The sequence below is a fragment of the Dyadobacter sp. Leaf189 genome (genome assembly GCF_001424405.1).
Lineage (GTDB): Bacteria > Bacteroidota > Bacteroidia > Cytophagales > Spirosomataceae > Dyadobacter.
Window position 1 is genome coordinate 175,515 of the sequence record NZ_LMPS01000001.1, and the last position, 57,671, is coordinate 233,185.

General features: G+C 44.7%; 56 protein-coding genes and 1 tRNA gene (2 of these 57 cut by a window edge). 30 read left to right on the top strand and 27 right to left on the bottom strand.

Features of this window, described 5'->3' with window-relative positions; genetic code table 11:
* Both ASG33_RS00815 and ASG33_RS00820 read left to right on the top strand, forming a co-directional pair.
* Positions 1-1,255 carry the 3' portion of a fumarate reductase/succinate dehydrogenase flavoprotein subunit gene (locus ASG33_RS00815; RefSeq protein ID WP_056279347.1) on the top strand. It extends 734 nt beyond the left edge of the window, so the window shows 1,255 of its 1,989 coding nt (coding positions 735-1,989); its start codon lies beyond the left edge, outside the window; the stop codon is at positions 1,253-1,255.
* Between the two features lie 73 nt (positions 1,256-1,328).
* Positions 1,329-2,081, top strand: coding sequence for a succinate dehydrogenase/fumarate reductase iron-sulfur subunit (locus ASG33_RS00820; RefSeq protein WP_200942731.1), 753 nt, complete (start codon positions 1,329-1,331; stop codon positions 2,079-2,081).
* Positions 2,082-2,153: 72 nt separating this feature from the next.
* Here ASG33_RS00820 and ASG33_RS00825 read toward each other — a convergent pair whose 3' ends face one another.
* The 4 genes from ASG33_RS00825 to ASG33_RS00840 form a co-directional block, all read right to left on the bottom strand.
* Positions 2,154-2,774, bottom strand: coding sequence for an OmpH family outer membrane protein (locus ASG33_RS00825; protein ID WP_056279351.1), 621 nt, complete (start codon positions 2,772-2,774; stop codon positions 2,154-2,156).
* Positions 2,775-2,875: 101 nt separating this feature from the next.
* Complete coding sequence (locus tag ASG33_RS00830) at positions 2,876-3,223, bottom strand: hypothetical protein (protein ID WP_056279354.1); 348 nt, start codon at positions 3,221-3,223, stop codon at positions 2,876-2,878.
* Between the two features lie 2 nt (positions 3,224-3,225).
* Entirely contained in the window at positions 3,226-5,664 is a 2,439-nt protein-coding gene (locus ASG33_RS00835) for a penicillin acylase family protein (protein ID WP_056279356.1), read from the bottom strand.
* Between the two features lie 37 nt (positions 5,665-5,701).
* Entirely contained in the window at positions 5,702-6,430 is a 729-nt protein-coding gene (locus ASG33_RS00840; protein WP_056279358.1) for a copper homeostasis protein CutC, read from the bottom strand.
* A 298-nt stretch (positions 6,431-6,728) separates the two neighbouring features.
* On the opposite strand from ASG33_RS00840, the gene ASG33_RS00845 reads away from it, so the two are divergent.
* Both ASG33_RS00845 and ASG33_RS00850 read left to right on the top strand, forming a co-directional pair.
* Positions 6,729-6,950 (top strand): DUF2795 domain-containing protein, encoded by a 222-nt coding sequence (locus ASG33_RS00845; protein WP_013927448.1) that lies wholly within the window; start codon positions 6,729-6,731, stop codon positions 6,948-6,950.
* Between the two features lie 184 nt (positions 6,951-7,134).
* A complete protein-coding gene (locus ASG33_RS00850) occupies positions 7,135-7,788 on the top strand; it encodes a helix-turn-helix domain-containing protein (RefSeq protein ID WP_056279359.1) in 654 nt (217 codons plus the stop codon).
* Between the two features lie 2 nt (positions 7,789-7,790).
* Here ASG33_RS00850 and crcB read toward each other — a convergent pair whose 3' ends face one another.
* The 3 genes from crcB to ASG33_RS00865 all read right to left on the bottom strand — a co-directional run bounded on the left by crcB (position 7,791) and on the right by ASG33_RS00865 (position 9,774).
* Positions 7,791-8,174 (bottom strand): fluoride efflux transporter CrcB, encoded by a 384-nt coding sequence (gene crcB, locus ASG33_RS00855; RefSeq protein ID WP_056279361.1) that lies wholly within the window; start codon positions 8,172-8,174, stop codon positions 7,791-7,793.
* Positions 8,175-8,201: 27 nt separating this feature from the next.
* The gene (locus tag ASG33_RS00860) at positions 8,202-8,555 is read right to left on the bottom strand and encodes a DUF3127 domain-containing protein (RefSeq protein WP_056279363.1); all 354 of its coding nucleotides are present in this window, start codon (positions 8,553-8,555) and stop codon (positions 8,202-8,204) included.
* 79 nt (positions 8,556-8,634) lie between these two features.
* Entirely contained in the window at positions 8,635-9,774 is a 1,140-nt protein-coding gene (locus ASG33_RS00865) for a cystathionine gamma-synthase (protein WP_056279365.1), read from the bottom strand.
* A gap of 178 nt (positions 9,775-9,952) precedes the next feature.
* On the opposite strand from ASG33_RS00865, the gene ASG33_RS00870 reads away from it, so the two are divergent.
* From ASG33_RS00870 to ASG33_RS00890, 5 genes are all read left to right on the top strand, one after another.
* Entirely contained in the window at positions 9,953-10,636 is a 684-nt protein-coding gene (locus tag ASG33_RS00870; protein WP_229238520.1) for a TVP38/TMEM64 family protein, read from the top strand.
* Between the two features lie 128 nt (positions 10,637-10,764).
* Positions 10,765-12,348, top strand: a complete 1,584-nt coding sequence (locus tag ASG33_RS00875; RefSeq protein WP_056279368.1) for a sodium:solute symporter — start codon at positions 10,765-10,767, stop codon at positions 12,346-12,348.
* 73 nt (positions 12,349-12,421) lie between these two features.
* Positions 12,422-13,399, top strand: coding sequence for a dihydrodipicolinate synthase family protein (locus ASG33_RS00880; protein WP_056279370.1), 978 nt, complete (start codon positions 12,422-12,424; stop codon positions 13,397-13,399).
* A gap of 24 nt (positions 13,400-13,423) precedes the next feature.
* On the top strand, positions 13,424-13,747 hold the full coding sequence (locus tag ASG33_RS00885) for an RNA polymerase sigma factor (protein ID WP_056279372.1): 324 nt from the start codon (positions 13,424-13,426) through the stop codon (positions 13,745-13,747).
* Positions 13,748-13,862: 115 nt separating this feature from the next.
* Entirely contained in the window at positions 13,863-14,738 is an 876-nt protein-coding gene (locus tag ASG33_RS00890) for an AraC family transcriptional regulator (RefSeq protein ID WP_056279374.1), read from the top strand.
* Between the two features lie 49 nt (positions 14,739-14,787).
* On the opposite strand, the gene ASG33_RS00895 is transcribed toward ASG33_RS00890, so the two are convergent.
* From ASG33_RS00895 to prfB, 4 genes are all read right to left on the bottom strand, one after another.
* Positions 14,788-16,083 (bottom strand): MFS transporter, encoded by a 1,296-nt coding sequence (locus ASG33_RS00895; RefSeq protein WP_056279376.1) that lies wholly within the window; start codon positions 16,081-16,083, stop codon positions 14,788-14,790.
* A gap of 24 nt (positions 16,084-16,107) precedes the next feature.
* A complete protein-coding gene (locus ASG33_RS00900; RefSeq protein ID WP_056283076.1) occupies positions 16,108-16,902 on the bottom strand; it encodes an alpha/beta fold hydrolase in 795 nt (264 codons plus the stop codon).
* A gap of 53 nt (positions 16,903-16,955) precedes the next feature.
* Positions 16,956-17,159: a hypothetical protein gene (locus ASG33_RS00905; protein ID WP_056279377.1), complete on the bottom strand. Its 204-nt coding sequence runs from the start codon at positions 17,157-17,159 to the stop codon at positions 16,956-16,958.
* An 87-nt stretch (positions 17,160-17,246) separates the two neighbouring features.
* Positions 17,247-18,321, bottom strand: a protein-coding gene (gene prfB / locus ASG33_RS00910) for a peptide chain release factor 2 (RefSeq protein ID WP_157474498.1) whose coding sequence is annotated in 2 segments (ribosomal slippage) — positions 17,247-18,260 and positions 18,262-18,321 — 1,074 coding nt in all. Because the reading frame shifts where the segments join, the coding sequence is not laid out codon by codon here.
* A gap of 301 nt (positions 18,322-18,622) precedes the next feature.
* On the opposite strand from prfB, the gene lpdA reads away from it, so the two are divergent.
* Together lpdA and ASG33_RS00920 are read left to right on the top strand one after the other, a co-directional pair.
* Positions 18,623-20,020, top strand: coding sequence for a dihydrolipoyl dehydrogenase (lpdA, locus tag ASG33_RS00915; RefSeq protein ID WP_056279381.1), 1,398 nt, complete (start codon positions 18,623-18,625; stop codon positions 20,018-20,020).
* Between the two features lie 124 nt (positions 20,021-20,144).
* A complete protein-coding gene (locus ASG33_RS00920) occupies positions 20,145-21,908 on the top strand; it encodes a response regulator (RefSeq protein WP_162242713.1) in 1,764 nt (587 codons plus the stop codon).
* A gap of 7 nt (positions 21,909-21,915) precedes the next feature.
* Here the strand turns inward: ASG33_RS00920 and ASG33_RS00925 are convergent, their stop codons facing one another.
* Positions 21,916-22,914 (bottom strand): polysaccharide deacetylase family protein, encoded by a 999-nt coding sequence (locus ASG33_RS00925; protein ID WP_056283078.1) that lies wholly within the window; start codon positions 22,912-22,914, stop codon positions 21,916-21,918.
* 113 nt (positions 22,915-23,027) lie between these two features.
* Positions 23,028-24,722, bottom strand: a complete 1,695-nt coding sequence (locus tag ASG33_RS00930; RefSeq protein WP_056279385.1) for a DUF4153 domain-containing protein — start codon at positions 24,720-24,722, stop codon at positions 23,028-23,030.
* Positions 24,723-24,925: 203 nt separating this feature from the next.
* On the opposite strand from ASG33_RS00930, the gene ASG33_RS00935 reads away from it, so the two are divergent.
* A complete protein-coding gene (locus ASG33_RS00935) occupies positions 24,926-25,906 on the top strand; it encodes a hypothetical protein (protein WP_056279386.1) in 981 nt (326 codons plus the stop codon).
* A 17-nt stretch (positions 25,907-25,923) separates the two neighbouring features.
* Here ASG33_RS00935 and ASG33_RS00940 read toward each other — a convergent pair whose 3' ends face one another.
* The 3 genes from ASG33_RS00940 to ASG33_RS00950 are packed head-to-tail and all read right to left on the bottom strand — an operon-like array spanning position 25,924 to position 28,623.
* The gene (locus ASG33_RS00940; RefSeq protein ID WP_056279388.1) at positions 25,924-26,907 is read right to left on the bottom strand and encodes a bifunctional heptose 7-phosphate kinase/heptose 1-phosphate adenyltransferase; all 984 of its coding nucleotides are present in this window, start codon (positions 26,905-26,907) and stop codon (positions 25,924-25,926) included.
* Between the two features lie 43 nt (positions 26,908-26,950).
* A complete protein-coding gene (locus ASG33_RS00945; protein WP_229238521.1) occupies positions 26,951-27,379 on the bottom strand; it encodes an N-acetyltransferase in 429 nt (142 codons plus the stop codon).
* Positions 27,376-28,623, bottom strand: a complete 1,248-nt coding sequence (locus ASG33_RS00950) for a bifunctional 3,4-dihydroxy-2-butanone-4-phosphate synthase/GTP cyclohydrolase II (protein WP_056279390.1) — start codon at positions 28,621-28,623, stop codon at positions 27,376-27,378. The genes ASG33_RS00945 and ASG33_RS00950 overlap by 4 nt, the downstream gene beginning before the upstream one ends.
* 176 nt (positions 28,624-28,799) lie before the next feature.
* On the opposite strand from ASG33_RS00950, the gene ASG33_RS00955 reads away from it, so the two are divergent.
* The 4 genes from ASG33_RS00955 (at position 28,800) to ASG33_RS00970 (ending at position 34,276) form a co-directional block, all read left to right on the top strand.
* A complete protein-coding gene (locus ASG33_RS00955; protein ID WP_082489050.1) occupies positions 28,800-30,740 on the top strand; it encodes a gliding motility-associated C-terminal domain-containing protein in 1,941 nt (646 codons plus the stop codon).
* Positions 30,741-30,909: 169 nt separating this feature from the next.
* Positions 30,910-32,841, top strand: a complete 1,932-nt coding sequence (locus ASG33_RS00960; protein WP_229238522.1) for a gliding motility-associated C-terminal domain-containing protein — start codon at positions 30,910-30,912, stop codon at positions 32,839-32,841.
* Between the two features lie 48 nt (positions 32,842-32,889).
* Complete coding sequence (locus tag ASG33_RS00965) at positions 32,890-33,237, top strand: YbaB/EbfC family nucleoid-associated protein (protein WP_082489051.1); 348 nt, start codon at positions 32,890-32,892, stop codon at positions 33,235-33,237.
* Between the two features lie 10 nt (positions 33,238-33,247).
* Positions 33,248-34,276, top strand: coding sequence for a glycosyltransferase family 2 protein (locus tag ASG33_RS00970; protein ID WP_056279394.1), 1,029 nt, complete (start codon positions 33,248-33,250; stop codon positions 34,274-34,276).
* Here the strand turns inward: ASG33_RS00970 and ASG33_RS00975 are convergent.
* Positions 34,257-34,478 (bottom strand): PspC domain-containing protein, encoded by a 222-nt coding sequence (locus tag ASG33_RS00975; RefSeq protein ID WP_056279397.1) that lies wholly within the window; start codon positions 34,476-34,478, stop codon positions 34,257-34,259. The two genes, ASG33_RS00970 and ASG33_RS00975, sit on opposite strands and share 20 nt — an antisense overlap.
* A 347-nt stretch (positions 34,479-34,825) precedes the next feature.
* On the opposite strand from ASG33_RS00975, the gene ASG33_RS00980 reads away from it, so the two are divergent.
* Positions 34,826-35,020 carry a cold-shock protein gene (locus ASG33_RS00980; RefSeq protein WP_026629450.1) on the top strand — a complete coding sequence of 65 codons (195 nt, stop codon included), beginning with the start codon at positions 34,826-34,828 and terminating at the stop codon, positions 35,018-35,020.
* A gap of 63 nt (positions 35,021-35,083) precedes the next feature.
* On the opposite strand, the gene lysS is transcribed toward ASG33_RS00980, so the two are convergent.
* Complete coding sequence (gene lysS / locus ASG33_RS00985) at positions 35,084-36,799, bottom strand: lysine--tRNA ligase (protein WP_056279398.1); 1,716 nt, start codon at positions 36,797-36,799, stop codon at positions 35,084-35,086.
* A gap of 211 nt (positions 36,800-37,010) precedes the next feature.
* Here lysS and ASG33_RS00990 point away from each other — a divergent pair, with 211 nt between their 5' ends.
* Positions 37,011-39,503 (top strand): AsmA-like C-terminal region-containing protein, encoded by a 2,493-nt coding sequence (locus ASG33_RS00990; protein ID WP_056279400.1) that lies wholly within the window; start codon positions 37,011-37,013, stop codon positions 39,501-39,503.
* 3 nt (positions 39,504-39,506) lie between these two features.
* Here the strand turns inward: ASG33_RS00990 and ASG33_RS00995 are convergent, their stop codons facing one another.
* Positions 39,507-40,217, bottom strand: a complete 711-nt coding sequence (locus ASG33_RS00995; protein ID WP_056279402.1) for a response regulator transcription factor — start codon at positions 40,215-40,217, stop codon at positions 39,507-39,509.
* A gap of 87 nt (positions 40,218-40,304) precedes the next feature.
* Positions 40,305-41,144 carry a hypothetical protein gene (locus ASG33_RS01000; RefSeq protein WP_056279404.1) on the bottom strand — a complete coding sequence of 280 codons (840 nt, stop codon included), beginning with the start codon at positions 41,142-41,144 and terminating at the stop codon, positions 40,305-40,307.
* On the opposite strand from ASG33_RS01000, the gene ASG33_RS01005 reads away from it, so the two are divergent.
* A complete protein-coding gene (locus tag ASG33_RS01005; RefSeq protein ID WP_056279406.1) occupies positions 41,143-42,369 on the top strand; it encodes an AI-2E family transporter in 1,227 nt (408 codons plus the stop codon). The genes ASG33_RS01000 and ASG33_RS01005 overlap by 2 nt on opposite strands.
* 47 nt (positions 42,370-42,416) lie before the next feature.
* Here the strand turns inward: ASG33_RS01005 and ASG33_RS01010 are convergent, their stop codons facing one another.
* The 4 genes from ASG33_RS01010 to ASG33_RS01025 form a co-directional block, all read right to left on the bottom strand.
* Positions 42,417-42,896 carry a gliding motility lipoprotein GldH gene (locus tag ASG33_RS01010; RefSeq protein ID WP_056279409.1) on the bottom strand — a complete coding sequence of 160 codons (480 nt, stop codon included), beginning with the start codon at positions 42,894-42,896 and terminating at the stop codon, positions 42,417-42,419.
* Positions 42,897-42,928: 32 nt separating this feature from the next.
* Positions 42,929-43,438, bottom strand: coding sequence for a hypothetical protein (locus tag ASG33_RS01015; protein WP_056279410.1), 510 nt, complete (start codon positions 43,436-43,438; stop codon positions 42,929-42,931).
* A gap of 90 nt (positions 43,439-43,528) precedes the next feature.
* On the bottom strand, positions 43,529-44,326 hold the full coding sequence (locus ASG33_RS01020; protein ID WP_056279411.1) for a (Fe-S)-binding protein: 798 nt from the start codon (positions 44,324-44,326) through the stop codon (positions 43,529-43,531).
* A gap of 30 nt (positions 44,327-44,356) precedes the next feature.
* Complete coding sequence (locus tag ASG33_RS01025) at positions 44,357-45,682, bottom strand: (Fe-S)-binding protein (RefSeq protein WP_056279412.1); 1,326 nt, start codon at positions 45,680-45,682, stop codon at positions 44,357-44,359.
* Between the two features lie 239 nt (positions 45,683-45,921).
* Here ASG33_RS01025 and ASG33_RS01030 point away from each other — a divergent pair.
* Positions 45,922-45,994 (top strand) — tRNA-Phe (locus ASG33_RS01030).
* A 223-nt stretch (positions 45,995-46,217) separates the two neighbouring features.
* Here the strand turns inward: ASG33_RS01030 and ASG33_RS01035 are convergent.
* Together ASG33_RS01035 and ASG33_RS01040 are read right to left on the bottom strand one after the other, a co-directional pair.
* On the bottom strand, positions 46,218-47,150 hold the full coding sequence (locus tag ASG33_RS01035; RefSeq protein WP_056279414.1) for a DUF2971 domain-containing protein: 933 nt from the start codon (positions 47,148-47,150) through the stop codon (positions 46,218-46,220).
* Positions 47,151-47,226: 76 nt separating this feature from the next.
* Positions 47,227-48,903, bottom strand: a complete 1,677-nt coding sequence (locus ASG33_RS01040) for a type IV secretory system conjugative DNA transfer family protein (protein WP_056279416.1) — start codon at positions 48,901-48,903, stop codon at positions 47,227-47,229.
* A gap of 636 nt (positions 48,904-49,539) precedes the next feature.
* Here ASG33_RS01040 and ASG33_RS01050 point away from each other — a divergent pair.
* Positions 49,540-49,932, top strand: a complete 393-nt coding sequence (locus ASG33_RS01050) for a plasmid mobilization protein (protein WP_056279419.1) — start codon at positions 49,540-49,542, stop codon at positions 49,930-49,932.
* A 46-nt stretch (positions 49,933-49,978) separates the two neighbouring features.
* Here the strand turns inward: ASG33_RS01050 and ASG33_RS01055 are convergent, their stop codons facing one another.
* Entirely contained in the window at positions 49,979-50,284 is a 306-nt protein-coding gene (locus ASG33_RS01055) for a hypothetical protein (protein WP_056279421.1), read from the bottom strand.
* Positions 50,285-50,346: 62 nt separating this feature from the next.
* On the opposite strand from ASG33_RS01055, the gene ASG33_RS01060 reads away from it, so the two are divergent.
* From ASG33_RS01060 to ASG33_RS01100, 9 genes are all read left to right on the top strand, one after another.
* Positions 50,347-50,793 (top strand): hypothetical protein, encoded by a 447-nt coding sequence (locus tag ASG33_RS01060; protein ID WP_056279423.1) that lies wholly within the window; start codon positions 50,347-50,349, stop codon positions 50,791-50,793.
* A 14-nt stretch (positions 50,794-50,807) separates the two neighbouring features.
* Positions 50,808-51,167, top strand: coding sequence for a hypothetical protein (locus tag ASG33_RS01065; protein WP_056279424.1), 360 nt, complete (start codon positions 50,808-50,810; stop codon positions 51,165-51,167).
* Between the two features lie 7 nt (positions 51,168-51,174).
* Positions 51,175-52,038, top strand: coding sequence for a relaxase/mobilization nuclease domain-containing protein (locus tag ASG33_RS01070; protein WP_056279426.1), 864 nt, complete (start codon positions 51,175-51,177; stop codon positions 52,036-52,038).
* Between the two features lie 82 nt (positions 52,039-52,120).
* Complete coding sequence (locus ASG33_RS01075; RefSeq protein WP_056279428.1) at positions 52,121-52,558, top strand: LexA family transcriptional regulator; 438 nt, start codon at positions 52,121-52,123, stop codon at positions 52,556-52,558.
* A gap of 43 nt (positions 52,559-52,601) precedes the next feature.
* Positions 52,602-53,804 carry a Y-family DNA polymerase gene (locus tag ASG33_RS01080; RefSeq protein WP_056279429.1) on the top strand — a complete coding sequence of 401 codons (1,203 nt, stop codon included), beginning with the start codon at positions 52,602-52,604 and terminating at the stop codon, positions 53,802-53,804.
* A 382-nt stretch (positions 53,805-54,186) separates the two neighbouring features.
* Positions 54,187-55,722, top strand: a complete 1,536-nt coding sequence (locus tag ASG33_RS01085; protein WP_056279431.1) for a DNA cytosine methyltransferase — start codon at positions 54,187-54,189, stop codon at positions 55,720-55,722.
* Positions 55,723-55,750: 28 nt separating this feature from the next.
* Complete coding sequence (locus ASG33_RS01090) at positions 55,751-56,131, top strand: very short patch repair endonuclease (protein WP_200942710.1); 381 nt, start codon at positions 55,751-55,753, stop codon at positions 56,129-56,131.
* Positions 56,115-57,656: an ATP-binding protein gene (locus ASG33_RS01095; protein ID WP_082489053.1), complete on the top strand. Its 1,542-nt coding sequence runs from the start codon at positions 56,115-56,117 to the stop codon at positions 57,654-57,656. The genes ASG33_RS01090 and ASG33_RS01095 overlap by 17 nt, the downstream gene beginning before the upstream one ends.
* Positions 57,653-57,671: the 5' end (the start) of a Z1 domain-containing protein gene (locus ASG33_RS01100; protein WP_056279435.1), read on the top strand. Its footprint extends 2,747 nt past the window's final position; 19 of the gene's 2,766 nt are visible here — the first part of the coding sequence; its start codon is at positions 57,653-57,655; its stop codon lies beyond the right edge, outside the window. Before ASG33_RS01095 ends, ASG33_RS01100 begins: the two co-directional genes overlap by 4 nt.

The window sequence follows — 57,671 nt, forward strand, 5'->3', positions numbered from 1 at the left end:
AAGTAACGTTACCGCCGCATGGAAAGCGCACAAACGCGGTGCATTCTTCGGAAACCCTTGCTTTACCCAAATTCACCCGACGTGTATCCCCGTATCTGGTGAGCACCAGTCTAAGCTGACGCTGATGTCTGAATCGCTGCGGAACGATGGACGGATCTGGGTACCAAAAGCTAAGAACGACAATCGTCCGGGTAATGAAATTCCGGAAGAAGAGCGTGATTACTATCTTGAAAGACGTTACCCTGCATTTGGTAACCTTGTTCCCCGTGACATTGCGTCGCGTGCGGCTAAGGAGCGTTGCGATGCAGGCTACGGAGTAGGAACTTCCAAGCTGGCCGTTTACCTCGATTTCGCTGCTGCGGTTGAGCGTTACGGTAAGGCAGAAGCAAATAAAAACAACATCCATAATGCATCCCATTCAGATATTATTGCCTGGGGTAAAGCGGTGGTGAAAGAAAAATATGGTAACCTGTTTGACATGTACAAGCAGATTACGGGTGAGGATCCTTACGAAGTTCCAATGCGTATTTACCCGGCTGTTCACTATACAATGGGCGGACTTTGGGTTGACTATAACCTGATGACAACCGTACCAGGGTTATATGCATTAGGTGAGGCCAACTTCTCTGACCACGGAGCAAACCGTCTCGGTGCTTCCGCTTTGATGCAGGGTTTAGCCGACGGATACTTTGTGATCCCTTACACCATCGGAGCGTATCTGGCTAATGAAATCAGAACAGGTAAAATCTCTACCGACCATGAAGCGTTTGTTCAAACGGAGAAAGAAGTGCGGGACAGAATTGAAAAACTGTTGAGCATTCAGGGTAATACATCTCCTGAATTATTCCACCGCCGGTTGGGTAAGATCATGTGGGATAAGTGTGGAATGGCGCGTAATGAAAAAGGGTTGAAGGAAGCAATCGTAGAAATACGTCAGCTGAGAGAAGAATTCTGGAGGGATGTAAAAGTAATGGGAACAGCTACCTACTTCAATCCGGAGCTTGATAAAGCCAACCGCGTAGCCGACTTTATTGAATTAGGTGAGCTGATGTGTATTGATGCTTTGACCAGGAACGAATCTTGTGGCGGACACTTCCGTGAAGAGTTCCAGACCGAAGAAGGAGAAGCAATGCGCGACGATGATAATTATATGTTCGTGTCTGCGTGGGAGCACAAGGGAGTTGAGCAGTGGGAGCTTCACAAAGAGGAACTGATTTACGAGAACATTAAGATTGCCCAGAGGAGTTACAAATAATTAGTAAAGCCGGATATTGTCCGGGTGTACAATTTATCACAGCATAAAGAATAAGATAGATATGGAAGGAAATATGAGTTTGTCTCTGAAAGTCTGGAGACAAAGTAATAAAGATACAGCGGGCGGTTTTGAAGACTACAAGCTGGATAAAGTTTCCCCTGATATGTCATTCCTTGAAATGTTCGACGTGTTAAACGAACAACTCATTGAAGAAGGAAAAGAACCGGTTGCATTTGACCACGACTGCAGGGAAGGTATTTGCGGAGCTTGCTCAATGTTTATCAATGGACGACCGCACGGTCCGCTGAAAGGAGTTACAACCTGCCAGTTGCACATGCGTTCTTTCAACGATGGAGATACGATCGTAGTAGAGCCATGGAGAGCGGCGGCATTCCCGGTTATCAAAGACCTGGTTGTGGATCGTGATGCATTTGACCGCGTGATTTCAGCAGGAGGTTTTATTTCTGTAAACACAGGAAATGCGCAGGATGCCAACAGTTTGCCAGTTCCGAAGGAAGCGGCTGACGAGGCATTTTCAGCGGCAGCCTGCATTGCATGCGGTGCTTGTGTAGCTGCTTGTAAAAATGCTTCTGCGATGTTGTTTGTATCTGCAAAGATCTCTCAGCTTGCATTGTTGCCACAAGGTCAGGCAGAGCGCAGTATCCGTGCTGAGAAAATGGTAGCGCAAATGGATGCGGAGGGTTTTGGAGCTTGTACCAATACAGGGGCATGTTCGGCTGAATGCCCGAAAGAAATTAGCATGGTGAACATTGCGCGTATGAACCGCGAATATATCGGCGCGAAGTTTTCTTCTTCGGCTGTCTAATAGATTTAATAAGCAACAAAAAAGGTGTCGGTTCCATTGAACCGACACCTTTTTTGTTGGTAACCTGCCAGCTTATTTCTTGGTAGAATCTGCTGCTGCCGGTTTGCCTGATGATTTATATTCTTTGTTCAAGCCGTCCAGAATTTTCTGCGTAACATCCAGCGAAGGATTTGCAAAAAGGATTCCGCCTCCAAGTGAGTAACCAAGGACGTACTCAAAACCATTTTCCTTATTATATTTCTCAATGTAAGAGCGGATGTTTTTATAAAGCTCTTCATTTTTCTTAGCTTCTTCCTGGCCCAATGCTTGTGCCGACTGATCGCGGTACGCCATTAAATCCTGCTGTTTTTTCATCAGCTGCGCCTCAGTGGATCTTGCTTGCTCGGGTGTCATAGTCTGCGCTTTTTGCTGAAAGAATGCAACTTCATTCTGCAGAGAGCGACCTTTGGTATTCAATTCGTTTTCCAGCTGGAAGTTCTTGTTTTCAAGTTCCTTTCTTGTGTCTTTGAAGAACTCGTAATTTTTCAAAAGAGAATCTACCTGAACATAAACTGTCTTGCGGCCTGCCACTACATTACCGTCTGCTGCTACGCCGGCATCGCCCGACGATTTACTTGAAAAGTGAAGGAAGAAAAGTACGGCTACAGCCAATGAAAGCACAATGTTCCAGATCAACGAAGTATTATTGTTCACGTCTTTAAGGTTTAATTTTTTTGCATGAGCCGCAAAGATAAGGATTTGTGTTTAAGTACAATGAATCTTATAGAACCTTAAAAAGGCATTTTTGCAGTGGCTTAACTTTCTGCATTCCGCACGAAAATGTCGCGGATCAGGAATCCCGATAACCCTCCGAATCCGCCCACAAGTCCACCGATTATGCCGCTCACAAGCAGTAGTAAAAGGCCGTCAGGCAGGAAAAATATCTGCGCAATCCGGTCTGAAATCGCGCCGTTTGATATCAGGTGAAAATAGTAGCCGTAACCCAGCCACAACACGCAAATTGCCAGAAAGCTGATCCAAAATGATTTGAAAGCCGCTGTGGGCCACCACAGGTGAACTACAAACGGGACAATGGCGACTACCCACCAGGGAGCGAAGAATTGCAGTATGGCCGTGATGATCAGAATGACGAGGAAGTTCATCTTTATTTCTTTTGAAGGGTGATCCGGGCTGTAAGGCGGGAATGTTGCTGGTCGGGTGCATTGAGGAAGAGCAGTTCATTCAATTCCCCCTTCTCCCATTTACCAAGCATATTAAGGTAATATGGGCTACCCGGATTTCCGGATTGTCCGCCTGGATAGATACCGTAGGCGCGCGGCGTCGGCCCGAGCTCGACGACCATTCTCCATGAAGGTCCATTCCGTTTTGTGATCGCATTGACGATACTACTGCCGCCTCCGGTCGTAATGGGAGGTGCATTAAAGGATTTCAGGCTTCTGCTCAAATGCCGGATTTCGGTACCTTTTACTTTCGACCACTGCCAGGTAGGGCTCATGGTTCCGTGTCGCGCTTTCAGGCTGTCAAGCGTAGCTTTAAAGCTGCCGTAAACAATGTCCGGCATTGTCTCTTTATTAGAAGTAGTAATGTTATCAAACCATTTTTCTTCCGTTTGTTTCAAAAGCAAATACAACGTCCGGTCCCGGCTTGGCAGCTCAGATCCGAATTCATCGCTCCATATCGCATTTCGTAATGCAGGTATCCATTCTTCGAATATGGAAGCAGCAACCGAGTTTGGTGCATTCTGGTAGTTCCAATTGGCTAAAATGATCTTGGCCGCTTTTTCAGACGGAGATAATGCCGTTGTGGATAGTACTTCCAGAAGTTTGGGCAAAATGGTTCTGGCGAGGACACTGAAATTGTCGTTTTGCAAAGCACGGAGGCTGTCTGCATTCGCCTGTGTCATAGCCTGCAAGCGTTCGTTGATTCGGATCGCGCGTTCGGAAGGTGCGAAAACCCAGTTGATATAATAAGGATAAGTCGTGTCTGTACTCGATTGATTGGCACTGCTCACAAATCCTCTCTCAGGATTTTTGACGTAAGGGTTCTGTTCAGCCGGAATCCATCCCTGCCAGTCGTTCCGGTGATCGGTACCATCGAGAATGAATTTACCTTGCTCCTTGTATTTAACAGGCATCTTTCCATTCACGGTAATGGCGATGTTCTTGCTGTTGTCCGCGAAAACGAAATTCTGCGCGGGCCCCACGTATCTGGTTAATGCACTTCGGTAATCGTCATAATTCTTTGCCTTATTCAGCTGGTAAAATGTCATGAAGCTGTTGCCAGGCTCGTGCCCGATCCAGCGGATCGCCAGGTCGGGCTGCTTCGAAGTATTGTCCATTTCGGTAACCGGCCCGTGGTGGGTGTAAACCACCTCTTCTGTCACAGGTGATTTTTCACCTTTGATATAAACCACTTCTTTCCTGATGCGGGTGTTTTTCCATTGGTTTTCATGCCAATATTGCTTCCTGCTGCTGTCTTTGAATTTGATTTTGTATAAATCATAAACGTCAGCGTCCACATTGGTAACTCCCCAGGCTACATTTTGATTGAAGCCGATAATAACACTGGGGATACCTGGCAAAGAAACGCCATACACATTCATCTCGGGCGTATGCAGCTGTACCTGGTACCAGATCGAGGGGAGTGTGAGTTCCAGGTGCGGATCATTGGCCAGGATCGGGTAGCCGGTAATGGATTTCTCAGCGCTGACCGCCCAGTTATTGCTTCCGATCCCTTCTACTTTTTCAAACCTTTTCGCTGGTAAACTAAGTTTTTGAGTTAGGTGCGATCCGGAATTAACACTGTCGGTTGAAGTCAGTTTTTCAGGAATGGCAATTGGTTTAAAATCCCATTTTGTGCCTGACGGAATAATGGGGCTTTCCTGCAATAGCGGATAATCGGGGAAAACCTGATCGATTACCTGTTTACCATATTTTTGAAGCAACTCTGTCATACCTGTCTCATTCGAGCGCCCGGCAAGGGTGAGCGTCATTTGTTCGAGCATGTACATGGTATTAATCGGCTTCCAAGGCTCGGGTTTGTAGCCCAGCAGCTTGAATTCGATAGGATAATCTTTGGGCGCAAGCTGCCTGATGTACGCATTTACTCCGGCAGTGTAGCCCAGCAACGCGGTGCGCGACTGCGGTTCGCTCATGGCCATTTTGAAGTTTGCCTCAGCTCCATAGCCCATTCCGAGCCGGCGGCTCTGCAGATCCATTTCAAGCGTTACCTTGCCGAGTATCTCCGACAGCCTGCCCGAAGCAGCACGAATTTGCAAGTCCATTTGCCACAACCGGTCTCTGGCTGTGATATAGCCTTGGGCGTAGAACAGGTCGAAATCGTTTCTTGCAAAAATGTGCGGCACGCCGGTGTCGTCAAAGCGGATGATCACTTCGCTTTGCAGACTATCGAGTTTAAGTACCAATTCAGTGTCTGAACCCGAGGCATCTTCACCATTTTGGCTGAATCCCGTGAATGGGCTCAGGAATGGTCCCAGTGCAGGAGCAGGTCCGAGGGGTTTGTCGAGAAAATAAATCAGGGCTATGGCAATGGCCAAAGAAACAATCGCTTTAACAATCTTCATAGAGAGGGGACACTTTTGCAGAAAAAGGTCTTTTTGACTACGAAACTACTTGAACCATAGCTTCTATCACTTCAAGCTTACTATAAAGCACCGAACGTTCATCAGGAATTTCACCCGCCATTGAAACGGCTGCCGGGAAGTATTTCTGTCTGGCCGGACGGAATGCTTTTGCGGTAAGGTGCAGGGAATGTACGCCGGCTGCGGCCAGCTCAGCGGCATTTTCAGGATTTACTCCGCCTCCGGCCATAATCTCGATTTTGCCGTTTGCTTCCTTTGCAAGTGCTGCTAGCAGGTCAATCCCCTGAATGGCGCTGGCTTTCTGACCTGAGGTCAGGATTCTTTCAGCGCCGGTTTCTATTACCGCCTTTAATGCTTTGTGCGGATCAGGTGTGAGGTCAAATGCACGGTGGAATGTTACTTTCATTGGAGCGGCATAGTCCACCAGCGCTTTCGTACGTTGCACATCAACTTGCCCCTCTGCATTAAGTATCCCAAGCACAACGCCATTTGCGCCCAGCTTTTTAGCTACATCAATGTCTTTTTTCATGATTTCTTCTTCAAAAAAATCATAGACAAAGTCACCACCGCGTGGCCGGATCATTACATAAAGAGGGATTTCTATATACTGTTTGACGATTTCAATCAGACCGGCGCTGGGGGTAGTTCCGCCTTCACCCAGCCCGCCGCAAAGCTCAATGCGGCCAGCACCTCCGGCTTGTGCGTTAATGCAGGATTCAAGAGAGTACGCGCAAACTTCGATAGTCATAATAATGGTATTTAAGGAACGAAACAGGGAATTTACAAAAAGGTTTGAGGCGACGGACGGCTGTTGAAAGAAATGATTGGAACAGGTAGAAATTAAGGTTCGTCTGGAAGATTTGTCACCGTATTTTCAATAAAGTGATATCTGTAATAACTTGATAAACAGGTGGTTGCTTGGTTGTGGGAAATATTATTTTTAACCAGGCAATTATTTTTGCTTTTTTTCGCTTTAAGCTTTTAAAAGATGTCAAATTTTTTACTTTTGCAAAAAAGTAAAGTAACCATTAATAGGCGAAAATATTATGTACTGGACTCTCGAACTTGCATCGTACCTTGAAGATGCTCCCTGGCCAGCTACCAAAGACGAGCTAATTGACTTTGCAATCAGAACAGGCGCTCCGTTAGAGGTAGTTGAAAACCTACAGGAGCTTGAAGACGATGGTCAACCCTATGAAAGCATTGAGGAAATTTGGCCTGATTATCCGACAAAAGACGATTTCTTTTTTAACGAAGATGAATATTGATAAGAGACGACACTGAAAGGTGTCGTTTTTTGTTTTATAAGGGTTCAGATTTTCGTGAAACTCGCTCCTGAATATTTTTTAAATCTGGCAAAACGAATGTATATTGTTAGCGTTAAGAAAGGAAAGACGAGGATATAACCGAAGGTGAGTTTGTCATAATTCAGATATCTATCCATTCTAACTAATGGAGCTTCGATTGTTAAAAGAGCTGGTAAAGAAAGGCGAGGGTGAGCATGTGGAGTTCAAATTGAAATCCAGCCATCCTGAGAAAATTGTCCGCGAAGTTGTCGCTTTTGCCAACACAGGCGGCGGGAAGCTCTTCGTAGGAGTTGGCGACGACAAAACCATCAAGGGGCTGAAAGATGCTGATGAAGATGAATTTACGCTCACCCGGGCGATCGACAAATACATTTATCCCAAAATAAGCTACAAAAAAGAACGCGTTCCCGTCAGCCAGGACAGGGATGTGCTTGTGCTCACTATTCCGCGCAGTGTTGACAAGCCGCATTATGTGGTGGATGAAACCGGTACCCGCCAGGCTTACATCCGTGTAGAAGACAAATCATTGCAGGCGAGCAGGGAGATGAAGGAAATCATGCGCCGAGGCAGAGGTGAGCGCGATATCCGTTTTCAATATGGTGACAAGGAGCAGAAGCTGATGAAGCTGCTGGATGAAAAGCAGTCAGTTACAGTCGATCTTTTTGCAACGGTAGCCGGAATACCCCGGAAAATTGCCTCTAATACTTTGGTAGTGATGGTACTGGCGCGCATTCTGGATGTTCACCCTCAGGAAATGATCGACAAGTTTACAATGTCGATGAGCTATCAATCCAACTGACGTTAAAACACGATCAGCTGTCTTCCCAGCCATAATCCGGCGAATGTGGCAAAGAAACAAAGCAGCAGACTTACAAAAATGTTGAGGAATGCTTCTGTCCAGCGATCACTGACGAAGAGCTGGATCGTCTCGTTGCTGAAAGTAGAAAAGGTACTGAACCCGCCACAAAATCCGATTGCTACGAAAGCGCGGTAGTCCGGAATGTTGGTCGAATTACTTAAAGTTGCCCAGCCGGATAGCAGCCCAAGCAGCAAACAGGCAAGAATATTGGCCGTCAATGTACCAACAGGGAAAATTGACGACCATGAAATGAATGCTCTGGCAACACCATATCTTGCCAGACTACCCAAGCCTCCTCCAATAAATATCAGTAATATATTTTTCAAGTCGGCCTGATGTAAGTGTCAGCTTGATTAGAAAGGAAGATCGTCGGATTCGTCCTCTGTGAAAGTAGTAACAGGAGGAAGCGGGCTGCCGCCGGCAGACGAAGAAGAGCCGCCGCTAGTTGCTTTGTCTACTTTCCAGGCTTTTACCTCTGTGTACCACCGGGAATTGTACTCGCGGCTTTCGATATCAATGGAAGCTGTAACCGACTGGTTAATTTGAAGATCAGCCTGGTCTATTTTATCCCCCCAAAGCGAAATGCAGACTTTTTTCGGATACTGAGAAGGTATTTCAAGAATAAATTCCTGTTTACGCCACATTCCATTCTTGCCCTGGCCTGTTACTTCAGGAAGCAAAGCGATCACTGTTCCCGTTAATTCCATTTATTGTTTTGATTTTTAGTGTTTCAAAAAAGGTGATCCAAAAGTAAGATTTTTGAGTTTGAATGGCAACAATCTGCGACTAGCCAATTGCCTGTTCCAGGTCGGCGATCAGGTCCTCTGCATCTTCGATACCTACGCTCAGGCGGATCAATGTGTCTTTCAAGCCCACCTGCTCCCTTTCTGCTTTGGGAATGCTGGCGTGCGTCATACTTGCAGGATGCGTACAAAGCGATTCCACGCCGCCCAGGGATTCGCCGAGAGAGAACAACGTAAGTCGCTCCATGGTGGCGACGGCCTCTTCATAAACGTCGCCTTTTAGCTCAAAAGAAAGCATTCCGCCAAAATCCCGCATTTGCTTCCGGGCTATTTCATGACCAGGATGCGAAGGGAGCCCCGGATAATAAACCTTGCCGACCTTTGGATGGTTTGAAAGCCAGGTCGCAATCTGCATGGCATTTTCACAATGCCTTTGCATCCGGATATGCAGCGTTTTCAGTCCTCTCAAAACAAGGAAGCAATCCTGCGGACCGGGTACCGCGCCAGCTGCATTCTGGATGAATGCAAGTTGCTTTGCCAGTTCCGTATCGTTGGTGACCAATGCGCCCATTACAGTATCCGAATGCCCGCCGAGGTACTTGGTTACGGAATGCATTACAATATCTGCTCCCAGGTCAAGCGGGTTTTGCAGGTAAGGCGAGGCAAATGTGTTATCGACGGCACAGTGGATATTCCGCCCGTTACAAAGCGCAGTGATTTGTTTGATATTAATGATTTTGAGGAGTGGGTTCGTCGGTGTTTCGATCCAGATCATTCTTGTTTTGTCTGAGATAGCTTCTGTCACATTCCCGGCATCGGACATATCCACAAACTTGAAAACTAACCCATAACCTTCATAAATGCGCTTCATGATCCGGTAAGTGCCGCCGTAAATGTCATTGGTGACAATGATTTCGTCGCCTGGCTTGTACAGCCTCAGTACCGCGTCGGTAGCAGCCATTCCGGAGGAAAAGCAAATCCCGTGCTGCCCGTTTTCCAATGCTGCCAATGCATTTTGCAAAGCAGTTCGGGTCGGATTATGGGTGCGGGAATATTCGTAGCCTTTATGCTTTCCCGGACTTTCCTGAACGTAGGTGGAAGTCTGGTAGATTGGCGTCATAATAGCGCCGGTAGTCGGGTCGGGTGTTACACCTGCGTGTATTGCTTTGGTTCCGAATTTCATTGGGATGTTTGTAGTGCCACGAAGACACGAAAATACACGAATAAGACAATTGATAATGCACTTTTATGCTGCCCGGAAATTCAGGCGGCCTGCATAAAAGGCAAGCCCATTAAAAACCTTTTGTACAAACAAGTGGTTATCTGAATGCAGAGACAGCATACTTAGCCGCACTACAGCCGTGGAAAAATCTACTCCCAAAAAATTCTCGTTACCCGTGGTTATCAGTGTGCTGATGACCATTGTTCCACTGCTGACTACTTCGCTTCTCACTGCCTGGGCAATCAATAACGAGCAGTTTCTGCGAGCCATGCCGCTGGGCTGGTGGATTGGGATTACCTTAATACTGACGATTGCGTCTTCAGTAGCACTTACGCCGCCTACCTTTCTTGCACTTGTTTACGGTTATTTTTTGGGTTGGAAATCAATTCCGATGCTGTTCGGGATGAACCTGGGTGCTATCGCATTGATCTACGTTTCTGCCAACTATTTGCATGCTACTTCACTGAGAAAGCACTTAATGCAGATTTATCCGCAGGTTGGAAGCTTGTTAAGTCGCTTTTACAAGAACGAACTGCGGCTGATCTTTTTTGCCAAACTTTCACCTGTTCTTCCATTTGCGATCACCAACCTCTTTTTTGCAATGGCGGGCGCGCGTTTCAAGCAGGTACTTGCCGGCGGTACACTGGGAATGATCCCACGCACAGTTCTAGCTGTTTGGGCTGGGAGAGAAGCTCAGGATATCAGGTACCTGCTGGAGCATCCCAATGAGGGACTTGCTACCAAAGTGGTTTTGGTCCTGCTGATCATCGTTTCTACAATTGGGGTGGGTTATTTCTTTCGGGAGCGAAAAATAGTAGGATAGTTACGCTATCCTTTGAGGAAAATAGCTTCTCTTGCTAAGATCCTACAATAATACGCTACGAAACCATATAAACCCATTGACCTCATCCTGTTTCTTTGTGGTAAAGTTATAATTCATCCAAAATCAGAATGAAATCCTTACCATTTATAGATCTGGTCATTGTGCTAGCCTATCTGGCAGGGATGGTGGGTGTAGGAATTTACTTTTCAAGAAAGAATACGACTGCTGATCAATTCACAAAAGCTTCGGGCCGGATACCGGGCTGGGCAATCGGGATCAGCATTTATGCTACCTTTTTAAGCAGCAACACCTTTCTGGGAGTTCCGGGAAAAGCATTCGGGAGTAACTGGAATTCATTTGTATTCAGTTTATCAATGCCGCTGGCTGCCTGGGTTGCAACCCGGTTTTTTATACCATTTTACAGAAATACGGGCGCTGTTTCGGCCTACACCCATCTTGAACACAGGTTTGGTGCCTGGGCACGGACTTACGCTGTTGTCTGTTTTCTGCTGACACAGCTGGCGCGAATGGGATCTATCTTTTTCGGGATTGCACTGAGTTTGCAGGCATTGACAGGATATGAAATGTCGACGATCATGATCGTAGTCGGGATTTGTATTGTGTTATATACAGTAATGGGCGGAATGGAGGCGGTAATCTGGACAGAGGTGGTACAGGGGGTGATCAAGACCGTCGGCGCATTGGTTATCCTTTATCTGGTGATCGCAGGAATGGACGGAGGTGTATCCAGGATTATGGATATCGGCAGTGCCGAGAACAAATTCAGTCTCGGAACATTTGCGCCGGATTTTACGCAATCCTCTTTTTGGGTGGTGTTGCTCTACGGGTTTTTTATGAACCTGAACAATTTTGGAATGGACCAGAATTACGTGCAGCGCTACCATACTACCACATCGGTAAAAGAGGCTGCCGGGTCGGTCTGGCTCTGTGTTTATCTCTATTTGCCGGTTTCACTGATGTTTTTCTTTCTCGGATCCTGCCTCTACGCATATTACCAGAGTAATCCCGAGCTTCTTGAAACGATTAAAATGCAGGTTGCGACGGAGCGGCTGCCAACGGGAAGTCAGGAAGCGATCAGAGGATTGGCGGCTACATTGGTACCTGCTGATTACGGCGACAAGGTAATGCCGCATTTCATGGTTACGAAAGTGCCCGTAGGATTGCTGGGGCTCATTATCGCAGCAATTATGTCGGCTGCAATGAGCACGATCAGTTCGGGAATGAATGCCTCCGCTACGGTATTTTCAGTTGATATTTATCAAAAATACATCAAGTCGGACTTGTCTCAGAAAGAGTCGCTGCGGCTGTTATACATTGCTACAACGGTGTTCGGCTTGCTGGGCATGCTGACAGGAATTGCGATGATCGGAGTGAAAAGCGTATTGGATGTTTGGTGGATGCTGTCCGGTATTTTTGCCGGCGGAATGCTCGGATTGTTCCTGTTAGGGATTATTTCAAGACAAACCCGGAATGCGGAGGCATTAACCGCCACGCTGATCGGCATTGTAGTGATTATCTGGATGACATTCTCAGGCCAGCTACCCGGTGAATATGCATACCTCCGTAACCCATTGCACCAGAACATGATCATGGTGATAGGAACGCTCACGATCTTTTTGATAGGAATGCTACTGACCAGGCTGAAAAGAAAACGAATTGCCGAAAGGGAAGTGATACTGGACAATAAATAAATGCGCTGCGCAAAAACGGAGAGTCAGGCTTATATTATTTCAATAACAACACCAATTTTAATTGTTACTCAACATGACAAATGCACAAACGTCACGTTCGCTGCCGCAGGGGTTTATTCCGGTTATGCTTACACCCTTTCTGGAATCAGGAGCAGTCGATTTTGAAGGGCTGAAAATGCTGACTGAAATGTACCTTGAAGCAGGTTCAGCGGGGCTGTTTGCCAACTGCTTGTCGAGTGAAATGTTTGAATTAAGTGAATCTGAGCGTCTGGAAGTAACTCAGACCGTTGTGGACCAGGTCGCCGGAAGAGTGCCGGTGGTAGCCACAGGAACCTTGGGCGGATCGGTTGAGCAACAAGCAGATTTTGTGAAACGTATATACAATACCGGGATAGATGCTGTCATCGTAATTACAGGTTTGCTGGCTGAGGAGCAGGATCCGGAGGAGGTATTTGAAACAAATGTGAAAAAGCTGCTGGCTCTTACAGAGGAGATTCCGCTTGGCTTTTACGAATGCCCGGTTCCGTACAAGCGGTTAATCGACAGCAAATTGCTGGGTGAGCTGGTACAGACCCGGCGAATTGTTTACCATAAAGATACCTGTCTCGATATCGGAGAAGTTGTTAACCGCATTAAAGCGACGGAAGGATTCAGGTTTGGTTTGTATGATGCATATATAGTGAATGCAACTGCCTCGCTCCGGGCCGGGGCTGCCGGGTTATCATGCATTCAGGGCAACATATATCCCGAACTCGTGGTGTGGATATGTAATCATTACAATGATGCATCCCGCACCGCAGAGGCAGACAGGTTGCAGGCATTCTTTAATGATTCAATGGATATCGTGCATACAGCCTACCCGGTTATTGCGAAGTACTGCCTTCAAAAACGAGGTTTCCCTATTTCACTTTATACCAGGAGAGAAGTGGATGCATTGACCGAAGAAGTGAAGGATCGTGCCGATAAATTACTGGCAGAAGCGGACCAGCTTCGCAGTGAGCTTGGAATTGACAGCGTTTTTAAGAGCAGCTTCGCAGTGCCTTTGAAATAATACAAACATTTAAATCAAAAAATCATGGCCTTCCCGACCCAGCAGATTTTGCACCGCATTACCGAAGGAGATAAGGTCGCGTTTACGCAGCTTTGCACCTATTTTCGTGAACCTGCCATGAGCCTTTGCAGGGTTATTTTGAAAGATGAAGGTGAGGCAGAGGCAGTAACAAGTCACGTTTTTGAGAAAATCTGGGAAGACAGGATCAGGTTGGAAGCGGAAGAGAATTTTCAATCATACCTGTTCCTTAATTTAAAAAATCAGATTTTTACGGAGATGAGGAAGTATCAGGACCTTGACGTGCGACAAGCCTATCTCGACAAAATGGGTGCAGTCCACAGATCCTAGTGAAAGTGCACAGGCTTGTAGAACTTTTTGACAAAAGACCGGATAGATAAACAAATATTACTCTTTAAATGAATAGCAGACAGATACCTAAACCCTGTCACACTGGACATTTGAAATGAAACCTCATTTTCACAAAGTTCCGATACCTTCGCGAACTTCATTCAGCATCCGCCATGAAAAAGACGCCGGCTTTGGTACAGTCTGGCATTATCACCCTGAGCTTGAATTGCATTATCTGGTAAGAGGCAAGGGAGTACGCTTTATTGGTGACAGTATCAGCAATTTTTCAGACGGCGAGCTGATCCTTTTGGGAGAAAATCTGCCGCATACCTGGCGCGTAGAGGAAGGCGCGGCCAACACAGCTGTTGAAGTAGTTATTATCCATTTCCTGCCGAATTGCCTTGGTGGTGATTTTTTGCTTCTACCAGAAGCTTACCAGATCCCTAAACTTTACGAAAAAGCGAAGCGCGGACTCCTGATTTCGGGCAGTGCAAAAGAGAAAATAGTCGAGTTGATGTATTCCACCGTGAATGCACAAAACCTTGACCGGCTGATCGCGCTTTTGTCTATTTTGAAAATACTGGCGGAAACAACGGAATACGAGACCATTGCTTCTGCTCACGCATTTTATAAGTCGAACGATTCTGAAACGCTGCGGCTTAACAAAATTTACGCATACACATTGTCCAACTACCGGAACGACATCACATTGCAAGACGTGGCTTCCATCGCTAATCTTGGGATAACATCGTTTTGCCGGTACTTCAAGTTAATGACCAAGAAGACTTACAATGATTTCCTCGTGGAAATACGCATTAGTCAGGCTTGCAGGTTATTGATTGAGGATAAGTTGGCAACAGAGGTAATCTGCTTCGAATGCGGTTTCAACAATGTCTCTAATTTTTACAGGCATTTCAAGAAGGTAACAGATATGACTCCGCTTGAATACAAAAGGAAGTATTTGTATAAAACCACACCTGAGATGATCTGAGCGCTATTTGTAGTGTTTTAAATTAAATATCAGCGGTTGGTACGGAAGGCTAATGGTCTTCGATTAGGGAAGTATGTTTTGTGTCTTTCATGCGGATATAGATCACCAGCGATATGAAAATGCAGATGGTCACATACCAGTAATAGTAGCTTTCGTGTCCCAGGTTTTTAAACCAGAGTGCAAAATATTCCGCCGTTCCTCCGAAGATTGCGACTGTAAGCGAGTAGGGGAGCCCCACGCCCAGTGCCCTGACTTCTACTGGAAATAGCTCGGCTTTTACCACCGCATTAATGGAAGTATACCCGCTTACAATGATCAGCGCGGCCATTAAAAGCGCAAATGCCGACCACATATCCGTTGTTTTGCTTAATGTAGTTAAGAGCGGGTAAGTGCAGATGGTACCCAGTACACCAAAAGATATCAGCAATGGGCGCCTGCCGATGCGATCGCTTAACGCGCCGAAAAGCGGCTGCAACGCTGCGAAAATGAAGAGAGAGCAAAAGGTGAGGATCGTAGATTGGTACTTGGTAAGCCCGACGGTGTTGACCAGGAACTTCTGCATGTAAGTGGTATAGGTATAAAAAGCGAGCGTGCCGCCGAGTGTCAGACCGATTACAATCAATATTGCCCGGGGATGTTTGAGCAGCTCTTTCAATGAGCCTTCTTTTTTTACTTCCTGTGTTTTTGTCTGAAATGCTTTTGTTTCAGTTAAATGTGCGCGCAGGTACAGGGCGATCAGTGATAATGCGGCACCGAAAATGAAGGGAATGCGCCAGCCCCATTCGTGCATTTGCTTGTCAGTAAGAAATATGTTTTGAAGGATCAGCTGCAAGCCAAGTGCAATGAGCTGTCCACCGATTAATGTCACATATTGAAAACTCGAATAGAAACCACGCCGCTTCTCAGTTGCTACTTCGCTCAGGTAAGTGGCCGAAGTACCGTACTCGCCGCCTACGCTCAATCCTTGCAGCAAGCGCGCGATCAGCAGCAGGATTGGCGCTAAAATACCGATGCTGTTGTACCCCGGTAAAAATGCGATGAGCAGAGAGCCGAATGACATCAGTAACACCGACAATGTCATCGCGACTTTCCTGCCTCTCGTATCAGCCAGTTTCCCGAAGACATACCCGCCGATTGGTCGCATTAAAAATCCGACTGCAAAAATACCTGCTGTGTTGATCAGCTGTACCGTCGGGTTGGAGTCCGGGAAGAAGGTACTTGCGAAATAGAGCGAAAAAGCGGAGTAGGCATACCAATCGTACCATTCAACCAGGTTCCCGGCGGAGCCGCCGATGATCGCCTTTAACCGCCAGTTGGTGTCATTTTGAGGTAAATGTTGCTGCATAACGTCAGATGGGTGTCTGACAAGTTACTCAAATAATGTACAAATCCACGCAGCAGAATGTGCAACCAGTTGCGAGTGGCCGCTTTTTAGACGGATAGTCTGATTAGCAGGCAGCAACCTGGCTAGCTTGCTGACGGTGTGAGGTTTTAAGAGCTTGTCAAACTCGCCGGTAAACAGAAATATACGTGCGTTGTGAGCCTTTGCAAGCCTGCCTATTTGGGGAATGTCAAACCGGAGATTCTTGAATGCAATCCACGAACGTAGAATAGCGCTCCGTTTTTCTGGTGTGTTGAGAACGTGTTGTGTAAAGCGGACCAGGCTGCTGTTAACGAGGTTCAATTTCTCGAGAATCAGGATTGTTTTAAAGAAGAATGCAGGTTTTTGCATTACCTGTCGAAAAAGTGACCGGCCGAATGCATTCCGCGTTGCAATGGAGTATAGGGGATTTTCAGAAACTCCGTCCGGGGCAATGAGATAAACATTCCCGATCCTGTCCGCAAAAGCTTCCAGCGTAGCCAATGCAAATCTGCCGCCCATACTGAAACCCATGACATCGAAATCGACAATATTGTTTTTGATTAAAAAGTCGCTGAGCAACTCTTTCCAGAATGGTTTTGAAATGATGTCAACTTTTGAGTTTGCATTGCTTGCGTGGAAAAAGAGGTCGAATGCGTAAATGGTATAGTGCTTTCCCAGTAAGTGTTCGACAGGCTTAAAACAACTCAGTCCATCCTGCCCTATACCGTGAAATGCGAGGAGAATGCGCGGACCCTGGCCGAGTTTGTGGCAGGGGAGATTTTGAGCTATATAATTACTCATAAGCATCTCGGCGGTACTTAACACCGGAAATTTCAACAATCCGGATTGTATCTTCAATTAAATATAGCACCCGATATTCTTCCCTCTGATTTCAATTGAGCAATAAGCTCGTCAAAAGGAATTGAATATTCTCTTCTCCTTTCTTCGGCAGTTAACGCATCCAGAAAATCTTCAACAATTTCGCTATGTTCTTTTAAGTCAATGACTATATCGGTCTTCTGACCTTTGTCATTTGTGATATATCTGATACCAGTCATAATTCTGCTGTTTGATTAGACATTTAACAAAAAACAGTAAAACCTCCAACCCGATAATCAATCGGCAATCGGAGGTTTTTCAATTACTCAGGATTCCATCAAATAAGCCTTGATGAAATCATTGATTTCACCATTGAGTACCGCATCCGTGTTGGAAGTCTGATGGTCAGTCCGGTGGTCTTTTACCCGGCGATCATCCAGTACATAGCTTCTAATTTGGGAGCCCCATTCAATTTTTCGTTTGGATGCTTCCACCTCTGCGCGTGCTGAGTTGCGCTTTTCGAGCTCGATCTGGTACAAGCGCGACTTCAAAAGCCTGATCGCCACTTCTTTGTTCATCAGCTGCGACCGCTCCTGCTGGCACGCGATGATAATGCCAGAAGGTTTGTGATGCAGACGGACCGCAGTCTCCACCTTGTTCACATTCTGTCCACCTGCGCCGCCTGAGCGATACGTATCCCAGGTGATATCTGCCAGGTTTACGTCAATTTCGATATTATCATCAGCCAGCGGATACACATACACCGAGGTAAAGGAAGTGTGGCGCCGCGCATTTGAGTCAAACGGCGAAATGCGCACAAGCCTGTGTACACCGTTTTCAGATTTCAGGTTACCATAAGCATATTCGCCGTCGATTTCCAATGTGACAGATTTTACTCCTGCCACGTCACCGTCCTGCAAATCCACTTCACGTACTTTGTAGCCATTTTTCTCCGCCCACATGATGTACATCCGCATCAGCATCGAAGCCCAGTCCTGCGACTCGGTACCACCGGCGCCTGCATTAATTTCGATCACGGCAGGCAGCTCGTCGCCTTCTTCGCCCATCATTTTCCGGAATTCAATTTCTTCCAGCTTGTCTGAGAGCTTTTTACCTTCTTCGTCTACCTCTTCTTCGGTAGCTTCTTTTGCTTCATAAAATTCCCAAATGGTATCCAGATCGTCGCGGAGGCGCGCCAGTTCTTCGTAGCCATTTGTCCAGAATTTCAGTCCGCGGATTTCCCGCATTGTTTTTTCGGCACGTTCTGAATCATTCCAGAACTCCGGTTGAACAGTTTGCTGTTCAAGATCTTCTAGTTGTTTTTTACGGTTACCGTAGTCAAAGATACCTCCCCAAAGCCTCTACACGGGCCTTCAAGTCTTTCAATTGCTCTGCTGTCATTTGAAGTTTTTGAATGTTAAGTTGAAAAAATGGCAAGCTAAAACGTTGTTGAATACTTTGTCACACTGAGCGGAGTCGAAGTGAAATAGCGTAGTGCCTTCACTTCGACTCCGCTCAGTGTGACAAAAAGTGGTCAACAGCGGTATCAGCGGGCACTGTTAGTTACAAAGGTATAACAATTCGGGGTAATGGTCGGTTTCGTTCAAATAGCCGGTATTGTCCGTGTAGGCATTCCGGCAAATCGTCTTAACTTTGCGAGAAATTTAGTGTACCCATTTCTTATCAATAAAAATACCAGAAAATGGCTCAAACATATGATGTGATTGTAATTGGTAGCGGCCCCGGGGGATATCCGGCAGCCATTCGTGCTTCCCAATTAGGACTTAAAGTTGCAATTATCGAAAAAGAAAGTCTGGGTGGAATATGCCTTAACTGGGGTTGCATTCCTACCAAAGCGCTTTTGAAAAGTGCTCAGGTTTTTGAATACATTAAGCATGCAAAAGACTACGGGATCAATGTAGGCGAATCATCTGCTGATTTCTCTGGGGTAATCAAACGCAGTCGCGGGGTTGCCGATTCGATGAGCAAAGGGGTATCCTTCCTGATGAAAAAGAATAAGATCGACGTTATCATGGGCGCCGGTAAGGTGAAGGGGCAGAAAACGGTTGAGGTTACTGATAAAGACGGTAAGAAAACGGATTACACTGCCAATAAAGGTGTGATCATTGCAACAGGTGCACGTGCGCGCGAGTTGCCAAATATCAAGATCGACGGACAGAAAATCATTGAATACCGCAAGGCAATGAGCCTTGAAAAACAGCCTGCATCTCTATTGGTGATCGGTTCTGGTGCAATCGGAATGGAGTTTGCGTATGTATACGCTTCCATGGGCACGAAAGTTACCGTGGTGGAATTCCTTCCAAACCTGGTACCGGTAGAAGATGAGGAGATCTCAAAAGAGATCGCCAAGCAATACAAAAAGCTGGGTGTGGATACCTACGTAAATTCTACGGTTGAGAATGTAGATACCAGCGGAAACGGCTGCGTTGTTTCGGTGAAAACGCCGGACGGACAAAAGTCTTTCCAGGTAGATGTAGTGCTTTCAGCAGCAGGTATTGTTTCCAATATCGAGAATATCGGTTTGGAAGAAACAGGTATCAAAACCGAAAAAGGCAAAATCGCGGTTAACGAATGGTACGAAACCAGCGTTCCCGGTTTCTACGCAATAGGTGACTGTACACCTGGCCCGGCATTGGCGCACGTCGCTACTGCCGAGGGTATCATTTGTGCTGAAAAAATTGCAGGACACAAAACAGAGGCACTCGACTACGGTAACATCCCAGGATGTACTTACTGCCAGCCGGAAATTGCGTCTGTTGGCTACACAGAAAAGAAAGCAAGAGAAGCAGGTTACGATATCAAAGTGGGTAAATTCCCATTCAAAGCTTCCGGAAAAGCAACTGCTGCCGGTGCAACGGACGGTTTCGTTAAAGTGATTTTTGATTCTAAATACGGCGAATTCCTTGGCGCGCACATGATCGGTACCAATGTAACCGAGATGATCGCCGAGGTAGTAGTAGCCCGCAAGCTGGAAACAACTTCGCACGAGATCCTGCGGTCAATCCACCCGCACCCGACTATGTCTGAGGCTTTGAAAGGCGCAACAGAAGCGGCTTACGGAGAGGCGATTGACTTGTAAGAAATAGCCTTTAATGCTGAAAGTAGGGTATTCAAGAAATTGGATACCCTATTTTTTTAATGATTTTGTAAATTTGGGTTACAAGACCTTCTGCATCATATCTCAGCGTTTAAAATCTTTATTCTTGAAAAGTGCCACTTACACGGGTGATTTCGACATTTTGTGGAAAAAAGAACGGGAAATCAAGGCCCGTTGGGGGAACCTCATCTTTTGCATAGCGTTCCTCCTGGGTTACCCCGCCACTTCACTCCTTTATCTGCTGCGGAACAACCCTGCATTCGCCGAAATACTCACAGTTGAACTCGTTTTCAGCTTTGTGTCGCTCGTGCTCCTGTTTCTGCATCTGAGTGGCCGGATTTCCAGTCAGAGATCTTCATTTCTGACCTACTTAGCCCTCATTCCTATTCACGCATACATTCTTGCCACTGTTCCACACGACTATTACGGCCGGGCTACATTCAATATGACGCTCGCTCTGATATTTACATTCTTCATGGTGCGTTGGCCGGTTTGGAAGGCGGTAGTAGCCACTGCGCTCATATTAATCAGCTTTCCCATCGCCTTATACGCGCGACACCCGGAGTTTTTCTTTCAATTTTTGCGCGAAGGCGGTTTGTTCTTTTTTATGGGGCAGCTCCTTTTTCCATTTATCATGCTGTTGAATGAAAAAAGAGACAAGCGGGAGTTTTTTTACAGATATACCCTGGCTACCCAAAACGAAAAGCTTGAAAAACAAAAGCAAATCGCAGAGAATGCAACCATAGCAAAGTCGGAGTTCCTGTCAACGATGAGCCACGAGATACGTACTCCGCTGAATGGGATTGTAGGTATCGTCCATCTTCTGCAGGAAAATAAATCAAGGGATGGTCAGGAGCAGGAGCTCATTGAAACATTGAAATTCTCGGCCGCGCACTTGATGGCGGTAGTCAATGATATTCTTGACTTCAATAAAATTAATTCAAACCACGTCAAGCTGCATTCCGAAAGCTTTGATCCCGAATTATTGTTCAAAAACCTCTATAACACATTTGTCCCGAAAGCGAGAGAGAAAAACCTCGAACTGCTGTTTAATATTCCAGAATCCCTGCCGCAGCTTACAGGCGACCAGACGCGATTGAGCCAGGTAATTACAAATCTGGTACATAATGCGATCAAGTTTACAGACCGTGGTTTCGTTAGTTTTTCAGTGGCAGAAGTGAGCCGGACTGACTCCATCATTACGCTTGCATTCAAAGTTTCCGATAGCGGGATCGGTATATCAGAATCGCAGCAATCCAATGTATTTCAGATTTTCACGCAGGTTAAGAGTCTGGTTAAAAGGCAGGATAGTGGTACCGGGCTAGGATTGGCAATATCCAGGGAGCTTGTTCGCCTCTTTGGCGGAGAGATCAAGCTGGAAAGCCGGCTGGGCAGCGGCTCTTCATTCTCATTTCAAATCGAATTGCCTTATTCTGTCAAAAAGGCGCCTCAAGTGCCAGTCGAGAAGCTACCCACTGCCCATTTCAATCTCAACTCCAGAATATTGCTGGTGGACGACAACGCCACCAACCTGATGCTCGCGACAAGACTTCTTGAAAGAAAAAAAATCCCGTTTGACCTGGCGGCAAACGGGAAGCAGGCGGTGGATCTGTATCTCGAAAAAGGCCACGAGCTGATCTTCATGGATCTGAGAATGCCCGTAATGGATGGTTTCGAAGCCACAAAGCAAATCCGGACGCTGAATCCTGATGTGCCGATCGTGGCATTAACTGCTTCTGCATTTGAAGATGAACGGGAGCGGGCATTATCCAGCGGGTTCAGCGACTATCTTGTCAAACCGTTCCTGCCGCCTGATTTTTACAAGATTATCGCACTTCATATCGGAGTCGAAAATGGCGGATTGCCATAATTCGCGCCTACTTCACTTTTTGCCTGCGCTGCATTGCTTCGCGCCAGGTAGTCAGTACAATGCCTTCTTTTTCAATGTATTTTTTCAATTCAGGATCTATCATCGCGAGAAAATCACCTTCTCTCGTCGGCCATGAATCTGATATTTTCGGGAAAACTTCGGTGTGAATGGTGCAATGCATGATCACCATTGTAAGTCCGGGTTTTAGTTTGCCAAAAGCTTCAATGTACTTTGCTGTCTTGTATCGTTGCATTGCCTTCTCCGACTTATCGCCATTTTCAGGGCCTTTCCAGCCATAGCTGCTGTTTTCCAGATCATCGAGTACGGGCAGGCCTGCATTCCAGAGTTGCTGTCCAACTTTTTGCGTCATTTCAAATTGCTCGGCAACCAGCTTTTCTTCCGCACGCACCGCAGTATTGTGACCTCCGGGAAACATGACTGGGATTTTTTCCTGCATTCCTACTTTAAGATACCGCTCGATGAACTGGGGTGTAGCAAACAAGGTCCCCATATGTGAATCGAGGTGCGTAGGTTCAAAGCCCATTGACCTGGCACGGTCGAGCTGTGCACGGATCTCCTGCTCTACTTCGTCAGGCGATGCATTTTTTACCACCTCGGCAACACTGGGCCACAAAGCGCCCTCGGGATCTGTTAAGCCTTTTACCTGTTGTTTCCCCGCTAAAGGTCCCCAGCGATAGTCTTTCCATTCAGAAGTCAGCGTCAAATGCAATCCCGCGTCGAGGTCTTTATTTTCTTTCCAGTATTTGACAAAGCCCGGTACCCAGCCGCACGGCATCATCACGCTCAGCGAATTGGCAACTCCCTCCCGGATCGCACGGATTGCACCCTGGTTTGACTCGTAACTCATTCCTACATCGTCGACATGGATAATCAGGACCTTTTTACCCTTGGGATAACCCAGCTTTTCGGCATAGGTCTGCCCGGCGCTTTGCGAAAAGGCAACTGTTGAGAAACAGATCATGATCAGGAGCAGTGTTACGTTCATCATGCATTTTGGTTAAGTTTATGACTAACAACCTTACATGCCATGAAGAATTATGTACTACTGATTCTACTGTTTTAATTGTCCGCTCAGGTAGGGCAAGATGAGTCGGGATATTACCTTATCAACAGCATTCCTTCTCCAAAATAATAATCTGTACCCTGGTTAATGGAAGAAAAAGCAATTGCTACATCTTCATCAGCAGTTGTGTACCGGATCATCATTTCGCTGGCCGGTACCGAATCGAAGTTATGACCGTAAGCAGATTTCAACGTTCGTATCTTTTCAGACAGATCCCAGGTGTTGAGCTTACTTCCATTTTTGTAAAGATGAATAAACCGTCCATTCGCTGAAACGTCAAGTTTGTATGGGCCGGATTTTAACTGCGTTGACTGATTTAGCTGAAAGTATGCAAGTTGGTTGAAGCCTGAGATCGACAAGGTAGCATTCTCATTTTCAGGGGATCGGGACGAAAAATTGGCGTAATTTCCATATCGTCCCAAGTTATCGGGCTTGTTCACCACGTGCCCGGCCAAGATCTGCCTCATTTCTTCATAATGCTGATAATCCGTTTTGTATTTCTTTTTCAATCCTGGAAAATACTTTTCCAATCCTTTCTGTTTGCGTGTATTGAAAAACTGAATGATCGATTCTAATTGCCGGAAATCTTCTAGATCAACTGATACTTTCCCGGATATATGTCCACTTGAATTCAGCATTTTGTTGTCTTGAAGTATTTTCTCAAAAGTTCGGATTTGGCTATGTCTGGCGACAACAAAGATGTTCCAAGGTCCGATTGCCAGCAATAATGCGATGGCAGAAAGGGAGACCGGTATCCACCTGATATCCGCCAGTTTATTGACCAGGAAATAAATGGTGGTTCCCGCCAGCCAGAATGCCAGAACAGCTATGATATACCTGTTTTCAGTAATACCGTAATCATTGATCCTTCTGAAAATACCTATAAAAAGCAGTACAATAAGGGGGAGGAGCGCGAGGTAAAATCTTTTGGAAAATAGCCTCACCCATTTTTCCCTGACCGATTCCCTCAAAGGGTGCAGGAGCAATAACGCAAGTATCCCCGCAATCGAGAACGCCATAACCAGATAGGCAACTCCTCCATCCGGCAGTTTCCATTTAAAAAGAATCCGTACTGTGTAGGCGTACAGGATGACCATGTAAACTACTTCCAATGGCAGCAGAACATATTGTGTAAATATTTTCAGTCCCGCGGGATAGTTGGTTTCGTCGTTCAGTGAATGCAGATTTGCAGGGATCTTACTAAGAAAGAACAGCGAATGAAAAACGACGGCGATTAATACAAAGAGGTCGCTTTCTATTTTAATGAGATAGGTAATGTTGAAAAGGTATTCGACCGTTTTTACAGCAATGAGCAACCCGATATATAAGGTAATGGCATACAATGATGCATTTAGAAATTGGAGAAAAAGTGTCTTGTTGAACTGCCAGAAGCCATTTGACTGACTTTTACTTAAAAACGGGGCGTATGCAACGAAGAAGTGACATGCAACCATGAAAAGCATAAACCTGTAAAAATCGATCGAAGAGGGTTCATTGGGAATAGTAAAAAAATAGAGCGCGAGAATTGCTGAGAGCAACAGGTTTATCCCAATCACCAAAGAAGGTTTCCAATGTTTTTGTTCCGAAGTCAGCTGAGTAGCGATCAGCAGCGGAGTTGCCAGAAAAAGAGGGTACACCAGGCGGATCATCAGATTTACTTCCTCAGCATTACCTACCGATTCAATATACCGCCATAACACAGCCGCTTTACAGATTGCTGCCGCTGCCACCCAAGGGGAAACGCCTGATCGTGTGGGTAAGTTGATCGGTTACTATTCGAATGGAGGGTAATTTGATCATGGCTGGCGGGATTCTTAACGTGTGAAATGTATTCAGAAATCCAGGTCAAATTAGTCCCTCATAGTTTCAAACACAATACCCCATTTTACTTTCACGTTATCTGCCAGATTAACGCACCCCCTAATTTTGCTTTATGATAAACATCCGGTACTCCCTGGCGTGTCTTTTGTTATTGACGATAACAGCTGCCGACGCGCAACATTTTGCATTAAGCCGGCTCTTTTATCCTAATCTTACATTAAAAGCAGATTACTACGTGCCTTCCAGCCTCGATGGTGTGCAGGATTATGGCATGTCAAGAACCGGGTTCCTGGGAGTTATTCCGTTGCAAAGTGAGGTGCAGCTGGGATTCAGCTTGCGAAAAAAGTTTGACTTACGTGCGGTACATACCGTGGCTATCGCACAATACACTCAGATCCAGCCTACTATCGACACTAAGAATGTTCCTGGAAATGGCTACAAGACACTTTCACTCGGCATTATCAGGTTGCAGGCGAGCATCAAGGACCGGCTCTGGGCCTATGGTGGGGGTTTGGGGATGACGGAGACAAACGAGACATTTTTTAGTCCGCAGCCATTTTTCTGGGGAGGTGCCGCGCGGATGCATATTCTTGGTTTAAGAACGCAGATTGCCTACGGATCAGTCATTGCTTACAATCAGAAATTGCGTTTCGTGCCGGTATTCGGGGTCAATAAGGGTTTGGGAAAACATTGGCGGGCTTCTGCATTACTGCCTTTTGTGGCCAATGTAAACTATAAGGCAACCAAGTGGTTCAATGTGGATATGTTTGGCGGGCTGAATGGGTACAGCGGCGGTTTTCAGTTTCAGACACCCGAAGAGAAAACCCTCAGAAGAGAAAATTACCGGCATATCAAAATCGGAATGTCGGCCAATGCTCACCTTTTCAGCGTAATAAATGTCTCACTTGAAGCTGGTGTTACTACCTTCCGGCAGCTTCGTACATTCAACAGCGCAAGGGAAAATCTGACTTCCTACACACCGGCTACAACGCCTTACATTGGCGCGAGCGTACGCTACATTACAAGCCGGTCAAGTCTTTCTTCCAAGTTTATCAAGAGAATGGGCCTCGGACAGACTGGTATTAACTGGTAATCGCGTTGTTTTGGGGATCACGCCAGGTTTAGTTTTTCTGCCTCGGCTTTCAAAAGTGCCTTGTTAATAGGTACTACGCCTACCATTTCACAAACCAGTCCGCCACCGAGATTTGAAATCGCCGCGATCGACTTGGGCGGCAGGTTCAATGCAACACAGCAGGCAGCAATGCTGATCACGGTATCACCTGCACCGGAAACGTCGGCGATGTGGCGAATGTGCGCAGGCAGCTTGTGTGTTTCTCCATTCAGATCAATGAAAACACCGCGTTCAGAAAGTGTGATCAATGCACCTTTTACATTCAAAGTCTCTTTCAGCTGCTCCACAGTCGCGCGCAATTCCTCCGGCTTGTCGACATTGAATTCTACTTTCAAACCTTCCCTAAGCTCCTTCAAATTTGGCTTGAAAAGGGTAGTATGATTATAGGAAAGGAAGTTGCGTTTTTTGGGATCTACAACTGTCGGGATGTTAAGCGAGTTGGCAAACGCAGTTATTTCGCCGATGGACTCAGCTGTGAGAACACCTTTATCGTAATCTTCGAATATAATGACGTGACAGGTCGGGATCAGCTCTTTCGCTTTTTCCACCAGCTGCTGCGTTTCGCTCCTGGAAATAGGGCGGTCCGTTTCGGTATCAATGCGGACTACCTGTTGTGAGCCCGCGATAATGCGTTCTTTGATTGTGGTAATACGGGCCTGGCTGCGAATCAGCCCTTCACAGTTCAAGCCTTTTTCTTTGAGACTATTTTCAAGCAAATCTCCGGAACTGTCAGCACCGATCACCGAGCAAACAATGGCTTCCGCTCCAAGTGATTGTACATTCAAAAGTACATTCCCGGCTCCTCCGAGGCGGTATTCTCGCCTTTGAACAGTCACAACCGGCACCGGCGCCTCAGGTGAAATCCTGTCTACTTTTCCCCAGACGTAAGAGTCCAGCATAACATCGCCGATCACCAATACACGCAGGGAATCGAATGCTTCAAAGATCTGATTAATGTTCATTTGTAAAATAGGCTCCCTTGATCCATTGCAGTTTTCGTGATCATCACACTTTGGCTACAAAATGGAGGCTGGTAATTTGAAATCTTTTATTGAGATAGAGTCTGTGCGCATCCGCTCTTGCTTCTGAAACGCCCGAATCAAGGTGTACCTGATCAAAATTGCCTCTCTGGGCATAATCCATGATCCAGTCCAGCAGCATTCCGGCACAACCTTTTCCACGATGTTGCGGAAGCGTCGAAAGATCGTCTATATAGATGTATTTGCCCCGAAACAGGTTATAACCCGTTTCAAAAATAGCTACTGCGGCCGCTTCGTTTTCCGTTTCTGCAAAAATGATTTTCCGGTTGTCTGCCAGTGTTTTTGCAACTTCCGAAAGATATATTTCATCCGACAAACCCGGTCTTAGCGCCTGTATAGCGCCGCGGCATTTGAGAATGTCAGCTTCTGTTTCAGCGGTCCTGATGGTTATCATCCTTTATTAACAGGAATGGTAAGATTGCTCAGGTTATGTCCCATTTTGTCCCTTTTTGTAAGAAGGTACTTCTCATTAAATGGATTCGCAGGAATTTCCACAGCCACGGAATCAATGATCTCAAGTCCGTATCCGATCAGGCCAGCGCGCTTTTTGGGATTGTTTGTGATGAGTTTGATTTTGGTAACATCGAGGTCACGCAGGATTTGCGCACCAACACCATAGTCGCGATCATCCATTGGAAAGCCCAGTTCGAGGTTAGCCTCAACGGTATCACGGCCCATTTCCTGTAACTTATAAGCACGCAGCTTGTTCAGGAGCCCGATTCCGCGTCCTTCCTGGTTCATATATACAATCACACCTTTGCCCGCCTTATCTACCATATCCATTGCGGCATGCAGCTGCGGACCGCAGTCGCAACGGCAGGAACCGAAAATATCTCCGGTAACACAGGAAGAATGGACACGTACCAGTACAGGTTCGTCTTTTTCCCAGGTTCCTTTTACCAAAGCCAAATGGAGATCGCCGGTGTTGATCTGACGGTATGCAATGAGGTCAAAATGACCCCAGGCAGTTGGCATATCCACGCCAATTTCCCGTTTGATCAACGATTCTTCGCGGAGCCGGTACTCGATCAGATCTTTGATACTGACCAGTTTGAGATTAAACCGATTGGCAATTTCGCGCAGTTGAGGAAGCCGCGCCATTGACCCGTCTTCATTCAAAATCTCGACTAAAACGCCAGCAGGAGATAACCCGGCCAATCTCGGAAAATCAATGGCCGCTTCTGTGTGCCCCGTTCTCCGGAGTACTCCGCCTTTTTTTGCCCTCAAAGGAAAAATATGTCCAGGCCTGCCCAGATCTTCGGGTTTGGTCGCAGGATTTACAAGCGCCTGAATGGTTTTGGCACGATCACTTGCGGAGATACCGGTCGTGCAACCGTTGCCTAAAAGATCGACGGAGACGGTGAATGCAGTCTCGTGCAATGCAGTATTGTTGCCAACCATCATTTCGAGATCCAGCTCAACGCAGCGCTCTTCCGTGATGGGAACGCAGATCAGGCCGCGACCTTCACGCGCCATGAAATTGACGATTTCGGGGGTAACCAGCTCTGCTGCACAGATAAAGTCACCTTCATTTTCACGATCCTCATCGTCCACTACAATGATCAATTCACCTCTTTTGACAGCCTCAATGGCATCTTCTATGGAATCCAACTTAATCGGATTGTTAGTGCTATTCATTAATCGGGTTGATGAAAAATAGTTTTAAACCAAAACTCGTTTTTACCGTACAAAGGTATATTGTTAATATCGAAAGTTCTATTTTTGAACTTGGTCGAATGGTTAACAATGGATTTATCTTAACCGTTTCAAAGTTTGGAGCAAGACGACTTATCAGCGGACATTTCTACTCATCTATGAATTTCAGGCAGTTGATCGCATTTGTATTGGGCTTATTCCTGGCTTCGTCCTACCAGGTTTCAGGTCAAAGCTTTTGCGGAAATACGGGCGGATTTTCCATCACACCCTCGCAGGGTTGCGCGCCGCTGACTGTCACTTTGAAAAACTTGGTCCCGAAAGCTGAAAGTGTTACATATGCTTACAACTTCGATCGTTCGCAGACGACAGCCCCAAACCCACCGTTGGCAACACCGGATTCTACTTTCACCTACAATCTGCCGGGTAGCTACACAATTCTGCAATATGGAAGCGCCAATGGGACGGGGTTTAGTCAATGTGCGGATGTGATTGTGAAAGAGACGCGTGCGCCGAATGCGGAGTTGATCAGGTGTTCCGATGGAAAAGTGAGATTAACATTGATCAGTGACAGTATTTCCAATGCATACGATGCGATTATAGTTGACTGGGGCGATGGTTCTGCGCAGAGTTGGAGTCCCAAAAGCAGCAGTTTATACCTTGATCATAGTTACGCATCTAATGCCAGCCGGCCCATTACTTTAAAAGGAAGCTACCGGAATGCGGATTGCCAGCAAAAAATGGGAGTAAGAACTTTGACCGGAACTACTCCGCAGTCTTTGGCCAGAATTGGAATTAAAAGCGTGGAAATGCTGGAATCAGGTGAGGCAAAGGTTTTATACGAGGGTGTCGAAGGTGTTGTTACGGAAGTTTTGATAGACAATGGCGATGGTCAATTTGCTTCAACCGGAAAGGTTGGGCAGGATGGGGGAACTCAGCTTGCCACCATCGCAGGCCTGGACCCGAAGAAGCTGTACAGGTTTAAGCTTTCTTCCAAAAACATTTGCGATGAACTGGTAGACAGCCCCATTGTAAGCAGTATTAGTATTCAGGAAGCCGCGCTGTCGCTGGATGAAATCATTTCACTTTCCTGGCAAAATTTGCCTAATACAGGGGATTTGACAATGTATCAGTTGAAAAGAGATGGTTCTATTATCTTTTCGTCAGCTACTGAACTTTCCTATTCTGATACGGATGTGACTTGCGGAAATAGTTACAAATATGAGATTGTAACTATCATCGGCAACGATATCCGCTCTTATTCAGCACCGATTGTACTGGAACCTAAAACCTCCATTCCCGGTGTGATCAATCGCGCGAGTGTTACAGTTCAGGACAATAGCACGATCACCACGCAGGTTACATTAGTTGGTGAGGGACTGACCAGTTCGTACGATCTCATTATTGAACGCGCTCCATTAGGTAGCAGCGATTTCCAAAAGATATCTGCGGCGGACAATCAGAGCCTGCAATTTGTGGATACCAACGTTAATACTTCCGCAGAATCTTATTGCTATCGTTTTCAGTATGAGAATGCATGCGACCAGAAATCACCAGATTTCAGTAGCCCGGTTTGTTCCATTCTGTTGTTGAGCAAGGCACCGGAAATAGTCTGGAATGCAGAATCACCTTTTACAGAGCCGGTAAGTTCCTACAATTTGCATCAGCTTGATGGCCAGGGCAACATTGAAGCTGTAATTCCCAAAGATCTGGGCACGGCACATGTTCTGGATCTTGCTAAACAGTCTTCCTATTCTTTCCGGGTTGAGACGCAGTCGGCTGACGGCTCGATGACCAGTTACTCCAATCTGCTTCGATTCAGAAGTGATCCGATCGTACTGGTACCGGATGCATTCACACCAAATGGGGATACTCACAATGAACGCTTTGAGGTGAAAGGGTACTTCATTTCCGAGTTTGAAATGTCTATTTTCAATCGTTGGGGTGAAGTGGTTTTTCATACCAGCGATTTGTCGGGAAGCTGGGACGGAAAGGTTGATAGCAAAGAGGCTGCGGGAGGCTATTACATTTACCAGATCAATGCAACTGACAGTTCAGGTCAAAAACTGGCGCGGAAAGGTAGCTTTTTATTGATAAGGTAGGATTTTTCTAATCCATTGATTGTACGGATAATAGTTTGGAGTCTCTCCCGTTAATTATTTGCGTAGATTGCGACCCTGTTTTCAAGATCTCCCCGATACTCTTCACAATTCCATATTGCTCAATGTTAAATTGACTGTCGTTATAGCCGAAGCTTAATATTGCACACTTATGAAATTATTGCTACCTCTTCAATCAATTCTAGTTGTTCTTCTTTGTTTACTTAAATCGCCCGCAAATGCACAGGATCCTACAATTGGTCTATGTAAGCAAGGTGGAGGTGGTTTTGATATAGATGTTTCAGAAGGATGTGCGCCTTTGGCTGTAAAGCTTACCAATACTGTTTCGAACAGTCTGAATGTGTCATACAATTACGGTTATGACGGCAGATCTGCGCCAAGCCTAAGTACTATCACTTCAAATGTTTATAACATCAGGGGAAGTTTTGTAGTACTTCAGCAGGTAGTAGTTCCAAGCGGTGTAATTTATGCATGCAAGAGCGTGACAGTCTTCGAAAATCGTCAGCTTACAGCAGCATATTCTTCTTGCGGAGGCGGAAAGATAACCCTTAGTTTAGGGGAAGACCAGATAATTGCAGGTTATGATGAGGCCAGGATTGAATGGGGGGATGGTGAGACTTCAACATGGAGAAGAGGCGACAGCTATATATTTGAACATAACTACACAAATACAAGTACAAGCCCGACAGTAAAAGTGACAGGGCTGCATGTTGGTAAATCCTGTGCACAGGGCGCAACTGCCAACATCCCGATTTCATTTCAGCAGGCCCAGCTTAACGATATATCAATTAAGTCGGTTGAAATGCTGGGAAGCGGAATTTTGCGGCTGAATTATCTGGGTGTAACTGCCATACCTACTGAAATCAAGTATAGTACAGACGGAAACACATACGGAACTGCCGGAAGAAGATCCTCAGGCGGCTTACAGCCAGTGGATATCAGCAATGTTAATGTAAACCAAAGCTACAAGGTCAAGCTTTCTTCCCAAGACCTTTGCCAGGGGTTGACAGACAGCAAAGTCATTACAAGTATGACGCTGGCGGGGAAGTCGGAGGATGGGAAGAATGTTTTAACATGGAATAAATATCCCGCCGATGCTGATTTTGTCAGCTACGATCTGCTGCGGGATGGAACGATCATCAAGAGCTTCAGTTCAATTGAAGAGATCACTTATACGGATGAGGATGTTGCCTGCGGAAGCTATTCAGAATACCAGCTAATCGCTAAACTTAAAGAAGTAACATCTACTTCTGCACCTGTTGGTGTGAAAACGGAGGTTTCCTCTGCCCGGCCGATATTACAAGCTTCTGTTTCTGTTGCGGGGGACAATATGGTTGTTATAAAAGCAAATGTGCCGGGAGCGGGGCCAAATAGTACCTACGATCTCTCCATTGAAAAAGCTGAATCCGGAACACCAACATTTCGAAAGATAATTACACTTTATAATCAAAGTGAATACTCCGATCCTGAAGTAAAAACAGCCGAGACTTCTTACTGCTACCGCTTCAATTATCAGAATTCCTGTGGGCAGAAGCTTCCCGTTATTCAGCCCATTTGTACGATCCTTTTAAAAAAGAACCTGACTACACTAAACTGGTCTCCTGAATCTCCTTTACTTGAAGGTACAGAGAGTTATGAAGTAAGCCAGATTGCCTCGGGTGGCGCTACTGCCATTCCCAATCAGCTTAAAACAAGCTACACCGTGCAACTCAATGCACAGAGCGATCTTGAATATAATTTCCAGATTCGCGCGAAATCGGTTTCGGGGAATTTTGAGAGTTTGTCGAACATTATCAATTACCGCAGAAGTGCAGGGGTTTTTGTGCCTGACGCATTCAGCCCCAATGGAGACGGCTATAATGACGTGCTGGAAGCAAAATCAACCCAACTTCAATCTTTTGCATTCTCTGTGCTAAACAGGTGGGGTGAGGTGGTTTTTCATTCAGAGGATATTGCCAAAGGCTGGGATGGAACGATCAATGGCGAAAACGCACCCGTAGGGTCCTACGTTTACAAAATGACTTTCGTGGACGACATCAACCAAACAGTTGAAAAAAGTGGTACTTTTATGCTTTTAAGGTAGAAATCTTCAAAGAAATTTGTAGAAGCTAACACTTAACGGTTTAAAGATATGTTTGGAAATATGGCAGACATGATGGGCATGATGGGTAAAATGAAAGACCTGCAGGCCCGGATGAAAGAAGCTCAGGAACAACTCATCACAATCACGGAAACAGCTGAATCAGGCGGCGGGTTGGTAAAAGCCACTGTAAATGGACAGAAGTCGCTGATCAGCCTCGATATAGATCAGGACCTGATCAAACCTGAGGATAAGGAAATGTTACAGGATCTTATCGTTGCAGCGGTTAACCGTGCTTTTGACAACATTGAACCTAAAATCAAGGCGCATTTACAAAAAGCAACTGACGGTGTGTTACCCAATATCCCAGGGCTGGATCTGAGTGGGTTTATGAAATAATAATTCCTCAATGACCTCCTCTGTTGCGATCGTAATCCTGAATTACAACGGTAAGTACTATCTCGAAAAGTTTCTCCCCAACATTGTCCGTTATTCGGTCGGCCACGACATTTGGATAGCGGACAATGCTTCTACCGATCATTCACTCGATTGGGTAAATGCACACTTTCCCGAAATCAAGACATTGAGGATTGCCGAAAACAAAGGATATGCCGGAGGCTATAATGAAGCGCTCAGGCAAATTACCTCGGATTACTACATACTGCTGAATTCAGATATCGAGGTAACGCCCGACTGGATTGAGCCCGTTATTTCCTTCATGGAATCTGACGCGAGCATTGCGGCTTGTCAGCCTAAAATCCTTGCTTACGACCTGCCTACGCACTTTGAATATGCAGGTGCTGCGGGCGGTTTTATGGATTACCTCGGATACCCCTTTTGCCGGGGAAGGATTTTTGATACCCGTGATCAGGACCTTGGGCAATATGATGATGAAAAAGATGTGTTCTGGGCAACAGGAGCCTGTCTTTTTATGCGCGCTTCCGCTTTCCACAAAGCAAACGGGTTCGATGAATCCTTCTTCGCGCACATGGAGGAAATCGATCTCTGCTGGCGGCTTCTGAATATGCAGTATCGCGTTACTTATTGCGGGAAATCAGCTGTTTACCACGTAGGCGGCGGTACTTTGCACAAATCCAATCCGCGAAAAACCTTTCTCAACTATCGTAATAACCTGATCATGCTTTTTAAAAACCTGCCGAAAGGAAGGCGGTGGAAAACGGTGTTGATAAGGGTTACATTAGACGGGATATCGAGCGTGAGATTTATGGCAGCGGGCGCCTGGCCCGATGTACTTGCCATTATCAGAGCGCATTTCGCCTTTTACAGGATGATACCATCGCTTATGAAAGATGTACCACGTACAACTTACAGGGCGCCGCTATATTCAAGGAGTATTGTTTGGGATTATTTCGTGCGTGGAAAGCACCATTTTGATCAACTTTCAGGGATAAACCCGCCTACAACTCCCAAATCGTAGGACTATTGCTCTTTCTCCAATGCTGCCGGATCTCCATCCAGAATGCAAGTACCAGATACAATATGATCGGTGAGCCAAAAGTCATGAAGGTGGCGTAGATGAAGTATTTTCTAATGCTGCTCGCCGGAAAATTAAGCTTTTCACCTAGCTTGGCACATACTCCAAATATTTGATTCTCAACGTAGTACCGAAGTTTGTTCATGCCTTTCTCGAATTGTTAGTTCATAGTTACCAATTTTAGAGGGGATAAACAATCAACCTGACGGTTTTTTATCAAAGGGTATGGTGAAGCAAAATACCGCTAAGTCGTTACTTTACAAATTCTTTTATCAAATAAATTGTTTTACAAACAATTTTTGTTTCTTTGTGATTAAAGATTTTGTAAGTTGTTCATTATAATCAAGATGTCTTAACAAGAATTTCCAAAATTTCTTTTGCCATTGCGTTGAGCCTCCCTCAATTATTTGGTGAAGGCATTTCGAATATCTACTGAATCGCGAATAAAATCCTTGTGTTTTCACCTTATTTCAATTTTTTTATTTCAACATTATGCCAACAGGTACTGTAAAATTTTTCAATGAAGCTAAGGGATACGGCTTCATCGTTGAAGACGACACAAACAGAGACATCTTTGTCCATGTGACAGGATTGGGAGGACTTACTATCCGTGAAAATGACCAAGTAGAATACGAAGTCGTTGAAGGTAAAAAAGGACTTAATGCTGTACAGGTAAAAAAAATATAACTGTATTTTTTTTGCATGAAACGAAGAAAGCCACTCGCGAGAGTGGCTTTCTTCGTTTTTACTCTATTCCACCCAGGCTTTTACATCGTCAAGCTGAGGCATCTTCTCGTCTATTTTCAGCTTCTTTCGCATTCCGCCCAGATCATTAAAGATCTTGTTCGGGTTTGCCGCTTTTAGCTGCTCGATCGTCAGAATATTCATTTTCTGCAAAGCCGGTATCCACACAGCAGGTACGCCTGCATTGATATAGTCGGCCTCCTTCGCCATTTCAGCTTTTTTCTCAGGCCGCATTTGCGGGAAGAATATCACCTCCTGAATGCTCGAATTGTCTGTCAGCAGCATCGTAAGTCTGTCGACCCCTATCCCGATCCCTGACGATGGCGGCATTCCGTATTCAAGTGAGCGCAGGAAATCGTCGTCCATTTCCATTGCTTCGTCATCGCCGCGTTCTTTGAGTTTAAGCTGATCTTCAAACCTTTCACGCTGTTCAAGAGGATCGTTCAGCTCAGAATATGCATTGGCGATCTCTCTTCCGTTTACAAATAGCTCAAATCGCTCCACCATTCCCTGTTTGGTCCGGTGCTTTTTGGTAAGCGGCGACATTTCAACAGGATGGTCGGTAATGAAAGTAGGCTGAATAATATGTTCTTCTACTTTCTCACCAAAAATCTCGTCAATCAGCTTTCCTTTACCCATGCTTTCGCTCACTTCCATTCCCCACTGTCTGCATTGCTCACGTATCGCTTCTTCATCAAGCACTTCCACGTTAAGCCCGGTATATTGATGTATCGCATCTGTGATACTCAGCCTTGGGTAAGGTCCTGCAAAGTCAAGCTCTACATCTCCAAACTTCGCCTTGGTTGTTCCGTTAACCTGAATGGCCACCTTTTCAAGCAGCTCTTCGGTCATTTTCATCATCCAGATATAATCTTTATAAGCCACGTACAGCTCCACTGTCGTGAATTCCGGGTTGTGCGTGCGGTCCATTCCTTCATTCCGGAAAAGCTTTCCAAACTCGTACACCCCATCAAATCCCCCGACGATCAATCTTTTCAAATGGAGCTCGGTAGCAATACGCAGGTATAGTCCAAGATCCAATGCATTGTGGTGTGTGACAAATGGACGTGCAGCGGCGCCTCCGTGAATGGATTGCAGCACAGGTGTTTCTACTTCCAGCCAGCCATTTGAATCGAAATACGACCGCATCGTAGTGATAATCCTGGCGCGTTTGACGAAAATCTCACGCACATCCGGATTTACGATCAGGTCTACATAGCGCTGGCGGTACCTTAGTTCAGGATCAGTAAAACCGTCGTAAATGTTTCCTTCTTCATCGCGCTTTACAACTGGTAACGGGCGAAGGGATTTATTTAAGATCTTGAACTCCTGCACATGGACCGAAATCTCACCAGTCTGCGTAGTAAATACAAACCCGGTAACTCCAATGATGTCACCAATGTCCAGCAGTTTCTTGAACACCGTATTGTACAGGGTTTTGTCTTCTCCGGGACAAAGATCATCCCTTCTGAAATATAGCTGAATGCGACCTGTGCTGTCCTGAAACTCGGCAAATGCAGCGCTTCCCATAATGCGGAAGCCCATAAGCCGGCCGGCCATTGTCACATGTTTGTAGTCAATCTTATTGTTCTCGTAATTTTTAAGGATATCCCCTGCGTACGTGTTAACCACAAACTCCTCAACCGGGTACGGCTCAATCCCCAGCTTTATCAATTCTTCGCGCTTTTGGCGGCGCAATATTTCCTGTTCGCTTAGTAGCATTGTTGCTGCGATATGTTTGACTATTTGAAACTGATCTCAGAAAGAGTCGGCAAAACTACGATTTTTTGCCTTGAATAGCGAAGGTGAACCTTTAAGATACCTCACTTGGTTGATGGGATATAAGCTGGCACGTTATTAATGGATGTATATTGCTGCAGTCGGCGCTACAATGCTATCCTGCTAAGAGCAATTGCGTTAAACCCCTCGTTTCATGTTTGCAAGAGTATTGAAAATCTTTGGAATTGTTGTCCTCTGTGCCGTTTTCATGTTTGCAGCAGTCGAAATATGGGTGGACAGGAATAAGGAAAGAATATTCAGGAGTGTTCAGGAAGTGGTGAATGAAAACCTGAATGGAAACCTCGAAATAGATGATTTCAAATTCCGCCCTTTTTACGGCGGCTTGGGCTTGAATTTTACCTTATACAAGGTCCGACTTACCGACAGCCTTTTTACTACCCACCAAAAACCATTTCTGGAAGCTGAGCTCATCCACGTTGCTTTGGATCTGAAAGGATTTTACAAGGGAAATATCAAGATCAAAAACCTGGTGTTGCAAGACGGTTCGCTGAACCTGTTTACAATGCGCAATGGATATTCTAACCTGACCATTTTTCAATCCGGAGAAGGAAAGGACAAGAAGAAAAAGTCGGGTAGCAATAATATAGTCGAGAAGTTTGGCCACCTCCGTTTTATCAATTTCGGCGTGATGTTTGCCGATTCAGTCAAGAAAAAATACTACGGCGCGCTTTTCCACGACGCTACCAACATTATAACAGTAACAGACAGTACATCCAATTCCAGTTTCAAAGGATCTGTTTTGTTCAGGGGACTTACTTTCAAACCTGAGAAAGGTGGGTTTCTGATTAACCAGGAAACCAGCCTGAACCTCGCTCTTGCATTTGACAGTGAAAACAAGAAGTTAAAAATATATCCCTCGATCCTGGAAAGCGCCACGCACGACAAGATCAACATCAATGGAGAATTTGACTTTTCAGATACGATCAGGAAGTTTAGAATGAACTTCTCTGCCAATCAGATCGAAGTGGACAATGCATTGCCGCTGTTAACCAAAAAACTCCGGAGCCAGATTGACTCTCTCGGTGTTAAAACCAAAGTTGATACCAAGGTGAATGTAGTAGGGCAGTTGTCCGCGGTACAGCCACGTGTAGATGTGAAATTTGAAACAGATACATTCAAATATGACCTGCCCGTAGGAGCACTCAGGCAGATCAAAGCTTTTGGAACATTTACAAACCAGGCAGATACCTCACGGATTCCAGATGTGCGCAACTCCGCTTTGACCGCGCCTAAAATCACGGGTTTGTTTGAGAAAATACCGTTTCACTTTAAGTTTTCGGTTAAAGATTTCCGGTCTCCGCGGGCGGTGCTCGAAGGGCATGTGCTGGCAGACTCTACTAACCTGGGCTCGCTGCTTGACCCGGACAGGTACGTTTTCAAGAAAGGAACTGCGAGGATCGATTTTCATTTTGATGGCAGCCTGAAAAACTTCTATAATGCCCGGGAAGACAAGTTCGACGGAAAAATAACAGGTAGAGCAACCGTCAATAACATTGCAATGGATTACCTGCCGCGGAAAGTCCATCTTTCCAAGATCGATGGTGAATTCAATTTCAATGAAAAAGCGCTGGTATTTCAGGATCTGCATTTTTCTGACGGGCAGAACATGCTCTACATGCGTGGAAAGCTGATTGACCTGATACCTTACCTTTTTGGTTCGCCCAAGCCATTGCGCGCTACGGTGGATATCAATATCCCGAAATGGAAGCTTAACTGGCTGGAAAACCTGTTTGCTGCAAGAACGAATGCGCCGGAAAACAGGCGGCGGAAATTGAGATTGTCGCAGCTGCTCGATAATGCGATCGATCAAATGGAGATTACCGCAAAACTGGATACCAAAGAGCTGCAATACCGTCAGTTCACCGCAAGGGATGTGAAAGGCGAGTTTACAATTAAGGATAACGCGGTCAGGATTGAGTATTTCGTGATGAAAGCGTTTGGAAAAGGCAGTATGCGGATATCGGGGAATATGGATAACTCCGGGCGCGGACAGCTGCCGCGAATGGCGGTGAAGGGAAAGATCGTCAATGCAGATGTGCATTCCGTGTTCTATTCCTTCGACAATTTTGGTCAGAAAGCGATTACTAGCGACAACATCAAGGGTGTTCTCAATACCGATTTCAAGTTCGAGGCTAACCTGAATAATAACGTGCGGTTAATGCCCTCCACTATGCGTGGAGAGCTGTCATTTGACCTTTCAAACGGGTACATTATCAACTTTGAGCCTTTCATGAAAATGAAGCGGCTTATATTCAAGAAGCGCAATTTTGAACGCGTTCGGTTTGCTCCTATCCGTAATGATATCAGGCTGGTGGGTCAGGAAATCCAGATAGCACCAATGGAAATTGAGTCCAATGTGCTTACACTTTATCTGGACGGCGTTTACAGTTTTGGTAATAAAACGGACATTAACATTCAAATCCCGCTGAGTAACCTGAAAAAGCGCGACTCAACCTACGTCCTCGATCCTAACAACGAGGAGAAAAAAGACGGCTCCAAAATCTTCCTGCGCGCAATCGACGAGAATGGCGAGGTGAATATCAAGCTCGCCTTCCGCCGGAGAAAGGACAAGAACAAGCAAAAAGATGAGCAGACCGAAGCGGATTCGGTAAGTATTCAGAAGTGAGCGTTATGCGGGCTCGTTACTGAACATATAGCCTACGCCTTTTAAGGTTTTGATGTATTGGTCGCCCAATTTCTCCCTCAGCTTTCTGATATGTACATCAACTGTGCGTTCCAAAACGTAAATGTCAGCTCCCCAGATCTTCTGAAGCAGCTCGTCGCGGCTGAAAACCTTATTAGGAGTTTGAGCAAGGAAAAACAGCAATTCAAATTCCTTCTTAGGTAACACAATCGCCTTCTCGCCAGCCTGAGTTACCGTATAGTTCTTGCGGTTGATCGAAAGGTCAAGTATGTCAATGGTATCCCCTGATTCAGCTTTCTGGGCTTCGCGGCGGAACAACGCATTAATGCGGCTCATCAACGCGCGTGGCTTGATCGGCTTGGTAATGTAATCGTCTGCGCCAACATCAAATGCAGCTACCTCAGAATACTCTTCGGAGCGTGCGGTGAGAAAAAGAATGTAAGTATTTCTGATGTCGGGATTCTGGCGCAAAATCCTTCCTGTTTCGATACCGTCAAGTTGCGGCATCATGATATCCAGAAGGATAAGGTCCGGGGTAAAAGTCTTCGCAATTTCAATTGCTTTCTTCCCATTGGAGGCTGTGAGTACTGAATAGCCTTCCTTGGTTAAATTATATTCGAGGAGCTCAACGATATCGGAGTCATCATCCACTACAAGTACTTTCGGTGCTGATACAGCGGATTTAGTGGTGCTCATTGCTAGTATGATTAAAACGCACTTCGAAATTAGAGGATGTGATGTTCACATTACATGTATCGCGCTATTATTAACACAAACTTAATATCAACGATAAGTAATCCGGTACATATCTCCCTGCTCGGCGGTGACAAGCATATCGGTATTGTTCAAAAACAAGATCGCCTCATTTTGCTTTTTCACCAACCGGAAACAGCCCACTGGTTTGCTAAAATTAACGCCCTCGTCCGACACTTCAAATACCAGCACTTTTCCATAAGTCAGGAGTACAAACCTTTTACCGTCGGGACTGATATCTGCGGAGGTTACCTGCGCATTGACGGGAATACTGTCTGCCACACTGACTACATAATCGCCTGGCTTATCCGAAATGCGGTACATTCTCACAACCGGATCATCTCCCCAGTTTTTGGAAAAAAGATAAAGACTGTTGCCGTGATGAAAAAAGGCTTCCGAATCGAAAATGCGGCCTGCGCTATTCTTTGAAGGTTTTTGCTGCTCAGCGTATTTGAATTTGATTACCTGTGTTGTGGAATCCAGCGTATTGTGTTTGTATATCTCATATTCCGAGCGTATTGCTGCGTTGTTCCCGAAATCACCAATGTAGATGTTACCAAGTTTGTCTTCCGCCAGGTCCTCCCAGTCTGCATTCCTTGCCTGGGGAATGGTTTTTATTGAAATGAGTTTACCGGAAAGATCAAAACCATATAATTCGGGTTTACCGCCACTGTCATTGTGCGACCAGAATATGTTTGCATTCTGCGATCTGGCGAGCCCCGAACTTTCAGAAATCAGGCTAGGAAGCTTGCCTATTTTGCTAATTTTGTACTCAGACCGTACTCTCTTGAAATTGTTGACTTTGTGATCAGAATCGCAGGTAGAAAAAAGCGTCTTCACAGCAAACCACACGTACATTAACTTATTCATGAATTCAACATTACGCCCTGTTTCGGACAAAAGTAAAGAAACCCCCGTTTACCTGAAGATAGCCAGCACCCTTGTGGCATTAATCGCAACGGTTTACATTCTGTTTGTTCTTCGTGAAACTATCATTCCACTTGCGTTTTCAATCCTGCTGGCAATTTTGCTTTACCCGGTCTGCGCCTGGTTGGAAAGAAAGAAGGTACCCCGGATAGGCGCAATCCTGCTTAGTATTCTGACGCTTTTTACGGTCATCGTTATTCTGATCTACGTTGTGTCCATTCAAATCGGAAGTTTTGCAGAAGAGCTGCCCCGCATTACAGAAAAGGCAGAGACAATTATGGATCAAACGCTGACTATGGGCGAGCGTTATCTCAATATCAGCCGGAGCCAGCAGGTAAGTGAGGGTAAAAAATACCTGGTCAATGCATTAACCGAAGGCCGCGCTTTTCTCCTGAATACACTTGTTACCACAACCGGCGCAATCTCAACATTCGTACTGATCCCACTTTATATCTTCTTTTTCATGCTTTACCGCGACTTTTTCAGAATGTTCGTGCACAAAGCAGTGCGGAATGTACCTAACGAAGATCTGAATGCATTGTTGAGGAAAATTTATGAAGTAATCCAAAGTTACCTGTCCGGGTTGTTCCTGGTAATCCTGATCGTAGGTGTTTTGAACAGCGTCGGATTACTGCTTTTAGGAATTCCCCACGCGATATTCTTTGGATTTCTGGCCGGCTTCTTAATCCTGATTCCTTACATCGGGATTTTGATCGGCTCGGTTCTTCCTGCACTTTTAAGCATCGTGACGATGGATTCACCCTGGTATGCAGTAGGGGTAATTGGAGTAATGAGCTTTGTTCAGTTTCTTGAGGGTAACTTTATTACGCCCAATATCGTAGGATCGAAAGTCAGTGTAAATCCGCTGGCGGCTATTATTGCATTGTTTTTGGGCGGCCAGTTATGGGGGCTGTCAGGTTTGATACTTGCACTTCCCGTAACGGCAATCCTGAAAGTGATCCTGGATACAATTCCAAGCCTGGAACCTTACGGATTTCTCTTAGGCGAGCCGGTTCACGAAGTAGCGGCAGAGCAAGCAGAAATGCAGCGGGAAGCAGCTGTTCCCCAGGAATTCAAGAAAAAACCCTACCGAAAATACCGCAACAAACCGCGAAAAAGGCCAGAGGGATCTCCCGGCAACATCCAACCCGGATCAGTAGATAGCTAAAAAAGCTGATAGCTAATAGCCAATAGCAAACGACTAACAGCTAAAACCTACTTAACCGGCACTTTCTCCACACTTACTCCCACACTCATTACAAATGGAAGCGGGTTTTGGCGCATGGATTGCGAGAGCGTTATCGTGTAAGTCCCGGACCTGGGAAAACGGTAGTTTTTAAGGAAAGGGATTTTATGGTCAAACAAATCACCAAGTCCATGACCGTAAGGCTTGCCGGTAACTTCATTGGACAGGTAAACTTCTTCCAATGTATTTGAAATCACTTTCTGGTCGGGACCAACAAAGTTTCTTGTCATATACAGATTGTAATAAGGATACTGCAATGTATTCCTGAGCAGGTAATACAGATTGTAGGTCTGCGTAGTATCCGTGATTTCTACTTTGAAAGTAGGCCTGTTCTTGATATACCAAAGACCATCGTCAATATCTTCATGCGCCTTGTAAACTACATTTTCATCACAGGCAACAAGTGCCAGGCAGAGAATCAGGACAGCAGCTATTCCGGGGAACTTCATGAAAGCATTGACTAGTTAGATTTCAAAACTATCTATTTTTCCTTTAAACTGGTCTGCTCACTAAAATAACGGTTCAGCCAGGAATTGGAAGCTGCAATTTTCCAGCGTGTCATCCATTGCGCTTTCGTAGCCACCTGGTTGTCAAAAATGGTTGTAGAAGGTTGGATAATCTCTTCCTGGACAGATTGCCGGATCTTTGCTACCGGAACTGTTTGCACTATGCCGTGTTCATCCAGATACGCCACCGAGCGGTCGAGGAAGTCGATCTGCATGCGCTGTCCGATCTCCTGTAACCAATGCACAGATTTGTCAATAGAGCAGCCGCTTGGCAGCTCTTCACGCTCGTCAACAGCGATAACGACGAAGCGGTGTTCAAAAATTTTTCCCGAAGCCGTAAGTGGTTTTCCGTGTGCTTCCCAATTGTCGAGTGAGGCTTTCAGGGTTTCGGTGATAATGCCGCTTTCTGTTTCGGTAAGCTGGCGGTTAGCCTGATAAATCCAGATCCTGGATTGAAGATCTATATCGCTGAATGGAATGTACATGATTTCAAATTCAATTAATGCCCTTAACAATTACTTAGTCAAATTTCAACAATGAATAATCTGACTAAGTTCTGGTAATAAAAAGACCCTTTACAGTCCGTTTGCCTGTGCTACCAACTCTGCAAGATCATAGATTTTTACAGAATCCTCTTTTTCCTTGTTCTTCAAACCGTCGGTCATCATGATCATACAAAACGGACAAGCCACTGCAATCGTATCTGCGCCGGTTGCAAGTGCTTCTTCAATGCGTTCGACGTTTATGTCTTTATTGCCTTTTTCTGGTTCTTTAAACATTTGCGCACCCCCCGCACCACAGCAAAGTCCCTTGACGCGCGACCGCTTCATTTCGGTAAGATCCGCGTCGAGTGCTTCAAGAACATGGCGGGGCGCTTCGTAAATGTCATTGGCGCGGCCAAGGTAGCAGGAATCGTGAAACGTGATCTTTTTTCCATTGAATGGAAGCCCGTCTTCCGGCCGGATTTTTCCTTCATCGATCAGTTGCTGTAAAAATTGGGAATGATGGATAACCTCGTAATTGCCTCCCAGCTCAGGATACTCGTTTTTTAGTGTGTTAAAACAATGCGGGCACGCAGTAACTATTTTTTTGACGCCATACATATCCAAAACCTGGATGTTGGACATCGCGAGCATTTGAAAAGTAAATTCATTGCCAGCGCGGCGGGCAGGATCTCCGGTGCAGCTTTCCTCGGTACCCAGCACAGCAAACCGGATCTTAGCTTTGTTCAGTATCTTGACAAATGCGACTGTGACCTTTTTATACCGGTCATCGAAAGAGCCGGCGCAGCCCACCCAGAACAATATTTCCGGTGACTCATTGTTCGCCGCCATTTCCGCCATTGTAGGCACCCGGTAATCTGCTTGTTCCATATTCGGACTTTTTACAATTCCTGATTAAACTTATCGCACAGCATCGGCCCAGTTGAACCGGTCGCCGGGGGAGAATTTCCAGGGCGCCTGGTTGGTATCCAGGTTCTGGAACATTGCATTCCACGAGCCCGGTGCATGCGCTTCGTCCATTACTTTATATCTGCGTAGCTGTAAGATAATGTCAAGCGGGTTGATCAGCACCGGGCATTCCTGAGCGCACGCATTGCATGTTGTACACGCCAGTATCTCTTCTTCAAGAATGTAATCCCCGATCAGACTCTTGTTATCGGGTATGAATTCACCTTTGTTAGCCTGCATGATCCTGCCTACATCTTCAAGCCGGTCGCGCGTATCCATCATAATTTTGCGGGGCGATAGCTTTTTGCCAGTGATGTTTGCCGGACAAGCGGCGGTACACCTGCCGCATTCTGTGCAGGAATATGCGTCCATCAGGTTTTTCCAGCTTAGATCAGTCACATCTTTCGCACCGAAACGTTCGGGAACCACCGCGTCGGCATTTTGATTTTCGAGGCCCAGCATTACTTTCACTTCACTTGTGATCTCGGGCATATTATACATTTCGCCTTTTGGTTTGAGTCGGGCAAAGTAGGTGTTCGGGAATGCGAGAACGATATGCAGGTGCTTGGAGTACGTCAGGTAGACTGCGAAGCCGAGGATACCAATAATGTGCAGCCACCAGGCCACACGTTCGTAAATCACGAGTGCAGCGGTGTCCCAGTTGGAGAACAGGGGCTGTAAAAAGCTGCTAACGAGGAAGTCGCCTGTCACGGGATAATGCGGGTGTCCGACTTTTTGCAAAACGCTGTCTGATGCATTCATGGTAAGGATCGCAATCATGAGCACGATTTCCAGGACCAATATCAGCTTGCCGTCGAGTTGTGGCCACCCATTCAGTTCACGATGGCGGGCAGGTTGCAGCCGTTGTACGGCCGGGTTATACCTGCGGATCAGAAAAACGGAGCAGGCGATAAGAACACCTGCGGCAAGAACTTCAAAAAAGCCGATCAGATAACGATAGGAGTTAGCCAGTAATGGAGCCAGGATCCTGTGCTTACCAAGGATACCATCCAGAATGATTTCAAGAATTTCGACATTGATCAATATAAAGCCGATATAAACCGCAAAGTGGAGGAAGCCGATAAGTGGCTTGTCGAACATTTTCTTTTGCCCCAAAGCAATGCGCAGCATGGTCGAAAAACGTCTGGCAGGCTGATCGTTCCGATCTTCGTTTTTGCCTATCAGGATGGTTTTCCTGATCAGGCTAACCCGCCTGAGAAGTATCCAGGAAATGGCGGCCAAGATCAATATGAATGCAACTTGCTGTATCACTGCCATCTATGCCATTGGATTAGATTCTAAGCTCAATAGTATGCAAGCATACCAAAACAAATATGCCAAAAATGTACTTCGATGCAAACGGTTTTGCGATAAAATATACTTGTGTGGAGCTAAGTATCAGGAACTGAGGTAAAAGGCTTTTTTGATTCTTTTTTCGAAGAAATATTTTTGAAAATAATTTGCAAAGCAAAACCAAACTTCTAGTTTTGCAGTCCCAAAGGGAACCAATTGAGCCTGGTGATGTAGCTCAGTCGGTAGAGCAAAGGACTGAAAATCCTTGTGTCGGCGGTTCGATTCCGTCCATCACCACTTGAAAATCAAGCCGTTACGATGCAAATTCGTAACGGCTTTTTTCTTTCGTAAACTATTCGTAAACGCAGAAATTAACCCTGATTTGGTGGGTTGACCGATGTCTGATCCCGGGTGTCATTCTAATAGCCACAAGAATACAGCAAAGACGCTTCTGCAATTCTCGTTAAGAGGTATTAAAAAAGTGAGGTTTTAAAAGCTGTCGATGTCGTTCTGAAAAAACTTATAATATCCCGAGTTCTGATGTTGATTTAGCCGACAGGCCAAACTTTGTGTTGTCATTGATCATTCTATACGACATTACATTATGGGCAATTTTTGTGAGGCGAAAGGTTGTGTCGATTTGGTCAAGTGTGGTTCTACTTCCAAAATAAATAGCCGAACACTTATTGAGATAGAAATAACGACCTGGGCTCAACGGGTTTATAATATCAATATAACGCCATTCTTGCTCATAAGACCAATCGGAATGCTTATAGATGGATGCTATCAAAGGTAGATATTTTGACTGCTCAAAGTCACTGGCATCAAATAGCTCACTTGAATAAATGACTGGAAATAGTCTACGACCATCCATGTCATGCGGCTGATAGTTTGGCAGATCATATTCAACACAAATTCCCTTGTGGTCATTCGCATAATGCGCCCAGAGTAGAAAGGAATCATTAACAGCACTGAAACTGCATACGTTTATTGATTCCTTGCACCGTCTATTTAAATCCAAGACAATTTTTTCGATTTGATGCCTCATGTTGATCAGGTCATAGATAATAGGCGGCGCAATCGGATATTTTAATCTGATGTGTCGTTCAAGAGCCTCCAATCGGTTCGAAGAGTCAAATATGGATTTTAAATCCTCATCGGCGATATACTGGCCAATTGATTTTTCTTCAAGCCAATTAGTCCAATACGTATCTTGCCTATGGAGACTGTTTTTAATTATGCCCACACCTGAGTCGTATGGGTCGTTAAAGCTTGCCGGAGTTGATGCCCACAATCTATTTTCCACAATATTGTCAAGCGTGGCCAGTGTAATTTCTCGATACTTATAGAGTTTTTTCGGCAGATAAGGTTTTTTGAATTCAACCGCGTCTTCGAATTTTCCAGCAGCTAACGCATTTAACATTAGTTTCTGCCATTCAGGTAAATCGTCCATCAAATCTTATTTCTATGTGCAGTAACCAAGGCTGGCTAAATTCACCAGCTTTATAAATGAGCTTTGATTTAAATAACTAGGATCGAAATGGGTTGGGGCTAGCATTGCTGTTGATTTCCCAATATGGAAGCTTTATTAAGTTCCCTGGGCTATCGAGCCCTTTAATTTCTAAAATCATGTTTTGCCATCCCATGACTTCGTGTGGCTCCAGCAATGGTTTCACGACTTCACGAAGTTCATCATTATCTGCGCTTTTAGTGCTGACCATGCTAAGCTTCTTTGGCATTCGCTTGGAAATGTAATCAGCAGTGAAATTGTCTCCAATCGCCAGATAGTGCCGAACAATTGCGTTGTTTACAAATGTTTCCCACGAGTTTGTATACAGACTTTTTAACTGCGTTAAGTCCTGCATGATAGGCCACAGAGTCACGTTGTATCCCGCCAGAAAACCAGATGCGGTTTCAAATTCTTTCAGTGCGCCGAGTGTAGGGAACTCATCCATGATCATTACCACTTTGCGATCACGGCTGTAGTATTTGGTCAAAGCCCGCATCACTGATCCAAAAAACAATCTTAACCAGGTTTGGCATCGTTCGAGGTCGGCCGGACTCAGGCACACAAAAATTGCTGTTTTCTGATGCGCGATGGTTTTTAAATCGATGTCTGAGGCGGAAACAGAGTTTCTCAGCTGGTTATCCTTAAAAACATCTGTCGCGGTGCGAACGGTTGAATATATTCCTTCAACTGTGCGGCCACCATCATTGACGAGCTGGCCAAATATGGCTGTCGCTTCATCCTTAATGTCACCGTCAAAAGCATCATTTTTGGACATCTGCATAAGCAGACCTGTCCGTTCAGAACCCGCTAGCCGAAGCCATTTGTAAAGTGTACGGAAATTCTTAGGCTCCTGATCCTGCGTCATCATATGCCGAATGTAGAGCGTAACGTAATTTCTGGCCGATTTGTCAAAATAATCATTTGAGTGGCTGGCAGGGGGAATAAGTGCATACGCGATCATGTCAGCGTATTTATCAAAATCCGGGTCAGTGCCACTAAAAAGATCAAATGGATTAAAACGGGCATTGCCAAACAGTATAATCTCTGGAATGTCAAAGGGATTTACGGCCAATACATTATAGCCTGCACTTTGCAAATAGGTACCCGACACGGCTAAATTTTCTCCTTTTGGGTCAAGGACAACAAATGAAGGTGCATTAGCCTCTTTTAGATTATCTGCTAATAAGGCAGGCAAAATGAGATTGACACCTTTACCTCCTCGTGAGCCCCCGACAGTCATCATGTGACCTTGTCCATTCCAATAGAGCTTAGATCCGACGTGCAACCCCGATCCTGAATTTCCGAGTGCGATCTTAATTTCTTCTGTTGTTGCCCAATCTTTCGCACCATATGCCTTTTTCAAGGCTTTCTGCTGCAGTTCTTCCAATGTGCCCATCTTGTTAAGTTTATTCCAATGGTGCTGTTGCATTGAAACGTAATAGGCAATCCCTGCAACCGGGACAGATATAAGTAGGCTAACAAAAAAGACAGTTCCTGCATCCCTTCCGGCTGAGGAAGTAATCATAATTACTATTATCAAGTTGACTACGAGATATCCTATTATCCAACTTGAAGGCAATTTTCTTTCAACAGGCATTTTTTCCCCTGTAATTTCCTCAACAAGTTTTGTTCGCATGTTTATATCCTTGGAAAGCTTTTCCCATTGTTTTGCGAAGTCACTATCATTATCTTCCATTTGCAGTAGAGGTTTGGTTTTCTGCAAATTAGCAATAACAACAAATATTACTTGTTGTTATTGTGCAAAAAAATATGCTGCTAGATATGCTGAAAGATAGGTGAGCCAGTAGACTAGCATTGGAAAAAAATATGTTTGTAGCAGCCATTCTAAAATTGCTACAAACATATATTGAACGACACGAATGCGATACCTTTTAAGATTACGCCAAGTGATGTTCCAAATTTTTGAGGCTTTCATAAATGCAGGGATTAAATGTTTAATTGTCAGCAAATATGAGTTAGCGCAAAAGCAACCCGGTGGGACACCCTTATCACGTTCCCAACGTGATTTGCGCTGTAACGCAACATGATGTTTCGTTACAAACCGGCCAAATATGCCCTGGAAGATCAGGAAGAGTGTTTTTTGATACTTTGGGAAAGTTGCAATTGCCCGTAGGTAAAAAATGTAATTTTTTTTGAACAGTTTTCTTGATGACAATCATTTTGCGCCAAAGCAGTAAAATGTATATCTTGTTTATTCTTATGCAAGACATGTTTCCGTAGTGCAAAAACTCCGTTTTATGCCCTCCGTAAACGAGTCTTGCCAGAGGGTCTAACCCCCTGGACCCCCGCTTAAAACTTAAAAAAAATATAGATGGCGAGACCCAAGAAGGCTGAGAAAGATCGGCGCAAGCATCCACGCAGCACACGTTACAGCGACACAGAATTGGCATTGCTGGAGCAGAGAGCTGCTGCTGCCGGGATGGATACAGCGGAATTTTTGCGCGAGATTTCCTTAAAGCGAAATTTTACGTCTCGCCCACCATTAGCTGATGCGCAGTTTTTACTTTATATCAGGGGAGAGGTAGGCCGTACAAGCAACAATCTGAATCAACTTATTGAGCAGCTAAAATCGGATAACTCGGCGACGACAATTCAGGCTGTACAAGCTAATTTAGCACAGTCGGAGGAGATCAATAACGAGGTTTTGAAATTGTTGCGGGCTGATTATTTGGAGAAAAACAGGAGAAGTGATAATAAAAATTGAAGATATGATTGTAGAGTTCCCAAATGATCAAACTAAGCGACCTGTGTTAATATACGTAGGGATTCAGATCTGATCGTTGAATTTCAACTGTTATAACGCCAAGCCTTTTTGCTTCTTCTTCAAGCCAATTAAGAGCTTCAGCATTGTTTTGCCGACTTGAGAGCCATGGGCGGTTTACAAATTCGTAATTATAATGCACCGCTCTATTATAGTTCTCATAAGTTTGCGGAATATCGTTTTTTGTAAACCAGAGATCAAGCCATCTATGAATGAAATCCCATAGGAACGGATCATGTCGGTTATCATTACATGACTTAATTTTACCAAGTTTTGAATGCTTTGTAATTTTCATATTAGTTATAATATCACAAATTTATTTAGTGTCAACAAAAATGTTCAACCAATTACCTTGACATGGAAACATGGGATGAAATGGTTAAGCGCCATACTGGCGAGCGAAAATCTATGGAAGACCTTCACAACGGTGAAAGAAGGGATGCTGAGAGAGCTGGCGAAAGTGAGATGTTCTTAAAGATGCTCGAAAGCCAGCAGAAGTATGCTGTTGATGCTATTCATACGCGGCAAGTAGGGCAAGCAAAAGACCATCCTGATTGGGAGAAAGGACTAGAAAATGGTCCTTCGATGGATCTGTATATAACCGAACAAGAAAAGGTGCAGATGGAGTTAAACGACATAGCTCAATGGACTAGAGAAATGCGAGCTTCGAAGGAGGTTATTAATCTTGGAGAGAGCAATGCTGAATTGCCGAAACAAACTCGAATTAAGGATTGGACTATGATGGATGAACTTCAGGCATTGATGGAAAAAATAAAGCCAAAAGGTCAGGATTTAGAGCCTTAATAACAACACTGTAAATGGAGACGTACGAAGAAATGGTAACTCGACACCAAAAAGAAGTGAGCGAGTTGTCAAATTTGTCTGGTTTGACCGAGGAGAGGCGAGCTTACCGCGAGGCTATGTTGATGTCAGATCATCAGGCGGAACTGGATGCTTATCCTAATCATCCCATGTTTGATGCGCCGGTAGAAACGCCGGAAGAAGAAGAGCAAAGATTAAATGCGATGCTGAGTGATGAAGCCTACGAGCAGCATTTGCGTGAAGAAAAAGAAAAACATGAACAGGCAATAGTCCAGTCAACTACCAAGTTGCAGTCAATAATGGAAGAATTGCATGGCCTAACAAACAGCAAGAAACCAAAAGGTCCTGAATTATAAGCAAGACATGGTCATTCGCGGCAAAAGCAGAGGGAATGGTAAACAATTGGCGGATTATCTGCTGGCTAAACGGGATAACGATGAACAGCCAGAAGTTTTGCAATTCCGTGGTTTTGCAGATGGCGATCCCGTTGCTTCATTGATAAATACGTCCCTGGACGTTGCACTTATTAGCAAATCAACTAAGCCATTTTATCATTGCATTATAAACCCTCGCAAAAACGAGGCTTTAAACATGTCTAAAGAGGATTGGGAGCAAGCCGCCAATATCCTTGAAAAGTGGTTGCAGTTTGATGGTTTGCCACGGCTGGCTGTCCTGCATACAAAAAACGGACGCAGCCACCTACATGTCGTTTGGTCACGGTTCGATTATCAAAACTCCAAACTTCGATCTGATAAATACAACTTTTACAAACACAACTCCGCCCGTGCTGATTTGGAAATTAAGTTTGATCACAAGCGAACAGCCTTAAAACGGAATAAGGATTTAGAGCCTTGGCACAAAGAGCAACTAACGCGTCTATGGCAGCAAGCTGAAAATGCAGCGGAATTCATCGTAGGTGCAAAAGCTTCCGGATATGAAATAGGGCAGGGCCTTGATAGACGACCATACCGCGCTATTACGCCAGATGGTAAAAGCATAGATTTGGTTCGTAATCTTAAGGGTTACAATAAGAGAGATCTTGAAACCAGGTTTAATGGCTATACTCTTCCGACAGAGGCGGCAGCCTTGAAACTACACCACCACAGATTCGGAACATCAATTGAGACAATATTGGATAGAGATCAAAGTAATAACGTCTTTGAAGACTTGCAAAAGCAATTAGATGCACAGGAGCAAATACGAAGGGATCATGGGATAGAGCACTAGATTGTGTTTAAATTCCTATAGTTAGTAAAATGTTCTTATTTTGTTCTTGCTTTTTAGGAAAAAAATCATAATCCTTATAGGCATGACTCACACTTACATCCCTCATTGCCAAGCGATTCCCTTGATTGTTTCCAAAGTCTCTGCTGGCTTTCCATCACCAGCAGATGATTATTTGGACAGCAGTTTAAACATACATGAATTCTTAGTTTCAAAACCCGCAGCAACTTTTTTGGTGAGAGCTACAGGCAAGTCTATGACCGGAATTGGCATTCATGACGGTGATGTACTCGTTGTTGATAAATCTGCGAAAGCCGTTGACGGTAGCGTTATCATTGCATGTATTGAAGGTGAATGCCTTGTTAAACGACTGCGGATTGGCCCAAGAGCGGTTTGGCTCGAAGCGGCACATCCTCATTATCCGCCAATAGACATTGGCGAACACTTGGACTTTGCTGTTTGGGGGGTCGTCGTGGGCGTTGTTCGCAAACATCAGGAGAACGGTCGTGTTTGCACTGATTGACGGGAACAACTTTTACGCCTCTTGCGAACGGGTTTTTAATCCTATGCTCGAAGGAAAGCCAATCGTTGTGCTATCAAATAACGATGGATGTGTTGTAGCAAGAAGCAGTGAAGCAAAGGCGCTTGGAATTCCGATGGGTATTCCAGTACACGAAGTTAAATCCATAATTTCAAAATACGATGTAGACGTTTTTTCCAGTAACTACACTCTTTATGGTGATATGTCTGCCAGAATGATGCAGACCTTAGCCGAGTTTTCACCTGAGATTGAGATCTATTCAATTGACGAGTGTTTTTTGGGGTTATCTGGCTTTGACCGCTTCGACCTCGCAGAATATGGATTAATGATCAGAAACACTGTTAAGCAGAATGTTGGGATACCCTGCGGCGTTGGCATGGGGATTACAAAGACGCTTGCGAAAATTGCTAATAAGGTTGCGAAAAAATATTCTCAGTATGGTGGTGTTTTTATTATTGATAGTCCTGAGAAAAGAATTGAGGTCCTTAAAACGACTGGGGTAGACGAAATTTGGGGGATCGGTGATAAGTTTGAAGCAAAACTGAGAGCTGTTGGAATTCAAACTGCTTATGATCTGTCTATTGTAGGAAAGGATTGGGCTCAAAGAAATCTGGGCGGTATTGTTGGAGTTCGATTAATCCATGAGCTTAACGGCCTCTCTTGTTTGCCTCTTGAACTAATACAAGAACCGAAAAAGAATATTGCTGCCACCAGAGCTTTCGGGAAAGTAGTAACTTCGAAAGATGAGCTTGCAGAAGCCTTATCTGTCTATATTGCGCGCGGAGCGGCTAAGCTTAGGTTGGAAGGTTCCGTTGCAAAACAAATATCTTATTTCATTCACAGCAATCCATTTAGCAAAACTTATCCGTACTTCTCGGCTGGTGAGTCAATCACGCTGCCAGTGGCTACAAGTGATACGGTCCGGCTGACGGGTGTCGTTTTGAAATCTCTTGAAAAGAAGTATCGCTCAGGGATTAGGTATCATAAGGCAGGGATTATGCTTTCATTTTTGAGGCTTGAGGGTTCAGTTCAAGGTGATTTGTTTTGCTATGGGGACACAGAGCGAACGAAAGCACTAATGCAGACAATTGACAATCTTAATAACCGCTACGGACGGGATACATTAGTATTAGGTAGTGCCGGCTTTAAGAGGAATTGGGGCACTAGGATTAATAACCGATCACCACAGTATACAACCTCTTGGACTGACCTTATGCCGGTTTACTAACCTTAAATAGTAGAATTGAAGATGTGGCATGTCAGTTGGGCACAGTAGATAACTTTTTAAGCTCTTGATAAGATAATAGTCAATATTGACAAAGACTGCATCGCCATACTACTTACAATAGAGGTTAGCAGACTAGTTCACCATCAAGGCAACGGGTAATACTTTGATGGTGTTGTTACGTAGTAGTGTAGTTGTTTTGTATAATGGTTAAAAGTTGTATTTATCCGGAAGCACTTACTGGCAAATATCTTTCCGAGGGGAATGGTAAATGTCCAGAATATAGATTATGTTAAAATATAAATTTCTTATTTGTCAAAGCTGTTATATGTTCTAATATGAACCAGCAGCTTAAATAAGATATTAAATTCAGTGAATAAAATTGATGAAAAACTGTTCGTTTCCAATTATAGATATTTTTGCAGGACCGGGAGGACTAGGAGAGGGATTCTCTTCATTACACACTTTAAAAGGTGTTCCAGCTTTCAAAACTTTGGTTTCGATAGAGCGCGAAACAAATGCACATAAAACGTTACTACTGAGACATTTCTTCAGGCTGTTCAAAAGAAATCAAGTGCCTAATGAGTACTATGATTATATATCTGGAAAAATTAAATTGGAAGAACTAAAGAGCAAATACCCACTACAATGGGATGAAGCGTCGAGCTCTGCACTCCAAATTTCTCTAGGCAATGAAACACACAAGGAAGTTGAAAAAATAATAAAATCTCGTTTAGGTAATACAAAAAAATGGGTGCTTGTAGGCGGACCACCATGCCAGGCTTATTCCCTCGTCGGTCGTTCAAGAATGATGGGTAGTCCTGAGTTTGAGAAAGACGAACGTCATTTTCTTTACCAGGAATATTTAAAAATAATCATTGATCACAAACCTCCAGTTTTTGTAATGGAGAATGTCAAGGGCCTTTTGTCAGCAAAGGTAAAAGGTGAGCCGGTCATAAAAAGGATTATAAAAGATTTAAGTAACCCAACGAAAGCATTAGAAGGCAAAAATAATGGTCTTAGTTACCGCTTATATTCACTTAGCGAAGCTGGTGAAGTAAATAAAGATATTGACCCCTCATCTTTTATTGTTCGAGCTGAAGAGTATGGAGTTCCTCAGGCAAGACACAGAATGTTTATAGTTGGAATACGTTCTGACATAAGTATTACACCCGATGTATTGCAAAAAACTAAAGCCCCAACTGTTAAACAGATCATTGGGGGAATGCCTCGTTTACGAAGCGGGTTATCGGCGAGAGAAGATGACACTGAATCGTGGAAGAAACTAGTCAGTAAGGTCATGGGTAAATCTTGGTACCGTAATATAGAAAAGCGCGATTCAGATTTTTCCGATCTGCTGAAACATTACATTGCAGATCCAGATCGTCTTCCAAGTTATAGAAGTTCTCAAAAATATACTCCTCCAAGAGTTATGCGCGATTGGTATGTAGATGAAAAATTAAAAAGTCTTGTTTCCCACGAGTCGAGGGCTCATATGGATAGCGATATTCATCGTTATTTCTTCGCAGCAGCGTATGCAGAAATTATGAACGTATCTCCTAAAATTGTTGATTTTCCTGACGAGCTTCTTCCAAATCATAGAAATATTCAAGACGCAAAGATTGGAAAAATGTTTTCTGATCGGTTTAGGGTTCAAGTTGCTAATCGCTATTCAACAACAATCACTTCGCACATTTCGAAAGATGGTCACTATTTTATACATTATGATCCTTCCCAGTCTCGAAGCTTAACTGTAAGAGAAGCAGCAAGGTTGCAAACCTTTCCGGATAATTATCATTTCGAAGGGAATCGAACTGCTCAGTATCATCAAGTTGGGAATGCTGTTCCACCATACTTGGCTATGCAAATCGCCGATGTAATAAAAAATGTTTTGAATATGATCCCTGATTGTGATGGATAGTTTATCCCCTGAAAAACGAAGCTGGAATATGTCTCAGATCAGGTCGAAAGATACAAAGCCTGAAATTACCGTGAGAAAGGTTTTGCATTCTTTGGGGTTGAGGTTTCGCCTTGGGCGTACGGATATTCCGGGTAAGCCTGATATTGTGCTTCCAAAGTATAAAACTGCTATTTATGTTCATGGATGCTTCTGGCATCGACATAACGGGTGTAAATACGCTTATACACCTAAATCAAAAATGGATTTTTGGAATGGCAAATTCGCTGCTAATATCAAGCGGGATAACGAAATCTCTGAGAAAATAAAATCCACGCAGTGGGTACAATTGATTATTTGGGAGTGTGATACTCGTGATAAAGACAGGCTGACAAAGATTTTAAAGGAATATTTCTATGATACAAAAGAGTGAGCCGGTTTCCGAAGATCCAGAAGGAATAGACGATCCTGAAGGAACATATGATGTAACGCAGCCCGAACCTTCGGCACTTATAGAATCTCTTCGAGCGTTTGGGTATAGTCTTGAAACGGCCATTGCAGATCTTGTGGATAATAGTATTGCTGCAAAAGCAAAAAATGTTTGGATTCGTTTTGAATGGAAAGGTAGTGACTCCTATATAAGTCTCAAAGATGATGGAGAAGGTATGACTGAGTCTTCAATAATTTCTGCTATGAGACCTGGCAGTCAAAGTCCTCTTAAAGAGCGATCATTAAAAGATCTTGGCAGGTTTGGTCTGGGCCTAAAAACCGCGTCGTTTTCTCAATGTCGTCGTTTAACCGTAGTATCAAAAGTCAATAATGGAGAAATCGTAAAACGCTGCTGGGATCTTGACTACGTAAAAATTAAAAAAGAATGGCGGCTGTTAAAATTGATTGAGCCGGAACCACTTACGGTTATAAATGATACCATTTCCGTCCAAGGGACTATCGTTATTTGGGAAAAGATGGATCGAGTTAGTGGGAATCATAGAGCTGATGATGAAAAAGCATATAAACGTTTCTTAGAAGGTGCTGAAAAAGTAAAACAGCACCTTGAGATGGTTTTTCATCGATTCCTAGATTATCCAAACTCACTTAAAATATGGATTAACGGTCGTATGATTACCTCTTGGGATCCCTTCATGAAATCAGAGAGGGCTACACAAGAGTTACCTGTTGAAAAACTTTTATGTGATGGAAAAAATTTAGTCATAACTCCATATGTTTTACCTCATCAATCAAAGGTTTCGACTGAATCACATAAGATTGGTTCGGGGCCACGAGGGTGGAATGCTCAGCAGGGTTTTTACGTCTATCGAAATGAGCGATTGTTAGTAGGTGGGGACTGGTTAAGTCTCGGTTTTCAAAAAGAGGAGCATTATAAACTTGCTCGTATTCAAGTTGACTTACCTAATTCAATGGATGGAGAATGGCAGATTGATGTAAAAAAATCGCGTGCTAAAATTCCGGGGTATTTGAAGAGCGATTTTAAGAGAATAGCGGTTCTTACACGTAACAATGCAGTCGATATTTACAGGCATCGTGGTAAAGTTGTTTCGCGAAAACATGCGCAAGATTTTGTATTTATGTGGGAGCAAAAGACTAGACATGGTAAGTTTTTTTACTCTATAAATCGTGAACATCCGTTGGTTCAGCAGGCTTATAAAAATGGTGTTAAAATAGATCTTGATGCGCTATTCAGCATTCTAGAGGAATCAATTCCAGTTTCTCACATTTTGGTTACTAATGTTGGCGAGCCGGACAAATTTAGCACCCCATTCGAAAATGCACCTCCCGAAATACTCCAAAGCGTCTTGTTGAGTAGTTTTTCCGCTCTGCTAAATACTGGAGTTGAAGAAGGAGAAGCCAAACGAAGGTTACTTGCGATGGATCCATTCAGCTTGTTTCCCGATGTTGTTGAAGTTTGCTTAAATGAATTTTTAAAGGACAAGAAATGATTAGTTTATACGAAG

Excerpts from the sequence above, each read along its gene's own strand:
- ASG33_RS00900 (WP_056283076.1), bottom strand. The coding sequence starts at position 16,902 with ATGAGTAATTATATAGCTCAAAATCTCCCCTGCCACAAACTCGGCCAG.
- ASG33_RS00895 (WP_056279376.1), bottom strand. The coding sequence starts at position 16,083 with ATGCAGCAACATTTACCTCAAAATGACACCAACTGGCGGTTAAAGGCG.
- ASG33_RS00990 (WP_056279400.1), top strand. The coding sequence starts at position 37,011 with ATGTTTGCAAGAGTATTGAAAATCTTTGGAATTGTTGTCCTCTGTGCC.
- ASG33_RS01000 (WP_056279404.1), bottom strand. The coding sequence starts at position 41,144 with ATGAATAAGTTAATGTACGTGTGGTTTGCTGTGAAGACGCTTTTTTCT.
- ASG33_RS00975 (WP_056279397.1), bottom strand. The coding sequence starts at position 34,478 with ATGAACAAACTTCGGTACTACGTTGAGAATCAAATATTTGGAGTATGT.
- ASG33_RS01055 (WP_056279421.1), bottom strand. The coding sequence starts at position 50,284 with ATGAAAATTACAAAGCATTCAAAACTTGGTAAAATTAAGTCATGTAAT.
- ASG33_RS00820 (WP_200942731.1), top strand. The coding sequence starts at position 1,329 with ATGAGTTTGTCTCTGAAAGTCTGGAGACAAAGTAATAAAGATACAGCG.
- ASG33_RS01085 (WP_056279431.1), top strand. The coding sequence starts at position 54,187 with ATGAAAAACTGTTCGTTTCCAATTATAGATATTTTTGCAGGACCGGGA.
- ASG33_RS00970 (WP_056279394.1), top strand. The coding sequence starts at position 33,248 with ATGACCTCCTCTGTTGCGATCGTAATCCTGAATTACAACGGTAAGTAC.
- ASG33_RS00835 (WP_056279356.1), bottom strand. The coding sequence starts at position 5,664 with ATGAAGATTGTTAAAGCGATTGTTTCTTTGGCCATTGCCATAGCCCTG.
- ASG33_RS01005 (WP_056279406.1), top strand. The coding sequence starts at position 41,143 with ATGAATTCAACATTACGCCCTGTTTCGGACAAAAGTAAAGAAACCCCC.
- lysS (WP_056279398.1), bottom strand. The coding sequence starts at position 36,799 with ATGCTACTAAGCGAACAGGAAATATTGCGCCGCCAAAAGCGCGAAGAA.
- ASG33_RS00905 (WP_056279377.1), bottom strand. The coding sequence starts at position 17,159 with ATGACTGGTATCAGATATATCACAAATGACAAAGGTCAGAAGACCGAT.
- ASG33_RS00940 (WP_056279388.1), bottom strand. The coding sequence starts at position 26,907 with ATGAACATTAATCAGATCTTTGAAGCATTCGATTCCCTGCGTGTATTG.
- ASG33_RS00955 (WP_082489050.1), top strand. The coding sequence starts at position 28,800 with ATGAATTTCAGGCAGTTGATCGCATTTGTATTGGGCTTATTCCTGGCT.
- ASG33_RS01015 (WP_056279410.1), bottom strand. The coding sequence starts at position 43,438 with ATGTACATTCCATTCAGCGATATAGATCTTCAATCCAGGATCTGGATT.
- ASG33_RS01040 (WP_056279416.1), bottom strand. The coding sequence starts at position 48,903 with ATGGAAGATAATGATAGTGACTTCGCAAAACAATGGGAAAAGCTTTCC.
- lpdA (WP_056279381.1), top strand. The coding sequence starts at position 18,623 with ATGGCTCAAACATATGATGTGATTGTAATTGGTAGCGGCCCCGGGGGA.
- ASG33_RS00860 (WP_056279363.1), bottom strand. The coding sequence starts at position 8,555 with ATGGAATTAACGGGAACAGTGATCGCTTTGCTTCCTGAAGTAACAGGC.
- ASG33_RS00980 (WP_026629450.1), top strand. The coding sequence starts at position 34,826 with ATGCCAACAGGTACTGTAAAATTTTTCAATGAAGCTAAGGGATACGGC.
- ASG33_RS00995 (WP_056279402.1), bottom strand. The coding sequence starts at position 40,217 with ATGAGCACCACTAAATCCGCTGTATCAGCACCGAAAGTACTTGTAGTG.
- ASG33_RS00875 (WP_056279368.1), top strand. The coding sequence starts at position 10,765 with ATGAAATCCTTACCATTTATAGATCTGGTCATTGTGCTAGCCTATCTG.
- ASG33_RS01060 (WP_056279423.1), top strand. The coding sequence starts at position 50,347 with ATGGAAACATGGGATGAAATGGTTAAGCGCCATACTGGCGAGCGAAAA.
- ASG33_RS01095 (WP_082489053.1), top strand. The coding sequence starts at position 56,115 with ATGATACAAAAGAGTGAGCCGGTTTCCGAAGATCCAGAAGGAATAGAC.
- ASG33_RS01080 (WP_056279429.1), top strand. The coding sequence starts at position 52,602 with ATGCTCGAAGGAAAGCCAATCGTTGTGCTATCAAATAACGATGGATGT.
- ASG33_RS01020 (WP_056279411.1), bottom strand. The coding sequence starts at position 44,326 with ATGGAACAAGCAGATTACCGGGTGCCTACAATGGCGGAAATGGCGGCG.
- ASG33_RS00865 (WP_056279365.1), bottom strand. The coding sequence starts at position 9,774 with ATGAAATTCGGAACCAAAGCAATACACGCAGGTGTAACACCCGACCCG.
- ASG33_RS00945 (WP_229238521.1), bottom strand. The coding sequence starts at position 27,379 with ATGATAACCATCAGGACCGCTGAAACAGAAGCTGACATTCTCAAATGC.
- ASG33_RS00890 (WP_056279374.1), top strand. The coding sequence starts at position 13,863 with ATGAAACCTCATTTTCACAAAGTTCCGATACCTTCGCGAACTTCATTC.
- ASG33_RS01065 (WP_056279424.1), top strand. The coding sequence starts at position 50,808 with ATGGAGACGTACGAAGAAATGGTAACTCGACACCAAAAAGAAGTGAGC.
- ASG33_RS01075 (WP_056279428.1), top strand. The coding sequence starts at position 52,121 with ATGACTCACACTTACATCCCTCATTGCCAAGCGATTCCCTTGATTGTT.
- ASG33_RS00925 (WP_056283078.1), bottom strand. The coding sequence starts at position 22,914 with ATGAACGTAACACTGCTCCTGATCATGATCTGTTTCTCAACAGTTGCC.
- ASG33_RS01070 (WP_056279426.1), top strand. The coding sequence starts at position 51,175 with ATGGTCATTCGCGGCAAAAGCAGAGGGAATGGTAAACAATTGGCGGAT.
- ASG33_RS00830 (WP_056279354.1), bottom strand. The coding sequence starts at position 3,223 with ATGAACTTCCTCGTCATTCTGATCATCACGGCCATACTGCAATTCTTC.
- ASG33_RS01090 (WP_200942710.1), top strand. The coding sequence starts at position 55,751 with ATGTCTCAGATCAGGTCGAAAGATACAAAGCCTGAAATTACCGTGAGA.
- ASG33_RS00950 (WP_056279390.1), bottom strand. The coding sequence starts at position 28,623 with ATGAATAGCACTAACAATCCGATTAAGTTGGATTCCATAGAAGATGCC.
- ASG33_RS00935 (WP_056279386.1), top strand. The coding sequence starts at position 24,926 with ATGATAAACATCCGGTACTCCCTGGCGTGTCTTTTGTTATTGACGATA.
- ASG33_RS01035 (WP_056279414.1), bottom strand. The coding sequence starts at position 47,150 with ATGGACGATTTACCTGAATGGCAGAAACTAATGTTAAATGCGTTAGCT.
- ASG33_RS01025 (WP_056279412.1), bottom strand. The coding sequence starts at position 45,682 with ATGGCAGTGATACAGCAAGTTGCATTCATATTGATCTTGGCCGCCATT.
- ASG33_RS00965 (WP_082489051.1), top strand. The coding sequence starts at position 32,890 with ATGTTTGGAAATATGGCAGACATGATGGGCATGATGGGTAAAATGAAA.
- ASG33_RS00960 (WP_229238522.1), top strand. The coding sequence starts at position 30,910 with ATGAAATTATTGCTACCTCTTCAATCAATTCTAGTTGTTCTTCTTTGT.
- ASG33_RS00845 (WP_013927448.1), top strand. The coding sequence starts at position 6,729 with ATGTACTGGACTCTCGAACTTGCATCGTACCTTGAAGATGCTCCCTGG.
- ASG33_RS00880 (WP_056279370.1), top strand. The coding sequence starts at position 12,422 with ATGACAAATGCACAAACGTCACGTTCGCTGCCGCAGGGGTTTATTCCG.
- ASG33_RS00850 (WP_056279359.1), top strand. The coding sequence starts at position 7,135 with ATGGAGCTTCGATTGTTAAAAGAGCTGGTAAAGAAAGGCGAGGGTGAG.
- ASG33_RS00885 (WP_056279372.1), top strand. The coding sequence starts at position 13,424 with ATGGCCTTCCCGACCCAGCAGATTTTGCACCGCATTACCGAAGGAGAT.
- ASG33_RS01050 (WP_056279419.1), top strand. The coding sequence starts at position 49,540 with ATGGCGAGACCCAAGAAGGCTGAGAAAGATCGGCGCAAGCATCCACGC.
- ASG33_RS01010 (WP_056279409.1), bottom strand. The coding sequence starts at position 42,896 with ATGAAGTTCCCCGGAATAGCTGCTGTCCTGATTCTCTGCCTGGCACTT.
- ASG33_RS00840 (WP_056279358.1), bottom strand. The coding sequence starts at position 6,430 with ATGACTATCGAAGTTTGCGCGTACTCTCTTGAATCCTGCATTAACGCA.